This window comes from Bacillus sp. FSL W8-0848 (assembly GCF_038007805.1).
In the GTDB taxonomy this organism is placed as follows: Bacteria; Bacillota; Bacilli; order Bacillales; family Bacillaceae; genus Bacillus; species Bacillus glycinifermentans.
Genome location: NZ_JBBOYB010000001.1, coordinates 572,112 through 629,075, shown reverse-complemented (window position 1 = coordinate 629,075; position 56,964 = coordinate 572,112). Strand labels below are relative to the sequence as shown.

Annotated in this window: 59 protein-coding genes, 7 tRNA genes, 5 pseudogenes and 1 riboswitch (2 of these 72 running past the window's edge); of the genes and pseudogenes, 17 read left to right on the top strand and 54 right to left on the bottom strand. The window is 43.2% G+C overall.

Features of this window, described 5'->3' with window-relative positions; genetic code table 11:
• On the bottom strand, positions 1-619 hold the 5' portion of the coding sequence (locus NSQ39_RS03255) for a glycosyltransferase family 2 protein (RefSeq protein ID WP_175077240.1). 404 nt of this gene lie to the left of the window's left edge; only the first 619 of its 1,023 coding nucleotides appear in the window; its start codon is at positions 617-619; the stop codon falls past the left edge of the window.
• 214 nt (positions 620-833) lie between these two features.
• Here NSQ39_RS03255 and NSQ39_RS03250 point away from each other — a divergent pair, with 214 nt between their 5' ends.
• Entirely contained in the window at positions 834-2,204 is a 1,371-nt protein-coding gene (locus NSQ39_RS03250) for an amino acid permease (RefSeq protein WP_175077239.1), read from the top strand.
• A 107-nt stretch (positions 2,205-2,311) separates the two neighbouring features.
• On the opposite strand, the gene NSQ39_RS03245 is transcribed toward NSQ39_RS03250, so the two are convergent.
• A complete protein-coding gene (locus tag NSQ39_RS03245) occupies positions 2,312-2,905 on the bottom strand; it encodes an NAD(P)H-dependent oxidoreductase (protein WP_175077238.1) in 594 nt (197 codons plus the stop codon).
• A 110-nt stretch (positions 2,906-3,015) separates the two neighbouring features.
• Here NSQ39_RS03245 and NSQ39_RS03240 point away from each other — a divergent pair, with 110 nt between their 5' ends.
• Positions 3,016-3,399, top strand: coding sequence for a winged helix-turn-helix transcriptional regulator (locus NSQ39_RS03240; RefSeq protein WP_175077237.1), 384 nt, complete (start codon positions 3,016-3,018; stop codon positions 3,397-3,399).
• 71 nt (positions 3,400-3,470) lie between these two features.
• Here the strand turns inward: NSQ39_RS03240 and NSQ39_RS03235 are convergent, their stop codons facing one another.
• The 3 genes from NSQ39_RS03235 to NSQ39_RS03225 all read right to left on the bottom strand — a co-directional run bounded on the left by NSQ39_RS03235 (position 3,471) and on the right by NSQ39_RS03225 (position 7,330).
• Positions 3,471-4,427 (bottom strand): patatin-like phospholipase family protein, encoded by a 957-nt coding sequence (locus NSQ39_RS03235; RefSeq protein ID WP_175077260.1) that lies wholly within the window; start codon positions 4,425-4,427, stop codon positions 3,471-3,473.
• Between the two features lie 332 nt (positions 4,428-4,759).
• Positions 4,760-6,085 (bottom strand): branched-chain amino acid transport system II carrier protein, encoded by a 1,326-nt coding sequence (brnQ, locus tag NSQ39_RS03230; RefSeq protein WP_175077236.1) that lies wholly within the window; start codon positions 6,083-6,085, stop codon positions 4,760-4,762.
• Between the two features lie 417 nt (positions 6,086-6,502).
• On the bottom strand, positions 6,503-7,330 hold the full coding sequence (locus NSQ39_RS03225) for a MerR family transcriptional regulator (RefSeq protein ID WP_046132176.1): 828 nt from the start codon (positions 7,328-7,330) through the stop codon (positions 6,503-6,505).
• Between the two features lie 139 nt (positions 7,331-7,469).
• Between NSQ39_RS03225 and NSQ39_RS03220 the strand changes: the two genes are divergently transcribed.
• On the top strand, positions 7,470-8,672 hold the full coding sequence (locus NSQ39_RS03220; protein ID WP_175077235.1) for an MFS transporter: 1,203 nt from the start codon (positions 7,470-7,472) through the stop codon (positions 8,670-8,672).
• A gap of 174 nt (positions 8,673-8,846) precedes the next feature.
• Here the strand turns inward: NSQ39_RS03220 and NSQ39_RS03215 are convergent, their stop codons facing one another.
• Both NSQ39_RS03215 and NSQ39_RS03210 read right to left on the bottom strand, forming a co-directional pair.
• Complete coding sequence (locus NSQ39_RS03215) at positions 8,847-9,407, bottom strand: sugar O-acetyltransferase (RefSeq protein ID WP_175077234.1); 561 nt, start codon at positions 9,405-9,407, stop codon at positions 8,847-8,849.
• A gap of 187 nt (positions 9,408-9,594) precedes the next feature.
• Complete coding sequence (locus tag NSQ39_RS03210; protein WP_175077233.1) at positions 9,595-10,173, bottom strand: TetR/AcrR family transcriptional regulator; 579 nt, start codon at positions 10,171-10,173, stop codon at positions 9,595-9,597.
• 293 nt (positions 10,174-10,466) lie between these two features.
• Here NSQ39_RS03210 and NSQ39_RS03205 point away from each other — a divergent pair.
• Positions 10,467-11,656, top strand: a pseudogene (locus tag NSQ39_RS03205) (MFS transporter).
• A 116-nt stretch (positions 11,657-11,772) separates the two neighbouring features.
• Here the strand turns inward: NSQ39_RS03205 and NSQ39_RS03200 are convergent.
• Both NSQ39_RS03200 and NSQ39_RS03195 read right to left on the bottom strand, forming a co-directional pair.
• The gene (locus NSQ39_RS03200; RefSeq protein ID WP_046132180.1) at positions 11,773-12,648 is read right to left on the bottom strand and encodes a DMT family transporter; all 876 of its coding nucleotides are present in this window, start codon (positions 12,646-12,648) and stop codon (positions 11,773-11,775) included.
• A gap of 330 nt (positions 12,649-12,978) precedes the next feature.
• The gene (locus tag NSQ39_RS03195) at positions 12,979-13,860 is read right to left on the bottom strand and encodes an AraC family transcriptional regulator (protein WP_175077259.1); all 882 of its coding nucleotides are present in this window, start codon (positions 13,858-13,860) and stop codon (positions 12,979-12,981) included.
• A 116-nt stretch (positions 13,861-13,976) separates the two neighbouring features.
• Between NSQ39_RS03195 and NSQ39_RS03190 the strand changes: the two are divergent.
• Positions 13,977-14,917 (top strand): annotated as a pseudogene (locus tag NSQ39_RS03190) (DMT family transporter).
• Positions 14,918-14,975: 58 nt separating this feature from the next.
• On the opposite strand, the gene NSQ39_RS03185 reads toward NSQ39_RS03190, so the two are convergent.
• Complete coding sequence (locus NSQ39_RS03185; RefSeq protein WP_175077258.1) at positions 14,976-15,317, bottom strand: winged helix-turn-helix transcriptional regulator; 342 nt, start codon at positions 15,315-15,317, stop codon at positions 14,976-14,978.
• A 105-nt stretch (positions 15,318-15,422) separates the two neighbouring features.
• Between NSQ39_RS03185 and NSQ39_RS03180 the strand changes: the two genes are divergently transcribed.
• The 4 genes and pseudogenes from NSQ39_RS03180 to NSQ39_RS03165 all read left to right on the top strand — a co-directional run.
• Positions 15,423-16,337 (top strand): arginase family protein, encoded by a 915-nt coding sequence (locus tag NSQ39_RS03180; protein WP_175077231.1) that lies wholly within the window; start codon positions 15,423-15,425, stop codon positions 16,335-16,337.
• A 459-nt stretch (positions 16,338-16,796) separates the two neighbouring features.
• Entirely contained in the window at positions 16,797-17,363 is a 567-nt protein-coding gene (locus tag NSQ39_RS03175; RefSeq protein ID WP_175077230.1) for a LysE family translocator, read from the top strand.
• Between the two features lie 19 nt (positions 17,364-17,382).
• Positions 17,383-18,143: pseudogene (locus NSQ39_RS03170) on the top strand (helix-turn-helix domain-containing protein).
• A 49-nt stretch (positions 18,144-18,192) separates the two neighbouring features.
• Positions 18,193-18,336 (top strand): annotated as a pseudogene (locus NSQ39_RS03165) (enoyl-CoA hydratase); the annotation flags it as partial.
• A 97-nt stretch (positions 18,337-18,433) separates the two neighbouring features.
• Here the strand turns inward: NSQ39_RS03165 and NSQ39_RS03160 are convergent.
• The 8 genes and pseudogenes from NSQ39_RS03160 to NSQ39_RS03125 form a co-directional block, all read right to left on the bottom strand.
• A complete protein-coding gene (locus tag NSQ39_RS03160; protein ID WP_236809858.1) occupies positions 18,434-19,066 on the bottom strand; it encodes a TVP38/TMEM64 family protein in 633 nt (210 codons plus the stop codon).
• A 123-nt stretch (positions 19,067-19,189) separates the two neighbouring features.
• Positions 19,190-20,266 carry a sensor histidine kinase gene (locus NSQ39_RS03155; protein ID WP_175077229.1) on the bottom strand — a complete coding sequence of 359 codons (1,077 nt, stop codon included), beginning with the start codon at positions 20,264-20,266 and terminating at the stop codon, positions 19,190-19,192.
• A pseudogene (locus NSQ39_RS03150) lies at positions 20,263-20,948 on the bottom strand (response regulator transcription factor). The gene NSQ39_RS03155 and the pseudogene NSQ39_RS03150 overlap by 4 nt, the downstream one beginning before the upstream one ends.
• An 18-nt stretch (positions 20,949-20,966) precedes the next feature.
• Positions 20,967-21,524, bottom strand: a complete 558-nt coding sequence (locus NSQ39_RS03145) for a class I SAM-dependent methyltransferase (RefSeq protein ID WP_175077228.1) — start codon at positions 21,522-21,524, stop codon at positions 20,967-20,969.
• Between the two features lie 492 nt (positions 21,525-22,016).
• Positions 22,017-23,102, bottom strand: coding sequence for a glycoside hydrolase family 26 protein (locus NSQ39_RS03140; protein WP_175077227.1), 1,086 nt, complete (start codon positions 23,100-23,102; stop codon positions 22,017-22,019).
• Between the two features lie 501 nt (positions 23,103-23,603).
• Positions 23,604-24,197: a YdeI/OmpD-associated family protein gene (locus NSQ39_RS03135; protein WP_175077226.1), complete on the bottom strand. Its 594-nt coding sequence runs from the start codon at positions 24,195-24,197 to the stop codon at positions 23,604-23,606.
• A gap of 52 nt (positions 24,198-24,249) precedes the next feature.
• Positions 24,250-24,642 carry an SRPBCC family protein gene (locus tag NSQ39_RS03130; protein ID WP_175077225.1) on the bottom strand — a complete coding sequence of 131 codons (393 nt, stop codon included), beginning with the start codon at positions 24,640-24,642 and terminating at the stop codon, positions 24,250-24,252.
• Complete coding sequence (locus NSQ39_RS03125; protein WP_046132186.1) at positions 24,639-24,971, bottom strand: ArsR/SmtB family transcription factor; 333 nt, start codon at positions 24,969-24,971, stop codon at positions 24,639-24,641. Before NSQ39_RS03125 ends, NSQ39_RS03130 begins: the two co-directional genes overlap by 4 nt.
• Before the next feature lie 456 nt (positions 24,972-25,427).
• Here NSQ39_RS03125 and NSQ39_RS03120 point away from each other — a divergent pair, with 456 nt between their 5' ends.
• The 3 genes from NSQ39_RS03120 (at position 25,428) to NSQ39_RS03110 (ending at position 27,080) form a co-directional block, all read left to right on the top strand.
• Entirely contained in the window at positions 25,428-26,537 is a 1,110-nt protein-coding gene (locus NSQ39_RS03120) for a Rap family tetratricopeptide repeat protein (RefSeq protein ID WP_175077224.1), read from the top strand.
• Positions 26,538-26,542: 5 nt separating this feature from the next.
• Positions 26,543-26,833 carry a hypothetical protein gene (locus NSQ39_RS03115; protein WP_341014160.1) on the top strand — a complete coding sequence of 97 codons (291 nt, stop codon included), beginning with the start codon at positions 26,543-26,545 and terminating at the stop codon, positions 26,831-26,833.
• Between the two features lie 112 nt (positions 26,834-26,945).
• Positions 26,946-27,080 carry a hypothetical protein gene (locus tag NSQ39_RS03110; RefSeq protein WP_272901904.1) on the top strand — a complete coding sequence of 45 codons (135 nt, stop codon included), beginning with the start codon at positions 26,946-26,948 and terminating at the stop codon, positions 27,078-27,080.
• Positions 27,081-27,157: 77 nt separating this feature from the next.
• On the opposite strand, the gene NSQ39_RS03105 is transcribed toward NSQ39_RS03110, so the two are convergent.
• The 9 genes from NSQ39_RS03105 to NSQ39_RS03065 all read right to left on the bottom strand — a co-directional run bounded on the left by NSQ39_RS03105 (position 27,158) and on the right by NSQ39_RS03065 (position 29,019).
• Complete coding sequence (locus tag NSQ39_RS03105) at positions 27,158-27,535, bottom strand: hypothetical protein (protein WP_175077223.1); 378 nt, start codon at positions 27,533-27,535, stop codon at positions 27,158-27,160.
• Between the two features lie 276 nt (positions 27,536-27,811).
• Positions 27,812-27,895: transfer RNA gene (locus NSQ39_RS03100), tRNA-Leu, on the bottom strand.
• 17 nt (positions 27,896-27,912) lie between these two features.
• Positions 27,913-27,995: transfer RNA gene (locus tag NSQ39_RS03095), tRNA-Leu, on the bottom strand.
• 10 nt (positions 27,996-28,005) lie between these two features.
• A tRNA-Lys gene (locus tag NSQ39_RS03090) sits at positions 28,006-28,081 on the bottom strand.
• A gap of 5 nt (positions 28,082-28,086) precedes the next feature.
• Positions 28,087-28,161 (bottom strand) — tRNA-Gln (locus NSQ39_RS03085).
• 14 nt (positions 28,162-28,175) lie between these two features.
• Positions 28,176-28,247 (bottom strand) — tRNA-Glu (locus NSQ39_RS03080).
• 29 nt (positions 28,248-28,276) lie between these two features.
• Positions 28,277-28,367 (bottom strand) — tRNA-Ser (locus NSQ39_RS03075).
• A 3-nt stretch (positions 28,368-28,370) separates the two neighbouring features.
• Positions 28,371-28,445 (bottom strand) — tRNA-Asn (locus NSQ39_RS03070).
• 115 nt (positions 28,446-28,560) lie between these two features.
• Positions 28,561-29,019 carry a SprT family protein gene (locus tag NSQ39_RS03065; protein ID WP_046132190.1) on the bottom strand — a complete coding sequence of 153 codons (459 nt, stop codon included), beginning with the start codon at positions 29,017-29,019 and terminating at the stop codon, positions 28,561-28,563.
• Positions 29,020-29,112: 93 nt separating this feature from the next.
• Between NSQ39_RS03065 and cmpA the strand changes: the two genes are divergently transcribed.
• A complete protein-coding gene (gene cmpA / locus NSQ39_RS03060) occupies positions 29,113-29,223 on the top strand; it encodes a cortex morphogenetic protein CmpA (RefSeq protein WP_006638790.1) in 111 nt (36 codons plus the stop codon).
• Between the two features lie 10 nt (positions 29,224-29,233).
• On the opposite strand, the gene NSQ39_RS03055 is transcribed toward cmpA, so the two are convergent.
• From NSQ39_RS03055 to NSQ39_RS02995, 13 genes are all read right to left on the bottom strand, one after another.
• Positions 29,234-31,396 carry a Tex family protein gene (locus tag NSQ39_RS03055; protein ID WP_175077520.1) on the bottom strand — a complete coding sequence of 721 codons (2,163 nt, stop codon included), beginning with the start codon at positions 31,394-31,396 and terminating at the stop codon, positions 29,234-29,236.
• A gap of 81 nt (positions 31,397-31,477) precedes the next feature.
• Positions 31,478-32,077, bottom strand: coding sequence for a PP2C family serine/threonine-protein phosphatase (locus NSQ39_RS03050; RefSeq protein ID WP_046132192.1), 600 nt, complete (start codon positions 32,075-32,077; stop codon positions 31,478-31,480).
• Positions 32,074-32,865 (bottom strand): RNA polymerase sigma factor SigB, encoded by a 792-nt coding sequence (gene sigB, locus NSQ39_RS03045; protein WP_046132218.1) that lies wholly within the window; start codon positions 32,863-32,865, stop codon positions 32,074-32,076. The genes NSQ39_RS03050 and sigB overlap by 4 nt, the downstream gene beginning before the upstream one ends.
• Positions 32,831-33,313, bottom strand: coding sequence for an anti-sigma B factor RsbW (gene rsbW, locus NSQ39_RS03040; RefSeq protein ID WP_046132193.1), 483 nt, complete (start codon positions 33,311-33,313; stop codon positions 32,831-32,833). Before rsbW ends, sigB begins: the two co-directional genes overlap by 35 nt.
• The gene (locus tag NSQ39_RS03035) at positions 33,313-33,639 is read right to left on the bottom strand and encodes an anti-sigma factor antagonist (protein WP_046132194.1); all 327 of its coding nucleotides are present in this window, start codon (positions 33,637-33,639) and stop codon (positions 33,313-33,315) included. The genes rsbW and NSQ39_RS03035 overlap by 1 nt, the downstream gene beginning before the upstream one ends.
• Positions 33,640-33,697: 58 nt before the next feature.
• Complete coding sequence (locus NSQ39_RS03030) at positions 33,698-34,705, bottom strand: PP2C family protein-serine/threonine phosphatase (RefSeq protein ID WP_175077521.1); 1,008 nt, start codon at positions 34,703-34,705, stop codon at positions 33,698-33,700.
• A gap of 10 nt (positions 34,706-34,715) precedes the next feature.
• Positions 34,716-35,117 carry an anti-sigma regulatory factor gene (locus tag NSQ39_RS03025; protein WP_046132196.1) on the bottom strand — a complete coding sequence of 134 codons (402 nt, stop codon included), beginning with the start codon at positions 35,115-35,117 and terminating at the stop codon, positions 34,716-34,718.
• Between the two features lie 2 nt (positions 35,118-35,119).
• Positions 35,120-35,485, bottom strand: coding sequence for an STAS domain-containing protein (locus tag NSQ39_RS03020; RefSeq protein ID WP_046132197.1), 366 nt, complete (start codon positions 35,483-35,485; stop codon positions 35,120-35,122).
• Between the two features lie 2 nt (positions 35,486-35,487).
• The gene (locus NSQ39_RS03015; RefSeq protein WP_046132198.1) at positions 35,488-36,312 is read right to left on the bottom strand and encodes an RsbT co-antagonist protein RsbRA; all 825 of its coding nucleotides are present in this window, start codon (positions 36,310-36,312) and stop codon (positions 35,488-35,490) included.
• 118 nt (positions 36,313-36,430) lie between these two features.
• Positions 36,431-36,781, bottom strand: coding sequence for a type II toxin-antitoxin system endoribonuclease NdoA (ndoA, locus tag NSQ39_RS03010; RefSeq protein ID WP_003179128.1), 351 nt, complete (start codon positions 36,779-36,781; stop codon positions 36,431-36,433).
• A gap of 4 nt (positions 36,782-36,785) precedes the next feature.
• The gene (locus tag NSQ39_RS03005; RefSeq protein ID WP_026585993.1) at positions 36,786-37,067 is read right to left on the bottom strand and encodes a CopG family ribbon-helix-helix protein; all 282 of its coding nucleotides are present in this window, start codon (positions 37,065-37,067) and stop codon (positions 36,786-36,788) included.
• 108 nt (positions 37,068-37,175) lie between these two features.
• Positions 37,176-38,336 carry an alanine racemase gene (gene alr / locus NSQ39_RS03000; RefSeq protein ID WP_175077522.1) on the bottom strand — a complete coding sequence of 387 codons (1,161 nt, stop codon included), beginning with the start codon at positions 38,334-38,336 and terminating at the stop codon, positions 37,176-37,178.
• Positions 38,337-38,529: 193 nt separating this feature from the next.
• Positions 38,530-39,546 (bottom strand): LolA family protein, encoded by a 1,017-nt coding sequence (locus tag NSQ39_RS02995; RefSeq protein WP_096892205.1) that lies wholly within the window; start codon positions 39,544-39,546, stop codon positions 38,530-38,532.
• 282 nt (positions 39,547-39,828) lie between these two features.
• Between NSQ39_RS02995 and NSQ39_RS02990 the strand changes: the two genes are divergently transcribed.
• Complete coding sequence (locus NSQ39_RS02990; RefSeq protein ID WP_175077523.1) at positions 39,829-40,428, top strand: rhomboid family intramembrane serine protease; 600 nt, start codon at positions 39,829-39,831, stop codon at positions 40,426-40,428.
• On the opposite strand, the gene NSQ39_RS02985 is transcribed toward NSQ39_RS02990, so the two are convergent.
• The 6 genes from NSQ39_RS02985 to NSQ39_RS02960 all read right to left on the bottom strand — a co-directional run bounded on the left by NSQ39_RS02985 (position 40,425) and on the right by NSQ39_RS02960 (position 47,636).
• Complete coding sequence (locus NSQ39_RS02985; protein ID WP_175077524.1) at positions 40,425-41,906, bottom strand: PH domain-containing protein; 1,482 nt, start codon at positions 41,904-41,906, stop codon at positions 40,425-40,427. The two genes, NSQ39_RS02990 and NSQ39_RS02985, sit on opposite strands and share 4 nt — an antisense overlap.
• Positions 41,896-42,375 (bottom strand): PH domain-containing protein, encoded by a 480-nt coding sequence (locus NSQ39_RS02980; RefSeq protein ID WP_046132219.1) that lies wholly within the window; start codon positions 42,373-42,375, stop codon positions 41,896-41,898. The genes NSQ39_RS02985 and NSQ39_RS02980 overlap by 11 nt, the downstream gene beginning before the upstream one ends.
• 101 nt (positions 42,376-42,476) lie before the next feature.
• Positions 42,477-43,937, bottom strand: a complete 1,461-nt coding sequence (gene cshA, locus NSQ39_RS02975) for a degradosome RNA helicase CshA (RefSeq protein ID WP_046132203.1) — start codon at positions 43,935-43,937, stop codon at positions 42,477-42,479.
• Positions 43,938-44,301: 364 nt separating this feature from the next.
• Complete coding sequence (locus NSQ39_RS02970) at positions 44,302-45,015, bottom strand: alpha/beta hydrolase (RefSeq protein WP_175077525.1); 714 nt, start codon at positions 45,013-45,015, stop codon at positions 44,302-44,304.
• 51 nt (positions 45,016-45,066) lie between these two features.
• On the bottom strand, positions 45,067-46,443 hold the full coding sequence (locus NSQ39_RS02965) for a UDP-N-acetylmuramoyl-tripeptide--D-alanyl-D-alanine ligase (protein WP_046132204.1): 1,377 nt from the start codon (positions 46,441-46,443) through the stop codon (positions 45,067-45,069).
• 107 nt (positions 46,444-46,550) lie between these two features.
• The gene (locus tag NSQ39_RS02960) at positions 46,551-47,636 is read right to left on the bottom strand and encodes a D-alanine--D-alanine ligase (RefSeq protein ID WP_046132205.1); all 1,086 of its coding nucleotides are present in this window, start codon (positions 47,634-47,636) and stop codon (positions 46,551-46,553) included.
• A 149-nt stretch (positions 47,637-47,785) separates the two neighbouring features.
• On the opposite strand from NSQ39_RS02960, the gene NSQ39_RS02955 reads away from it, so the two are divergent.
• From NSQ39_RS02955 to fbpB, 3 genes are all read left to right on the top strand, one after another.
• Positions 47,786-48,106, top strand: a complete 321-nt coding sequence (locus NSQ39_RS02955; RefSeq protein WP_046132206.1) for a thioredoxin family protein — start codon at positions 47,786-47,788, stop codon at positions 48,104-48,106.
• 406 nt (positions 48,107-48,512) lie between these two features.
• Positions 48,513-48,674, top strand: coding sequence for a Fur-regulated basic protein FbpA (locus tag NSQ39_RS02950; RefSeq protein WP_175077526.1), 162 nt, complete (start codon positions 48,513-48,515; stop codon positions 48,672-48,674).
• Positions 48,655-48,810: a Fur-regulated basic protein FbpB gene (fbpB, locus tag NSQ39_RS02945; protein ID WP_046132208.1), complete on the top strand. Its 156-nt coding sequence runs from the start codon at positions 48,655-48,657 to the stop codon at positions 48,808-48,810. Before NSQ39_RS02950 ends, fbpB begins: the two co-directional genes overlap by 20 nt.
• A gap of 28 nt (positions 48,811-48,838) precedes the next feature.
• Here the strand turns inward: fbpB and NSQ39_RS02940 are convergent, their stop codons facing one another.
• From NSQ39_RS02940 to NSQ39_RS02905, 8 genes are all read right to left on the bottom strand, one after another.
• A complete protein-coding gene (locus NSQ39_RS02940) occupies positions 48,839-50,008 on the bottom strand; it encodes an acyl-CoA dehydrogenase family protein (RefSeq protein WP_202049498.1) in 1,170 nt (389 codons plus the stop codon).
• Between the two features lie 109 nt (positions 50,009-50,117).
• Entirely contained in the window at positions 50,118-50,456 is a 339-nt protein-coding gene (locus NSQ39_RS02935) for a hypothetical protein (protein WP_048356038.1), read from the bottom strand.
• A 111-nt stretch (positions 50,457-50,567) separates the two neighbouring features.
• Positions 50,568-51,335, bottom strand: coding sequence for an ABC transporter permease (locus tag NSQ39_RS02930; RefSeq protein ID WP_046132210.1), 768 nt, complete (start codon positions 51,333-51,335; stop codon positions 50,568-50,570).
• Positions 51,313-52,251: an ABC transporter ATP-binding protein gene (locus NSQ39_RS02925; RefSeq protein ID WP_216899436.1), complete on the bottom strand. Its 939-nt coding sequence runs from the start codon at positions 52,249-52,251 to the stop codon at positions 51,313-51,315. The genes NSQ39_RS02930 and NSQ39_RS02925 overlap by 23 nt, the downstream gene beginning before the upstream one ends.
• 73 nt (positions 52,252-52,324) lie before the next feature.
• The gene (locus NSQ39_RS02920; protein ID WP_216899434.1) at positions 52,325-53,569 is read right to left on the bottom strand and encodes a dicarboxylate/amino acid:cation symporter; all 1,245 of its coding nucleotides are present in this window, start codon (positions 53,567-53,569) and stop codon (positions 52,325-52,327) included.
• A gap of 77 nt (positions 53,570-53,646) precedes the next feature.
• A riboswitch (cyclic di-AMP (ydaO/yuaA leader) is annotated at positions 53,647-53,782 on the bottom strand.
• A 68-nt stretch (positions 53,783-53,850) separates the two neighbouring features.
• Entirely contained in the window at positions 53,851-54,894 is a 1,044-nt protein-coding gene (locus tag NSQ39_RS02915; RefSeq protein ID WP_046132213.1) for an AI-2E family transporter, read from the bottom strand.
• Between the two features lie 202 nt (positions 54,895-55,096).
• The gene (dctP, locus tag NSQ39_RS02910; RefSeq protein ID WP_341014139.1) at positions 55,097-56,371 is read right to left on the bottom strand and encodes a C4-dicarboxylate transporter DctP; all 1,275 of its coding nucleotides are present in this window, start codon (positions 56,369-56,371) and stop codon (positions 55,097-55,099) included.
• Positions 56,372-56,492: 121 nt separating this feature from the next.
• Positions 56,493-56,964: the 3' portion of a response regulator gene (locus tag NSQ39_RS02905; RefSeq protein WP_046132215.1), read on the bottom strand. 218 nt of this gene lie beyond the right edge of the window; 472 of the gene's 690 nt are visible here — the last part of the coding sequence; its start codon lies off the right edge, out of view; the stop codon is at positions 56,493-56,495.

The window sequence follows — 56,964 nt, the reverse complement described above, 5'->3', positions numbered from 1 at the left end:
CAATATAAAAAGCTGAATTGCAATACGTAAAAGCTTCCATATTAAACAGCCAATCTTCTCCGAGAGACTTTCCCTCCGGAAATGTGATGCCGTTCTCTTCCAGCAAAGACTTCCTGAATAATTTGCAGACTTGTCCGTATGCGCCGTTGTATAAAAAGTCGGTTAAAATGACGTCTTTAATCGTTTCTTTCGTCAGCGGCCGGTTTGGCGGAGCAGAATAATGCTGGATACGATTCTCACCTGTTCCATCGTATTCCCACATCAAGGAAGTGAATACGATATCGGCGTTATTGCCGATTGCCGCATCGTACATTTCCTTATAAGTATCAGGCTCAACCCAGTCATCCGAGTCAAGGAAAGCGACAAACTCGCCTTTTGCCAGTTTTAGCGCCCGGTTTCTGGCCATGCTTGGGCCTGCGTTGTCCTGGAAAACAGGAATGATTCTGTCATCTTTTGCTGCGTATTGTTTGATGATCTCTCTGCTCGAATCGCGGGAGCCGTCATCAACCACAATCGCTTCTAAATGTGTCAAAGTTTGCGCTAAAACACTGTCTAAACACGCGGATACATATTTTTCTGCATTGTAGACGGGAATGATAATACTGACGGATGGTTCCATTTACTTACCCCCTTTTGAATGATTTTTCAAGAAAATTATACCAATCACCGGTATAATTTCAATAAAAAGATCGGTTTCATATAAGGAGGAAGATGAGAACATTTTCGTACCCTATGCGCTCTCTTCGGACAAAAAAACGTCATTAATTCCTACAAATTTTAGTGTTATAATAGAAGATAAAACTTGCGGGAGTTTATATTGGAGGAACACATCATTGACAGACGATATAACAAATGACAATGAACAAAAATTGTCGAGAGGTTTAAAAAACAGACACATACAGCTCATGGCGATCGGCGGCGCCATCGGAACGGGATTGTTTCTCGGTTCGGGAAAGTCGATCCATTTTGCCGGGCCGTCGATTTTATTCGCCTACTTGATTACTGGAATCATTTGCTTTTTTATTATGCGCTCACTGGGTGAACTGCTCCTCAGCAATCTGGGGTATCACTCGTTTGTTGATTTTGTGAGAGACTATTTAGGCGATACGGCGGCCTTTATTACCGGTTGGACCTACTGGTTTTGCTGGATCTCGCTCGCTATGGCCGATTTGACGGCGGTCGGGCTTTATACCCAGTACTGGTTTCCCGAAGCGCCGCAGTGGCTGCCTGGTTTCATCGCCCTTATAATTTTGCTGATGATGAATTTGGCAACCGTTAAACTGTTTGGAGAATTGGAATTCTGGTTCGCATTAATCAAAGTCATCGCGATCCTTGCGCTGATCGCAATTGGCCTTTTTATGATCATCACAGGTTTTTCGACTCATTCAAGCACAGCCAGCTTCACGAATCTTTGGAGCCGTGGCGGCATGTTCCCTAATGGCTTGCACGGGTTTCTTCTCTCGTTCCAAATGGTTGTTTTTGCGTTTGTCGGCATTGAACTCGTCGGTCTTACGGCAGGCGAAACAAAAGATCCGGAAAACGTAATTCCGAAAGCGATCAACAATATTCCCGTCAGGATTCTGCTTTTCTATATCGGCTCTTTGCTTGTAATCATGTGCATCTACCCGTGGAATGTAATCGATCCTGACAAAAGCCCGTTCGTGCAGGTCTTCGCTGCGGTCGGAATCGCGGCAGCGGCTACGATTATCAATTTTGTCGTGCTCACATCGGCAGCGTCGGCAAGCAACAGCGCCATATTCAGCACGAGCCGGATGGTATACTCGCTGGCAAAAGAACATAATGCACCTGGATCAATGACAAAGCTTACCTCCCGTAAAGTACCCAGCAATGCATTGTTCTTTTCCGCCGTCGTGATCCTCATCGGCGTAACGATGAACTATATCATGCCGGAAGAGGTATTTACGCTCATTACAAGCATTTCGACGATATGCTTCATCTTTATTTGGGGAATTACCGTCATCTGCCATTTAAAATACCGAAAAACAAGACCAGATTTGGCGAAAGCGAACAAATTCAAGATGCCGCTTTATCCGTTTTCCAACTACATGGTCCTTATCTTTCTGGCGTTCATTCTCGTCGTGCTCGCACTTGCGGAAGATACCCGTGTTGCCCTGTTTGTCACGCCGGTTTGGTTTATTTTACTGGTTGTGATTCATAAGTTGAAGAAGCCGAAGGAACAATAGGAAGAACGCATTTTTTAAGCCTGCAGAAAACCGCTGCAGGCTTTTTTACGTGATGGGCTTCATACAAGAAAATACTGCCCGATCAAAGCAGGATTGTTGAGTATTTTTTATTTTAAATCCACACCCTCCAGCTGTTTCAAATAGTTGCGAAAACGAACCTTCGGGTTTAATTCTGCATTTGTAATATGTTCAACATACCGAATCGCGCTTTGGGCGATTTCTTCGTCACTGATTTTATTAGCGCGGTATTCGGCAAAGGAAGGCAGAAAAGTCATGCCTACTAAATTGGCAGATGCCTGGAACGGCCTTGTCAGTTCGCTTACTGAAAATAAATTATATCCGCCTGCTTGGTAAGAATGTTCAGGAGAACCGACGGACATGGCCATCACCCATTCCTTTCCTCTCAATTTCGTTCCGCCGGGGCCATGCGCCCAGCCAAAAGTAAACACTTCATCAAACCAGTGTTTTAAAAGTGGCGGACTGCTGTACCAGTACAAAGGGAACTGAAAAACAATACGATCATGGGCGAGGAGCAGTCGTTGTTCAAATTCCACATCAATGGGTTGATCGCGATATTTTTCATAAAGATCATGAACGGTGACGCCCGGTTCGCTTAAAACCGCTTCTTTCCACTTTTTATTTATTCGTGAGGATTCGATGTTCGGATGTACAACAAGTACCAGTGTTTTCATATCGTCCATTCCTTTCATTCTTTTGATATGAATTGATTATATGTTGTATAATCAACAATAAAAAGTACGCACATTAATTGTATATAGTATCAAAAATTATACTATTGGGAGTGAAAGGCTTGAGAAATCGAAAAATCGGTTTTGATTATTCTTCGGATCACTTTGAAGGATGTCCGGTTGAGACAACATTGGATGTGATCGGCGGTAAGTGGAAAGGCATTCTCCTTTATCATCTCATTGACGGCAAAAAGAGATTTAACGAATTTCAGAGACTATATCCTAAAATTACGCAACGCATGCTTACGTTGCAGTTAAGGGAACTGGAACGGGATGGAGTGGTTCACCGCGAAGTTTATCAACAGGTCCCTCCAAAAGTCGAATACTCTTTAACCGAGTTTGGGAAAACATTGGAGCCCATTATTTTACACATGAAGGACTGGGGAGAAAAATATAAAGATAGGGTTCATAGCGAAACTGCGCTCAACACTGAGGATGAAATATAAATCTGATCTTTTTTAAGCGGCTGAAATGAAAACAAAAATGCCAAGGGCCTCAAAACCCTTGGTATTTTTAGTTATCCCCAGTTTTTCTCTATAAATCGAAGTACAGGTTGTAAATTGGTTTTGTTAGCAATATCAATGAGGGCGGGGAACACGGTAGGGTCTGTTTTGGAGAAGTTAGGAATCCGCGGATCTAATCGAAAAAAGCGATTTCCCAGAAGATTAGAACTGACCATGGATTCATAGTAACCATTTCCGCCAGCGACAATCTGAAGAAACGGCAGTAACGGTTCATTAGGCGACCGGTCCAAAAGGACTCCCCAATTTGGCGGAAGGTTCTCCAAATTTTCAGGGCGTATGTTATCTGCACTTACCATTCCCCATCCCTTCGTATCCCTTCTCAGCTGCGTCGGGGCTTCACCTGTTCCAATGGATAATACCGCAATTTCATCCAACGGCACGTTGGCTTTGCCCACCGCAAACGCGATACTGGCTGTACTAGGGTTCGTCGCTACTACATAACCGTCCACGTAGTTTTGATAGGCACGTTGCGTCGCGGGAGCACCGCTGCTCCGCAGTATGACATCACTCACTTTCTCATGTAAATAGGGAGAGCCGGGAAAGTTATGGAATAATACAGGAGTCCAACGATCCAGCTCCGGTGAGTATAATTGAAATGAAGGAACGACAATTCGTTTTTTTAAATCTTTAAGACGAAGATCTGGCGGGAAAAAGTTTCGTACCGCTTCAATAAAACCAGAATACGGCAATTGCTGATTAAAAACAGGGCCGCCTGGCCGGTCAATGCTGAATGCCGGCAGGATTTTATCCTTAAAATAATGAAGTGTTTCCTTCGGGGATCTTCCGCTTGCTAATGCAAGAGCAGTGAAAGAACCGATTGAATTACCCGAAAAAACATGGGTCTCACTGATTAAGTTTGGGTTTTGCCGAGCCAGTCTGTTCATAAGCTGTAAACTTAAAGCGCCTAAGGTGCCGCCTCCATCAAAAGACACGATTCGATATTTTGTCACAGCTGCTTTCTCCTTTCTCATCTGATCACAAGTATCATTCAGTATATGTGTCTCTCGTGTCTGTTGTACGTGTGCTGAAATCTTTTTGACTTGTTTTCGGCTTGCTTGTGCAGCTGATTTTTTTGGCTGAAGAAAACCTTTTAACAATATTGGGATGCGCAAGTAAACGAACCTTCTCGATAATATTCCAATCTTACGCATCTCCGTAAAGAACAAAAGGAAAAGCGGCGGATAAAACAAAAAATACCAAGGATCTAAAAAACCCTTGGTATCTCTATAATGCAGCCGGGTACTTCAATCCCCCTCAGACTTTCCCCCATTGGACCCAAATATTACGCAATACGTCTTTTTCGCGTCAAACTCATCATATAACCGCCCAGACCGCCTATAATAGCAGGAAGAATCCAGCCTAAACCGATGCTATAGAACGGAAGGACATGTGTGAAGAAATTATGAACAACATCAATATTTATTCCTCCGGCATTTAAGCCGTCAAACAAACTCACAATAAATGTTAAGATCAAGCTGCCTTGGTATACCTCTGACCTGCCGTTAAAGGCAGAATGCAAAAAGGTTAGAAACATTAACACAATAGCAATTGGATACATGGTCATTAACACCGGGAGTGAAACATTAATCAGCTGTGTCAGACCTAAATTCGCGACCAGTGCACTAAATACAGACAACACGATGGCAAAGTTTCTGTAAGAAAACTTCGGAAACAATTGATGAAAAAATGAAGCGCAGGCAGTGATCAATCCCACACTTGTAGTCAAACACGCCACGGTAATCATCAACCCTAATAAGACGGCGCCATAAGAACCAAAATAATATTCTGAAACGTTAGCTAACACTTCAGCACCATTTTCGAAATGACCTAATTTTTCAACACTGGAGGCGCCCATATAAGCAAGGGCAGAATAAAGAAACGCCAAGAGTACCGCAGCGATAAGTGCTGCTTTTACGCAAACGGCCAAGACTTGTTTTTTGTCTGTCGTGCCTTTTTCTTTAATAGCATTCACAATAATAATGCCAAACACAAATGCCACAAGCGCATCTAATGTTAAATAGCCTTCTTGAAACCCTTTAAAAAATGCATGTGCAGCATACTCTTTTGAAGGCGATTGGAAAGATCCGATTGGGTTGAATATTGCCACAATTACAAGTATTCCTATAAAAGTTAATTTAATCGGCGTTAACACTTTTCCGACGACATCAACAATTTTTGCCGGATTAAGCGAAAGCAAACATGCAATTGTGAAAAAGACAACCGTAAATATAATTAAAGGGACATGCCCCGGATGATCAGATAAAAAAGGTTTAACTCCAATCTCAAAGGATACGCTCCCTGATCTGGGTATCGCAAAAAAAGGACCGATTGCCAGATACAGAACGACAGTAAACACCATCCCGAATAATGGATGTACACGCCCCGCCAAAGATTGAAGGTCGTTTTTTCCCGAAAACACAAACGCTGTAATGCCGAGAAGCGGCAACCCAACTCCAGTCACTAAAAAACCTGCATTAGCTGCCCATAAATTTGTTCCGGCTAATTGACCAAGCATAGGTGGGAAAATTAAATTTCCTGCTCCGAAAAATAGCGCAAATAACATTAATCCTATAATGATTATAAAAGATAAAGGAATCTTTCGTCCCACTTGTAATCCTCCGATTTTGTGAATATTGTTCTTTTATGTTTGCTTTGATGTAATAGAATGTGCAGTTATTACATTTTAAAATTCCACTCCTGCTTCTTCTTTATTACCTTCGACTCAAGAAAATCAAAGGTTCATGAATGAACTAACTAATTATAACACTCTTAATCAAAATTTAAACCTTTCAAATAATTGAATTTCGGTATATATTCCGAATTATTTATGTATCATAAGGATGATACGGTTTTTGAGCAGTCAAAAATATTATCATTGCAGATGTTCTCATATATTTCTCTTCTTTATTTTTCCTTTTTTAGCAATGAATCAAATTAAAATCCGAAAAAATACCAAGGTCTTCCAAACCCTTGGTATTCTTGGAATGTTAAGAGAAGATTTGAACCTCATAAGCGCCATGTTCGTTTACATCAACAACTCTTTAACCTGAATGAGGATTTTGGTGATTTGATTTTCAAATCCGTCGACCATCACTTCATCAAGCATGAATTCCTCATATGCATATTCACCTACCTGCATCCCGTTCTTCTCGATGAATTGAATCATTCTGCTGTAGGCCTCTTCAACCTCTTCACCTTTTTGATATCCGACTGCATACAGACCTTTTGGCCTCACATGAACGTTTATATTATCTATTCCTTCTTTTACTTTTATATAAAAGTGTGTGTAATTATAGAAGTCTTTTGTAAGAATTTGTTCGCGTGCGAAGATCCCGCCGACAGGATACCCCTCATCTAATCCATGAGACTCGACATCATGAATGAGTTCTGAAATAGCAGCAATGTATTTTCGTTCCGGCAAATGCAATGTATTTCTGCTTATCATGAATGTTTCTTCGTTTAAATACTGAAAGGAAACCGAGGAGAAATCTGTTTCCAGCGCTTGTTCAGTCAACGCCACCTTCGTCTGGATGATCTTTTGCAAATGCATCAGTTTTTTAATCTTTTCCTCAATTTCAGCTGACTTTTCTTTAAGAAGCGGGACGATCCTGCCTGGTGTTTTGCCTTTTAAAAGGGACTTGATTTCTTTTAACGGTACGCCAACCTCTTTAAACAAATTAATAACTTGAAAAAGCTCAAACTGATTATAGGAATAATATCTATACCCATTCTCTTTTTTTATTTCGGGAGAAAGCAGACCAATCTCGTCATAGTGAAACAGGGTTTGTTTTTTTACGTGGCAGAGCTTGGCAAACTCACCTGTTGTAAAGTACTTTCTTAAATCTTCGCTCATAAAAACCCCCTTGACTATACGGTAACCATATACTTTATGATTTTATTGTACCTGAATTCAACAAAGAACAGGATAGATCCTGCGGATCCGTTTTTTTCTAAGTGATGTTGATCCGGATAAAGGGTAGAGGAGTTTTTAAATGAAAAAAACGATTAGAGAACAAAAAACAGTATTCATTATACTATTAATCAACATTTTCATAGCATTTCTTGGCATCGGTTTAATTATTCCGGTTATGCCTTCTTTTATGGATATCATGCATTTATCCGGCAGCACCATGGGTTATCTTGTTGCCGTTTTTGCTATTTCCCAGTTATTCACGTCACCTTTTGCAGGAAGATGGGCTGACCGTTTTGGGAGAAAAAAAATGATTGTCCTCGGTTTACTGATTTTCGGTATATCAGAGTTGATTTTCGGCTTAGGAACCCATGTTTCAATTTTTTATGTATCGAGGATATTAGGCGGAATAAGCGCTGCCTTTATCATGCCGGCCGTAACAGCGTATGTAGCTGATATTACAACCCTGGAGGAAAGGTCAAAAGCTATGGGGTATGTTTCTGCAGCGATTAGCACCGGCTTTATTATTGGACCCGGGGCTGGAGGATTTATTGCCGACTATGGCATCCGAATGCCGTTCTTCTTCGCTGCCGCCTTAGCATTCCTGTCCGCTGTCTCTTCCGTATTTATATTAAAAGAGTCATTGCCGAAAAAAGAGCGCGAACGACTCTCGTCTCATACAAGCGAATCCGATTTCTTCAAAGACTTAAAAAAATCAATTCATCCAGTCTATTTCATTGCATTTATTATCGTCTTTGTACTGGCTTTCGGCTTATCGGCCTATGAAACGGTATTCAGCTTGTTTTCTGATCATAAATTCGGCTTTACACCAAAGGATATCGCAACCATTATTACGATTAGTTCGATTGTTGCCGTCATTATTCAAGTGTTATTATTCGGGAAATTGGTCAATAAACTTGGAGAGAAAAGGATGATTCAGCTTTGCTTAATCATCGGTGCGGTCTTAGCTTTTGTGTCTACTGTTATGTCAGGGCTTTTAGCCGTTTTGCTTGTCACTTGCTTTATTTTTCTGGCGTTTGATTTGCTGCGCCCGGCCTTAACAACGTTTTTATCCAAAGTTGCCGGTAACCAGCAGGGGTTCGTAGCAGGCATGAACTCCACTTACACCAGCTTAGGGAATATTTTCGGTCCGGCTCTGGGCGGAATTCTATTTGATCTCAACATTCATTATCCTTTCCTTTTTGCCGGAATCGTTATGATAATCGGTCTAAGCCTTACAATGCTGTGGAAAGAAAAATCAAATGAAGTTTCAACCCTGAATTAACCGTTTTTTGAAAGTGATCCTTAAAAATCAGGCGCAGGAATCTGGCTGCGATTGAGTTAGCGGCCTATATTAAAAAGAAAACATACCACATCATGTCGGTATGTTTTTTATTTCGGTTTTTTAAACTTATCTTTCACGGTGAGTAATTGAAGGAACGATTCATGAAGCTGTAGTCTATTCTTCAATTCGTTTAAGTATTTTTGCAGGATTTCCGCCCACTACCGCATGATCAGGCACATCCTTTGTTACAACCGCACCCGAAGCTATAACAGCATTATTGCCTATTTTAACCCCAGGGTTAATAACGGCTCTTCCGCCAATCCAAACATTATCACCAATATGTACTGGGATTCCGTATTCTGCCCCTGATATTCTTTCATTTGCATTTAGCGGATGAGTCGCAGTATAAATGTGAACTCCCGGTGCAAAAAAACAGTTATCGCCTATTCGAATCTCATTAACATCAAGAAATACACAATCAAAATTGGCAAAGAAATTTTCGCCAATGTGTATGTTGTAGCCATAATCACACCGAAACGACGGCTCTATGTGAATATTTTCTCCAGTCGAACCGAACAGTTTTTTTAATAATCCGGTTCTTTTATTGCCATCGGTTTCGAGTGACTCATTAAACATCCTAGTCAACCTTCTGGCATTCATTCTTTCGCTTCGCAATTCCGGGTCTGCCGCGTTATAAAGTTCACCATTCAACATTTTTTCTTTTTCGGTTTTCATGATTTAATCTCCTTATTTTCAATCAACCCTTTTGTCCATGTGCAATTACTTTCTACTTGTTTATACAAGTTCCTTTAAGTTTTTAAAGATACAATTTAACATTTACTTGTTCAACAACATGCTCGTCAGTTGAATAAATGATCAATAAAAACCAGGAACGGTCCGGTTGGAAATACCCCAATATCATTCAGGTAGCTTGAATTCCCCTAAATGCATTCATCACCAAATCATGCACATAGGAGTCGTCTACCTCGTCGCCGGTTACAAGCAGACGATAGAAAATCGGCCCGTAAATTAGATCGATGCTTACTTCAATATCGAGATTCTCTTTTAATTCCCCTCTCTCAATTCCTTTTTCTAAAAGGTGCTTGGCTTGGAGCCGGCGAGGTTTGAAAAATCGGGTGCGATATTCTTCCGCCAACTTAGAATCCAGCTGTCCAGCACCTATTAATTCTGTAATGACGTTTCCTTCCCGACTTGTCAAAAACATTGCTAAATTTGTGGCGTGGGTTACAATATCATTTACTGTCGATCCTGTATCGAGGACAGGTAATCTGGCTGTAGCAGTAGAAAGAAAGCTGTCCATTACAACAGCGGCCTTGTTAGACCACCATTTATAAATAGTTGCCTTGCTCACTTTAGCACGCTCGGCGATTTTATCGACTGTAACCGCATCAAAGCCGTTTTCCAACAATAGTTCATAGGCTGCAGAAAGAATCGCCTTATGCGTTCCTTCATCACGCGGCCGTCCGCGTTTACTCTGCACATTCATCATTCCTTTCCAAAATATAAACTATACGTTTAGTATACTTAACGAAAATGAAAAAGAAAATAGAAAACCCATTTACAAAACTGAACGTTCAGTATATTATTTATATAACAAAACTAAACGTTTAGTTTCTAAAATATCATGAGAGTCGTCATCCGGTTGAATTCCAAGCCCACCCCAGAAATCTTACGACTAAAATATACGGAAAGGAGAATGATTAGCGAACAGTACATTCACATAGTGGCGAACATTTTAAAAAGCTAAAGATTATTTCAAAAAAGGAGTTCATCATGTCTAATTTAAATAAACAAACGATTAATAAAGAGATTTCACCAAGTTTAACCATACTTTTAGCAGCTGCATGCGGTATCATTGTCGCTAACCTTTACTATGCACAACCCTTGGCAGGATACATTAGTACTGCAATTGGACTTTCTGCTGGCAGTGCCGGGTTGATTGTTACACTGACTCAGCTTGGATACGCTGCCGGCTTGCTATTTCTTGTACCTCTTGGAGATATTGTAGAGAACAAAAAACTTGTCATTGTATCGCTGCTTCTAAGCGCAGGTGCTCTGACTGCAACGGCATTTGTGAAACATGGAATACTGTTTTTGGCAGCTGCATTTTTCATCGGGCTGGGATCGATCGCAGCACAAGTACTCGTACCCTTCGCATCATACCTTGCATCAGAAGCTGCACGCGGCCGCGTTGTTGGCAATGTCATGAGCGGTCTATTACTAGGTATCATGCTTTCTCGCCCGATATCAAGTTTAGTTGCGGATATGTTGGGGTGGAATGCAATATTTGCTTTGTCTGCCGCAGTAAGTGTTGTCCTGGCAATCGTATTGTCAAAAGTACTCCCTGCCAGAAAACCAACAGCAAACACAGGCTATGCTGCCTTACTAGGTTCAATGTGGAAGCTGCTGCGAACTACACCAGTCTGCGTCGCCGGGCTATCTATCATGCATTTGTATTTGGAGCTTTCAGCTTGTTCTGGACTACTGTTCCATTATTATTGTCCAGTCCTGCTTTTCATTTTTCCCAGAAGGGTATAGCACTGTACGCACTTGTGGGAATTGCGGGTGCAGTCGCTGCACCCATCGGCGGCCGTCTGGCTGACCGCGGCTTGACTCGCCTTGCCACTGGAATAGCTCTTTCTGTTGTCATCGTTTCTTTATTGCTGCCGCTGATTATTCAGAGCAGCTCCGCCGTCGGAATAGCAGTTCTAGTCATCGCAGCTATTTTGTTGGATATGGGCGTATCTGCAAATCTTGTGCTCAGTCAACGTGCCATTTTCTCTTTGGGACCGGAAATTCGCAGTCGATTAAACGGATTATTCATGGCTATCTTCTTTCTGGGCGGTGCTATTGGGTCATCAATTGGAGGATGGGCATACGCCTCTGGAGGATGGAGTGCGGCATTATCGATTGGAATCGCTTTTCCGGTCATTGCCTTGCTTTATTTTGCAACAGAGAAATAGGTCTTTCGCCAAAAATAAGCAGCCAGGAACACCCTGACTGCTTATTCCGCTGATTTATAACTGCAGCAATAAAAAAGAAACCTTTGGAATTTATGATTCCGCAGGTTTCTATTATTCTATTTTTTCTCCCGAATCACTAACAAAACACCGATAAAAATCAAAATGGAACCGATCCAAAACGTTCCGCCCAGGCTTTCTCCCAACAAAAGCCATCCAAACAATGTTCCAACCAGAGGCTGGAAAAAGAAAAATAAACCTCCGCTTGAAGCATTCAGCATTTGTAATCCGCGGTTCCAAAGGATAAATGCACAAGCCGTTGAAATGATCCCCAAATATAACAGCCCTCCCCAAATTGTCGGATGGGCCAGCTGCGAAAATTGAATTTCGTCTATATTCACCCAGACAAAAGGAGTCAATATGATGATGGCAACCAAGATTGAATAAGTTGTCACCACAATCGGAGAATAACCACCTGGAACACGCTTTAAAAGGACAGACATCAGGGCCCATGTTAAAGCAGCAATAAGGAGCGACAGTCCGCCAAGTTGATTAGACATGTCAATTTGGCCGTTTCCTACAATCAGTAAAACCCCGATGGTCGCTAAAGCCACAGATATTCCCTTTTTGACGTCCAGCCGCTCTTTAAGCAATAACCTAGCGAATATCACCATAAATGCAGGCGTGGAAGACGTAATAATCGCTCCCATTTGTGCCGAAGATAGATTGGTGCCAATTTCCTGCGTAACAATCGAAATTGTATTGCCAATGATCCCGATGGTTATGATTAATAAAATGTCACGTCTGCGAATTCGCCAGGATAGCTTTTTAACAAAACCAATGGTGAGCAAGGCGATAATCGCTACTGCATATCGCATCCATACAAGCTCTAATGGGGGTATAACCGCTACTACAACCTTTACAACAACATACATGCCGCCCCAAATACTGGCAGCCAATGCTAAATATAGAGAACCTAACAAAGTGTTTTTCATTTTTGCACCCTCCGTTTTCGTTTTGGTCAAATCATTGCCCTTAACGGAGAGCAGTAGTCACCTTACTCCCCTAAGGGCGGAGAAGTGCTACTGGTACATCATTTTCAAATAATGGCGTCCACAGCATGTTTATTCACCTCTGTCACAAGTTTAAGGTATTGTTAGTATAGAAGAATTATTGATGGAAGTAAATGAGCATTGATTCAGCTGCGCAAAAACCTCCTCTGTCCCGCTTCGATAATAGTTCCTTGGTGAGCTGGTCTAACATCCGGCGCTTGTTGAATACACCAGAATCAAATGATCAAAGAATAAACTTTATCACTGGTGATGTTATTTTTTCATGCGAATTTTTTTGTATGACAAAGGCGTCATATTCATAGCTTGTTTAAATTTATTAATGAAATAACTTGTACTGTTAAACCCGACTTGATAGGCCGCTTCTGTCACATTGGTTTCCGGCTGTTGCAATAACAATAAGCTTTGTTGAATTCGATAATCCATTACATAACGCAGCGGCGTCTTATTCAGCATTCGCCTAAAATACCGGCAGCACTCGGAACGACTCAGGTTGCCGGCTTTTGCAATGTCCTCTAACGTCATTTTTTCGGCATAATGGAGATGTATCCAATTTAACATTTGTTTCATTCGATGATTTTTTATCATTTCAGATTGATCATACTCCAATTGAAAACCATTAACGACTAAGTTTTTCCACATGAAAGTTAATTGCATGGTGATGTCAATTTCAAAGAGGGATGTTTTTTGTTTCACCAATTGATTGATTTCTTTAAGGGCTATTAAAATGTTTTTCGCCCATTGTTCATTTGCATCCAAAATTAAATAAGGCAGATTTGTTGAATGAATATAGGGCTGCACATAGCTTGTATAAAGCTCCTGGGCTAAAACAAAACGCGGAGAAACATTTAAGCAAATATAAGTACACCCCGGGCGGTTCTTTTCTTCTGCCATATGCAGGCAGCCGCTATTGATAAACAGTCCGTCTCCTTCTTGAACCGCGATTTTTTCTTCATTTATTTGAAATACGGCTTCTCCTTTCAGGATCAAAACAAATTGAATTTCGTCATGCCAATGAAGCGGTATATAACCATTTATATTTTGATTGATCGTTGTTTCGTAACATGCAACCGGTAATTCTAATGTACGGTGTTCGGTTAGTTCTTTTAAGTTTTGATCAATCATAAAATCTTTGATTTGCATTGTATCGCCTCAATATATTTATATTTTTTCATTCGATTTGAGTATTTTTTATGAGGTTTCGCATTTATCATAACACTATTATTACAATTATTGAGTGAGGGATCATACATATGAATACTTCCAAAAGAAATAGCGGACTGTTTTTTGTGATAACAGGGGCGACTTTTTGGGGAATTGGGGGTACAGTAGCAAAAAAATTGTTTCAAGATTATCAAATTGATGTCAATTGGCTTGTCACGATCCGCCTGCTGATTGCCGGCTTTTTACTCTTAATGCTTCAACTATTCAGAAAGGAGCGCTCCCAGATCATAGGGGTATGGAAAAATAGGAAAACAGCTTGCCAGCTTATCATTTTTGGATTGTTCGGTATGCTTGCTGTTCAATACACATATATGGCAGCAATTGAACACGGAAATGCAGCTGTTGCTACGTTATTACAATATTTATCTCCTGCCATGGTTATCGTTTATTCGCTTTTACGAAAAAAAACGGTTCTTACAAAACAAGATGTGCTGACAGTTTCTCTTGCTCTGGCCGGATGCTTTTTTTTATTAACAAATGGGTCAATTTCTCAACTGTCAGTACCGACAATTGCAATCGTTTGGGGAGTTTTATCAGGAGTGGCGGCAGCTTTTTATACGTTGTATGCAGTTGGTTTGTTACATAAATTTGACTCTCTGGTGATTGTAGGCTGGGCTATGATCATCGGCGGTTTTGCATTAAGCTTAATCCACCCGCCATGGCAGATGGATTTTAGAAGTTTAACAACTGATGCCTATGTTTACATTTTATTTGTTACCATATTTGGAACAATGATTGCATTTTGGTTCGTCATAAAAAGTTTGCAAAGTCTTCCCCCTAAAGAAACAAGCCTTTTAGGCAGTTTGGAACCATTGTCGGCCGTTTTAACGACTGTCGTCTGGTTAAAACAACCGTTTGGTTTTTTTCAATGGATCGGCGCTGCCTGTATTATAGGTATAACTTTAATATCAATAAGGAGCCTTCTTTAAAGACTAAAAAATCCGCGATCATATCAGACGGGAAAACCTAATGGAAAAGGCAGATTAACCATAAGCCAAGCAGAGAGGCCTCACTCTCATTGGCTTTTTCTATTTATTTTGATTTTTTACGCCCCATTCACATAACTCTTCCAAAACCGGCAATAGAGTTTCCGCTTTTTCGGTGAGACTGTACTCGACTTTAGGTGGAACTTGAGGATACTCTTTCCGGTTCACCAGGCCATCCGCTTCCAATTCTTTAAGTTGTGCGCTCAACGTTTTATAAGTAATAGTCCCTATCTGTCTTTTCAGCTCATTAAAGCGAACCGGTTGATTTTCTGCGAGGAGGTAAATAATAACCATTTTCCATTTGCCGCCGATCACGGACAATGTGTAGCCAAAAGGTGTATCTTGAATATTTTTAACTTTGCCTTTATACTCAGCCATACTCATTTTTACACTCTCCTTTTGGATAGTACCTATCATTAAAGTGCGTACTATTTTTTTATTTTCGTTCATTTTATACTAACCTTACTTTGAAGTAAAGGAGACTAAAACATGGCTAAAAAAACGATACGGCTGTTAATGCCGCAATGGCAAGGCGGAAACAACCCCAACTACTCCTTTGGAGCCGAACTGCTTGCTTGGCTGGCTCCTGACAATGATCAACCCCTTATTCATGTTCCGGTTCAAGCTTATGATGGAACACCGCTTGAAAACGAGAACGGTATGAACGGAAGAAAACAGCTGCTTGAACAATTAAAATCTGCACAGCATATCATTCATGCTCACAAGCCGGACCGCATTGTCATGTTTGGCGGTGACTGTTTAGTCGAACAAGCTCCATTTGCTTATTTAAACGAACGATACGGCGGAGAATTAGGGTTAATTTGGATCGATGCCCACAGTGATTTAGTTAGATATAACGGGTATGATAACGGACATACATTGCCTCTCGGGAACCTTTTGGGTGAAGGAGATGAAGAGTTCGCAAAACGTGTGAAAATTCCTCTAAAACCTGAAAATATCTTTATCGCGGGACTGGCAGCTCCTACAGAACAAGAAGCAAAAGTGATGTCAGAAGAATTTCAAAGGCTGGGGATAGCTCCTGCAGAACAAGACACAGAAATGATTCAAAGACTGGGTATTAGAACTGCTGGAACCGAAGAGTTAACGAACAGTACGGAATCAATAAAAGAGTGGATTAAAGAAAGCGGCATTAAACACCTGGCGATTCACCTTGATTTAGACGTGCTCGACCCTAAGGCATTTCGTTCTATTTTATTTGCAAACCCTGAAGCACCTGTAAATTATTCTCCTGAGGGAACAATGCAAATGCCTCAACTGCTTAATCTGCTGAAAGAACTCTCTGAAGAAACGGATGTAGTCGGATTAGGCCTTACCGAGCATTTGCCGTGGGATTCTATTCATTTAAAGAATCTGCTTGGAGAGATGCCTATTTTAAATCAATAACCTCATCATCGGAATGATAAACAGAGTTCAGATCCGTGTATTAAAATCACTACAGATGTTCCACATTAAATATGCCTAAAACCCATTATTCTTAGACTGCAGGGTTTTTTCGACAGCCAGAGCAGGCGCGAAATGCAGGACAAAGAAATACGCGAAAACCAAAAATACCAAGGGCGCCAAAACCCTTGGTATTCCTATCATGCAGCCGAGAGGACTTGAATTTCAGGTTATTCATCCACTAGGCCCTGAGGTAAAGTGAAGGCTTATTTTCAGCTGCAAAACCCCGTCAATATCCCCTGCTTTAACTCTTCCCCATGAGCCGCAGCAAGCAATTATTAATGTCTTTCATTGATGGATCTTCACTCACTAGAGCTCCTTTTATAAAGCCCTGCAATAACATACTATATGCCATTTAATTTCATGAAATATAATCATGTGAGAATACCTTGGAGTAATCTCATGAATATTTCATCTTTTTTAATATACTGTTTTATTATTACTTTTACACCGGGGCCTACTAACATTGTCATATTATCCACGGTGAATCATTTGGGGACAAAAAAAGCAATGGAATATACGTATGGAGCAACTATCGCTTTTGGTTTATTACTTGTTATTTCTGCTATGCTGGTAACGATACTCCCCAAAATTTTAATCGTTATGCAGATCACCGGAAGCCTTTATATGCTGTATCTCGCTTATCAAATTTACAAAATGGATGCATCAAAACCAACTGTAAACCAGACTGGCACCTTTTGGTCAGGCTTCCTTATGCAATTTTTGAATCCAAAGGTGGTGCTGTTTACAATGACTGTAATCCCCAGCTTTGTTATGGAAAATGAGACGTCAGTGCCTGCAGTGATCATAAGTGTCTTCGCTATCACTCTCATTGGATTTTTAGCATTTGCTGCATGGGTTCTGTTCGGCACCATTTTCAAGAGGTTATTACAGAGGCATAAAAAATTTGTTAATGTAATGATGGCATTATTTTTAGTTTATGCCGGCATCATGATATGGATAAGGTAAGTTATCAAGAGGTGATGAAATGGACAAATTCATCTATAAAAAATCGGCAGGTATTACTGCACTGTCAGCAAGCTTTACTGATTTTACATATAAAAAACACTCTCACAAGGAGTATGCAATAGCATTCAAAAGTATACCTTAGATGGCAGCTTACAATTATCATATCAAAATGGTGTTATGCTTTTTAACCCGGAACAGGCACATGATGGAATGGCATATGATGAATCAGGGCTTGATTATGTGATGCTATATATTGAGCCGCAATTGCTATTAGATGTTATTGAGAAAAAGGATATGGTACGTTTTTCAAACCCTATTGTATATGATTATAAACTTAAACAAAGGATATTATGTCTTTCTTCTGCAATATTAAACGGAAAAGATGAAGCGTTGTGCAGTGAATTACTCTTATCTCTTACAGATAGCCTTATTCAAACTAATCTTTCCACAGACTGTAAGAAAGATAGCGCCATCATTCGAAAAGCAAAGGATATGCTTCATTCCAACTTAGAAAATGTACTTAAACTTGATGAGATATGTAAAGAGCTTCATTTATCCAAGTTTCAGTTTATCAGATTATTCAAATCCCATACCGGAATTTCGCCATATCAATACTTTCTTAACTGCAAGATAGAACGTGCGAAGCAGTTAATAGAAAAGCAAAGGGATGTTTATGCAGCAGTAGCTGAATGCGGTTTTGTCGATTTAACCCATTTAAATAAACATTTTAAAAGCGTATATGGAACAACAGCATTTGAATATATGTCTCATTTAAATTAAAAGCTACTTGCTAGATCAGAAAAAGAATCTAAATTAAGGAGGAATAAAATTGTCTTTAAAAATAGGCGCAGAAGATATTGAATTGTTTACTAAAGTTTCAGGTGATGAAGCAACTCTTCACCTAACTCCTGATGACCGCCGAAGACTTGTAATTCAGGGATTGCTAACCGCTACTTTACCAGCGAAGATCGGCATGTTTCTTTTTAAGAAAGGACCTAAGTCGACATTGTAATTGAAAATCATAGGTGTTATGCCGGCTCGATTCATTTAAGCTTTTATGAATATGAGCGCTATGTTCTTTGCTCCTGCTTAAGACTGTTCCAAATTTTTATGGATACAACAGCAATCAAAACAAACGATACGATAACTAAGACGATACCCGCTAAAGACTTGCTAAAGCTTATTCCTAAAAAGCTATATAATATCATGAATGGGATATTCGAGATCATGATGGTGATAATGTAAGCAGAATACTTTAACCCAACCGCTGCCGATAAAAAACAAATTGCATCTGTTGGGGCTATCGGACAAATTATTCCCAGTGCCAAAAATTTATAATTGTAAGTCTCCAATGAAGTTTTTAAATCTGAATGTTTACTCTCTAAAAATCGATCGATTTTTTCACGGAAAAACATTTTTGAGAAAATATAAACCAGCGTTTCGCTCACAACCATGCCCGTCATTGATAATAAAAAACCAAGCATCGGTTCGAAGCATATTCCCCCTAACAACATGAGAGTTGAACCTGGAATAAGAAAGAGAAGCCTAACGATCCACAGAGCACTAAACAGCAACATTGCATCTTTTGTATTTCCAGATATAAATTCCTTTAACCCGCCCATATCGACTGGCAGCAAATGAAAATGCTTTAATAGATAAATGGCCAAAACCCATAAAGCTGCAATAACTACTTTCTTTTTCAATTCCTTCACTCTCTTCGCTTTCGTTACATACATGATAAGCAATGGGAATGAAGGAACACCCCTTAAAATTCTTAAGGATTCTTAAGTTTAAAAAGCTTATGGAACGTTTCATCCCATAAGCCCTTATATACGGATCGGATGTTCAACAATAAAGCTCAACCAACCATCTTTATATTCGGCATAGATATGACCATGATGAAGTTCAACAATTCTTTTTGAAATGGCAAGTCCAAGTCCGGTTCCTTGATTATCTGTTCTCGCCATATCACCCTTGAAAAATCGTTCAAATAATTTGTTTATATCGTTAGCCGGAAATTTATCAACTTTGTTTGATACTTTCAAGATCGCTTTGTCGCCGATTACTTCAAGGCTTATTAATAATTCAGACGGTTTCATACTGTATTTTACCGCATTCATAAAGAGATTATCATATACACGAACCATCTTTTCTATATCCATTAAAACAGGAACATTTTCTTCCGTAATTGATTTTAGAACGCTTAATCGTTCCTTTTCAAAAATCGGAATATATTCTCCGACAATTTGTTCCAATAAACCTGACAAGTCTGCTTCATTAAGGCTTAACTTAACGTCCGGGCTTGATAAATGAGTATATTCAAACAGTTCATCAATCAGGTATTTGAGCCTTTGCGATTTTGAATAAATCGCTTCAACGTATTCCTGAAATTGTGCTTTACTGCCGTATTGTTCGTTTTTTAGTAAATCCAAATATCCGATAATCGATGTTAATGGTGTCCTTAAATCATGAGATACATTTGTGATAAGTTCATTTTTCGCCTTTTCTAATTGTCTTTCATGTTCAAACTTATTCTCTAATTCTTTGGACATATGATTGATATTTTGTGCAAGCCGGGTCAATTCATCCCAGCTCTCAAGCCTGATTGTCAAGCCGAGTTTTCCATTTGCAATATGGTGAACACTCTCAGTAATGAGTTTCAAATATAATATTTTTTTCCGTACCATTAACAAAAAGACTGCAATAAAGGAAAAAATAGCTGCTAAATACTGAAGCAATATCATAAAATAGCTGCTGCGAAGGCTAAAATCTGTAAGGTAATGTATTTTATATAGATACACAATAGATAAAATAATCAGGATCATCATACCGAATGAAACAACAAAACTGATTGCTATCACTCCAAGAAGCTTTACAATCAGCTTATTCCCAAACGTTCTCATATTTTATACCCTGTTCCCCAAACCGTTTTAATGTAAATAGGATGCTTGGGATCTTCTTCGATTTTTTCTCTAATTTTTGTAATATGCACCATCACAGTATTATCCGATTTAAAAAAGTCTTCCTTCCATACAGCTTCATATATTTTTTCGACACTAAGAACAATCCCCTTGTTTACACAAAGGAATTCAAGTATATCAAACTCTTTCGGAGTAAGCCTTACTTCCTTCCCCCGCACCCACACTTGCCGTGTATCTGTATTTATGGTCAAATCGCCAATTTCAATGACGTTCTTAGTGTTGTTGGCATCATTATTGTATTTTTATACCTTCTTAATTGAGATTTGACCCTGGCGATTAATTCCAACGGATTGAACGGCTTTGATAAGTAATCATCGGCACCGGAAGCAAGCCCTTGAATTTTATCCATATCTTCCGATTTTGCAGAAAGCATGATAATAGGCAGAGTTCGTTCTTGCCTTATCTTCATACACGCTTCAATTCCATCCATGTCAGGCATCATAATATCCAAAATCATGAGGTCAAACTCTCTTTGTTCCAATAGTTTTAAAGCTTCAATCGCATTTTCAGCTTTTTGGGTGCACAGACCTTCATTTTCCAAATAAACAGAAATAAGGTTTCTGATATCTTTGTCATCATCAACAATCAGAACGTTAGACTCCATATGATTCCTCCGTATTAGTTACTTCGAGCAGCTAAAGACATAAGCCGGCGGCAAATTTCTAAACTCTCTTTTTATATCTATTTTGGCAAAAAACTGTTCAATAAACGTCTTTTTAAACTTAGTGTATTGGAACGTAATGAATTGTCCATCCTTTTTTAAGATTTTGGCGGTATTTAATAAAATGTTGACTGAAACGCTTTTTGGCAAACTTGCAAAAGGGAGGCCGGAAACAACGTAGTCTGCATAAGGAATACAATGCTCCTTTAAATACCCGCCAATATTTTCGGCAGATCCATATACATTGAATACATTCTTTTCCCCTTTAAATTTTTCTTTCAACAATAAATGAAATTCTTTATTGTTTTCCACTAATAAAACGATCGTCTTCGGGTTTCGCTTTTCAAGCAGTTTTTCTGTAAATACGCCTGTACCAGGTCCATATTCGACAATGTATTCAGCTTTCTGAAAATTGATTGTTTCCATCATTTTATCTCCAAGAAACCTTGAACTGGGAAGGACGGCACCGACAGCTCTTGGATGAACGATATATTGAAATAAGAAAGACAGACGCTTCATATTTAATCTCTCCATTTGTTTTGAATTTATAATCATACTTTACATTTAAAACATGAAGAAAGAGGCATAAAAAATCTTAAGAATTCTTAAGATTTGGTGAAGCTGAAAAACAATCAATATCCCTGCTGGATCCTCATATCGATTTCATCAAAGTGAAACCAGACAAACGCGGACATGCCACAATAGATGTTTATGGTCGTCTCTTTCCTAATAAACAAACAAAAACTGCTGAGTAAGTCGGATTATTTTATAACAGGTGGAGTAAACTTCAGGGATAAAAAAACACCATGAATTACACCCCTGGTATTCCTTTGATGCGGTTAGCTTAAAGGCCGGTAATTAAAATCAGACTTACCAAACCGGCTCTTCATTTTGTCAAGTCTCGAGACCCGTCTTCAATGATTAGTCAATGATATATTTCCCTGTATGTCTTCTACCAAAAGAAAAACCATGAAGAAACGCTCTTTCTTCATGGTTATATTAGGGCAGCGTTTATTCGGCTGCCGGTGTAAGTGAGCTGCCTTCCCATAGCTCTCCCTTATTCAGCGTCCAACTGTCATTATAGAGATTAAAGGCACCCTGATTAGCCGCAGGGCTCCACCCCTCATCCCAAGCTAAGAAATAAATGGTTTTCGGATATTTTTGTTTAACTGCATTGATAAATTGAGAATAATCCAGGCTGCCGTTTGTTGTTTGCGGACCGACTTCTGTAAAGGCAAATGGCTTATTAAGCGCCGTTAACTCGTCATATCCTTTGATCGAATAAGCATCTGAGAAATACGCGTCTAATCCGACAATATCAACATATGAATCCCCAGGATAAAAGTCTGTCTTAAAGTCGCGGTTGGCGTCTGGTGCATAAACCCAAATCAAGTTGTCCAATCCTCTTGTATCGGTCATATAATGATAGATTTTTTGGTAAAGCTGTTTGTATAGTGATATTCGCTCGCTATCCTTTTGGTTATAGCCGGTAAGCCCCCACCAGAACCATTCTCCGTTCATTTCGTGAAGAGGTCTGAAAAGAACTGGAACGCCTTCATTTTTTAACTGCTGAAGGCCATCTGCAACCTTGCTCAGTACAGCATCCAATCGTTTGCCTTCTGTGGTTGATGAGTCTAAGATTTTTTCATACTGACTGCTTGAGATCTTTGTTTTGTAATTGCCGGATTGAAACGCAGGATTAGGAAGATGCATGCTGATCTGAGGTATGCCTCCGCTCTTCCAATGAGAGATTAGATCGCTGTTACAGCCATAGTCGATCGCATCGGCAATATGAGCTGTCTCCAGCCATCCTCTCGAATAATCACAAGCATACACGGCAGATGACTGCCCTGTAGCATCTTTGATTCGATTGGCTTCTTTCATAGAAAACGTCGCATTAGAATATCCGCCGAATGCACCTGACAGTACGCGATTTTCCGATCGGTTCGGCAGATGAGCAAGCCAATTCATCAGCTCCTTCGTTGTCGACTGGGCATTTTGGTTCACCGGATTCACTGTATGAGCAGATGCCGTCTGCGAGAAAGCTGAAACAATTAATAAAGCAAGCAATAAAGAGATTCCAAATTTTTTGTACATAGCATAATCTCCATTTTCTTAAATTTCATCAATTTCTTTTAAAAAATTATTAAAATATTAAAATGATATGATGCACAAATGCCGGTTTTCTCGTTCGTGTACCACCCTCCTCTTCTTGATCTGCTGCTTGACTGCTCAACCCCCTTCAGCTTGAGAAAAGGGAATATGCTCCTTATCCAATTTTTAGGGAGCGAAACTTATCATAAATTGAAATTTACTTTTTATCACCATACTGTTGGCCTGTTTTATTTCAGTCTTTAAGGTGCACTTTTTTATTCCAATTGCCTCTTTTTGCCTATTTATATTTGTTGCAATACGTACGATAAAAAGAGGTGGATGATTTTTTCACCCCCTGCTTTTTATGCCCCTGCTCTTTTTTAACCACTGCAAATAAAACGCTGCTGCGGGTATGGCAACTTTTCATAACATCAAAAAAATAGAGGAGTAAACACATTGTCTACGCCTCTAACTTTATCTATTTCAATTTTCTCATCGGATATACTAATCATTTAATCCTTTGCCTTCGAGAATTTTCTGCACATATTTTTCAATCCTTGAGACCCGGGTTTTGGATTGTTTGGCTTGAGAAAAATAAAGAATGTAAGCTCTTTGCCGTCCCGGGGTCAATGCTTCAAAAGCGGTTTTCAAAGCAGGGATTTCATCGAATTTATGTTGAAGTTCTTCAGGAATAGTGAATTCTGCATCCTTTTTAAAATCTACTTCCAAACCGGCTTTTTCAACTTCAATGGCTTCATTAATATAGGCTTTCAAGATGGTTTCCATTTCAGCTATTTCCTGAACGTTGGTGAACCGAATCTGGCGCGCCGCTTGTACATTCTCCGTTTGTTGGATGAGAATCCCATTGGGGTCCTTTAACAAGGCGCCTTTGTGAAACAGAAGCGCACAATATTCTTTAAATCCATGTATTAAAACGATGTTTTTATTATTAAACGTGTAACAAGGGTGCATCCACTTAAATTCCTCAGTCAGCCCACAGTCAAGAACGATATTTCTTAGCTTCTCATATTCTTCCTTCCACTTTGCAGCTTTACTTAAAAATTCATCAACCTTAGGATTCATTCCGCTATTTGTCATCAAGGAACACCCTCTTTCCAAGCAGTTTGCTTTTTCCTATGCGTTAGCTATATTACATTTCCGCTAACAATTTCTTAAGTTCTTCGCCCATTCTCGCCCAGCCATATGTCGCACCTTTAAACGCTTGATCTTCTTTTTCGAATCCTGTTTGTTCAAGATGTAGGCAGGTTGTTCCATCCTCGTGCTTTAATGTCCATGTGACTGTCGTGTTTATCCCGCCGCCTGCCCAAGTATAAGATAACTTGTAAGGCTCGTCTACTTCAAGAACTTCAGAGTCAATAACTAAATTCCACTGTTCATTCCGGAACTGAAATTTATGTCCGACGACAGGCTTAAAATCATTAGGCATGATCCATTTTGCAAGCGTATTTGCATCCGTTAAGGCATGCCATACTTTCTCGATCGGGCTCTTATAATGAAAATCTTGTGATACCGTTAAACTCATTTTTTTTGTTCCTCCTGTAGTATTTGGTCTAAAAGCAACATTCTTTCGCTCCAGAATTTCCTGTAAAACGATACCCACTCCTCAATTTCTTTCAATGGGGCAGCATTCAGCCGATAGCGCGTTTCTCTGCCGGCCTTTCTGCTGATGACGAGACCTGCATCTTTAAGGATTGCCAAATGCTTCGAAACAGCAGTACGGCCCATGTCAAAATGAACGGTCAGCTCTTTGAGTGGCAATTCTTCCGCGTCAGCCAACAAACGCAGCAATTTGCGTCTTGTTGGGTCAGCGACAGCTCCATAAATATCGCGCTCTTGATTGTTCTCGTTCAAAATCCTCCTCCCCTTAATTGGACACCAATTGGTGTCTTGATTATAGGACACTAATCGGTGTCATGTCAAATTTATTTTTGACATGACGGTATTGTTTTTATTCTCCTATCATCAATTTGATCAATAGATTAAGGGGTGAAGGTTATGCAACAATAAAAGAAAGGCTTGGATATGCTTCTGTAAAGACGACAATAGATGTTTAAAGAGAACGTTTAAATGAGTAAAAAAATATGAAAGCAAAATAAAAAATACCAAGGGATTGTAAATCCCTGGTATTGCAATGATATCGCCGAGAGACTTGAATTATTGGCACGTGAATCCCAACCAGCCATTCTATCAAAACCTTCTATTGCGGCACACAAACTTTTCTTTTTTATTCTCGAAACTGAGGAAATGTGTTAACATATGCAATAAATGGATACAGAGAACGTCTTGATTATGAAAGGGGTTTGCATCATGAAGCAAAAAATTCCATCAGAGAATGTTGCTATAAAAATCAATGATTGGTATTCGATGATACGCCGAAACCAAGTCACAGATGCAGAATTTATTAAAGCCGAAATTCAACAAGAGCTTGAAGAAATGGAAGAAAATCAAACAGTATTGTTGTATTACTCTTTAATTGATTTCCGTCACAATCTCATGTTAAAAGACATGAAGCCAAACGACGCAATAGACATCTCTGATTCATTATCGAGTATTGAAACCAAGAAAGAGGACATGCAAAACACACAAGTTGATGAAATGATCCACTACTACTATTGGTTTTTTAAAGGGATGTACGAATTTAAGCAGCACAATTTCAATACGGCCATAACCTGTTACAAAATCGCCGAAAAAAAATTGGCATCAGTTGACAGCGAAGAAGAAAAAGCCGAGTTTTATTATAAGCTATCGGAAATTTATTATCACCTTAGACAAAACTACATATCCATGAATTATGCCACAATGGCGCTCGATACATTCAAAGCTCATGAGACCTTGATAGAAAAAGAAATATATTGTTACTTCGTGATAGCCGGAAATCAAGTTGATACCATGAAATATAAAGACGCCTTAACAACCTTGCAATCCGCTTTACTTGAAGCAAAGAAAACGGATAGTAACCTCTTGTTAGCGTCGGCTTATTTTAATTTGGGGAACTGTTATTTTTATTTGAAGCAATTTTCTGAATCATATGAACATATATTAAAGTCTTTATCAATATTTAAAAAAGAAAATTCCCGATATATCCCTAAAGCTTTATTTCAGCTCATGTATGTCTGTTTAAAACAAGAAAATTATACAGAGGCCCTAAACCTTTATGAACAAGGTATTGAACAAGCCAGGTCTGTCAATGACAAATCCCATGAAGCCCAGCTTAACATATTGAGAAAAATCTATCTTGATCATGATTCTGCAGAGGAGGAATTCAAATATCTTGAAGATAAAGGCCTGTATGCAGATGTTGAGGAATTGGCTTTCGACGCGGCAGAATATTATAATAAAATTGGTAAACTTGACGAATCAGTCCAATTTTACCGAAAAACGATTCAGGCAATGCATATGAATAAAAAGGGGAGTTGATTTTTATGAAAAACAAAATTCTACTCGGTATTGCTTTATTCTCTTTGGCCGCATCAACAGCGATTTCGGCTAAATTTGCTACCCCCTCCGACTCTTACCAAATCGCCGGAAGAATGATTACATCATCGATCAATGAATTTCAAACCTCCGGAAGAATGATTACATCGTCAATAAACGATTTTCAAACATCCGGAAGAATGATTACATCGTCAATAAACGATTTTCAAACATCCGGAAGAATGATTACATCGTCAATAAACGATTTTCAAACATCCGGAAGAATGATTACATCGTAATAAACGACTTTCAAACATCTGAAAAGCAATCACTTAAAAAAGCAGGCATATGCCTGCTTTTAAATGTTGTATAAAAAACTGAAGCTGAATATCGAGCAAAAGATGATAAAGAATGAAAAATAAAATGGTGGAGCCAAGAAAAGCATTTAAGGCTGTTGCTTTTCTGATAAACGAGCAAACAATATCAAAAGCATTTTATCACCATCATGTTGGTGTCGCTGATCAATGGAAGGCCTTTTTCCTCTAAATTTGATAAACCTTCTCACCTTGTTTTATGATTACTGTCAACTTGACAGGGACAGTTCAAAAAAATCAACTATATTATTATGGTTTAACTTCTTTATTTCCGCCAATTAATAAGGTTACTGCAACACTTGTTATACTGACTAAAGTTCCTGCAATAGAAACAAGAATCGTCAAAAAGCCATTGGGAATTAGAAATCCAATTGGAATTAGCACCATAAAAGTTAAAACTATAAAACATTGATATACTCCGGATATGATTCTTACAACCAAGTTGCCAAAAAAGGACATGGCTAATGGAGGGATGAATAGAAATACAACTATTCCAATCGATATCATTAAGATAATAGGCTCATCAAATGAAACGGCATGATCTCCAAAGGAATTTTTCGCAGCCGCCAGTACAACAAATATAGACATAATCAGTGTAAGAAAAACAAGAGAAAACCTTTTTAACATCGTTATGCTCCTTTTTCATAAATGTACCTAAAAACGGGTACCCTGCCTATTTTCAATTTTCATCACCGTTTTTTATTGTTTAATGAAAGAATATGCAGTCAAATGGCAGCTATGGGTAATATTTTCACCACTTACCATTAAAGCATAACATATACAGATTAGTAAATAACCGCATTAAATTCCGAATAGCCAGCATAGAGCAAGCTTTCTCCCATAGCCGCATTTTCTGCATAAAAAAATAATACCAAAGGTGGTTAACCCTTGGTATTATTAGGATGCGGCCGAGAGGACTTGAACCTCCACGGGTTATTCACCCACTAGGCCCTCAACCTAGCGCGTCTGCCATTCCGCCACGACCGCATGATGAAGTTGTAAAGTGCGGGTGAAGGGACTCGAACCCCCACGCCGTAAAGACACTAGATCCTAAGTCTAGCGCGTCTGCCAATTCCGCCACACCCGCTTATGTGACATGGTGAGCCATGAAGGACTCGAACCTTCGACCCTCTGATTAAAAGTCAGATGCTCTACCAACTGAGCTAATGGCTCATATATGGCTGGGCTAGCTGGATTCGAACCAACGAATGACGGAGTCAAAGTCCGTTGCCTTACCGCTTGGCTATAGCCCAACAGATATGAGAAATGACCCGTACGGGATTCGAACCCGTGTTACCGCCGTGAAAGGGCGGTGTCTTAACCACTTGACCAACGGGCCATATGTGTATTCAGCGTCATATTCTTCAATGGCGGAGAAGGAGGGATTTGAACCCTCGCGCCGCTTACGCGACCTACACCCTTAGCAGGGGCGCCTCTTCAGCCACTTGAGTACTTCTCCATATGGCTCCACAGGCAGGATTCGAACCTGCGACCGATCGGTTAACAGCCGATAGCTCTACCACTGAGCTACTGTGGAATGACCAGACTCATTTTATTATAAATATGACGACAAATTGTGTCAAGAAAAACATTTTGTTTCACTGCCTGTCTTGCGACGGCTTTTATAATTTATCATATACAAGCCTGATCAGTCAACCCTTTTTTATCATTTCTTTTATTTTCCCTCCGCATTTGCCGCAAACATATCGGTTTGTGTCCATGGAACGCTTTCTTAAAAAGGTTTGGCCGCACGATGTGCACATGTATGTGCGCACGTTTCTCGTTTGTTTTTTCGCGCTCAGCGGCGTGCAAAATCTCGGAGCGCCGACTTCCTTTAAGAGCGCTCTGAAATCTTTGTCGCGGTGCCTGTAGCCTTTTCCTTCAAGGTGAAGGTGGTAATGGCACAGCTCGTGCTTGATGATGCCTTCAAGCTCTTTTTGGCCGTGCTCTGCCAAATATTTTTTGTTCAGCTCGATATCGTGGGAGTTGAGCAAATATCTGCCTCCTGTCGTTTTCAGGCGGCTGTTGAAGTAGGCCCGGTGCCGGAATGGCTTTTTAAAATACGTCATGGAAATCTGTTCGGTCAGCTGCTGTACTTGATGATCGTCCACTCTTTGTCTTCACCTCATTTTTAAAAATATCGAACGGGACAAAATCCCGCCCGCATAAGCTAATATCATCAGAGCCTTTAGGAGGGATTGTCAATGCCGAATTGGCTCAAAAACCAGATGCAAAAAGCCTTTTATGAAAAAGATCATTATCAGATTAAATTGCTGAATCAATGCTGGTATTTTTACAGAAAAAAACACTGCTAAAGGAGCAGTGCTATTTTTCTTTTACCATCGATAATGACACCCTTCCTTTTGCCGCATCTGCATGCTCCACCCAAACCGTGACAATGTCGCCGACCGATACGACGTCAAGGGGATGCTTGACGAAAGAGCTGCTGAGCTTTGAAATGTGCACGAGCCCGTCTTGTTTGACGCCGATGTCGACGAAGGCGCCGAAGTCCACGACATTGCGGACCGTTCCCTGGAGTTCCATGCCTTCTTTTAAATCCTCCAGCTTGAGCACGTCGGTTTTCAGGAGAGGCTTTGGCACTTCATCCCTCGGATCGCGCTCAGGCCTTGTCAGCTGGTCGCAGATGTCTTTCAGCGTGATGTCGCCGATCGCTAACTCTTTGGCGGTTTGCGATATATTCAGTTCTTTTAGTTTGGCCCGGAGCTCGGCAGACCCGATCTGGTCTGTTGACAGGTTCAGCTTTTTCAAAAGCTCTCTCGTTTCTTTGTAGCTTTCCGGATGGATGCCGGTGCGGTCGAGCGCTTCTTCGCCGTCAGGCACCCTTAAAAAGCCGATGCACTGCTCATACGTTTTCGCGCCGAGCCGCGGGATGTCTTTTAATTCTTTCCGGCTTGTGAATTTTCCGATTTCCTCCCGTTTTTTGACGATATTGCCCGCGACCGATTTGGTCAGTCCAGCTACATATTGCAAAAGCGCCGCAGACGCCGTGTTGACGTTGACGCCGACCTTGTTGACGACGGTTTCGACGACAAAGCTGAGGGAGTCGTTTAATTTTTTCTGGCTGACATCGTGCTGATACTGGCCGACGCCGACCGATTTCGGATCGATTTTGACAAGCTCGGCCAGCGGGTCTTGAAGCCTGCGCGCGATTGAAACAGCGCTGCGTTCTTCAACCTGCAGATCCGGAAATTCCTCTCTCGCCAGTTCTGAGGCGGAATAAACGCTTGCCCCGGCTTCGTTGACGATTAGATAGTATACCTGTCTGTCGATATCTTTCAAAAGATCGGCGATAAACTGCTCCGTTTCCCGTGAAGCTGTGCCGTTTCCGATGGCGATGACTTCAATGCCGAATGCTTCGATGATGCTTTTCACTTTTTCGGCGGCTGCCGCCTTCTTGTTGACCGGGGGGTGCGGATAAATGACGTCGATTTTCAGGACCTTCCCCGTCTCATCGACGACCGCCAGCTTGCATCCTGTACGGAATGCCGGATCGACGCCGAGGACGAGCTTGCCTTTCATCGGCGGCTGAAGCAGCAGCTTGCGCAGATTCTCGGCAAAAATGTGAATCGCCTGATCTTCCGCTTTCTCTGTCAGCTCTTTTCTGATGTCCCTTTCGATCGACGGCTGGATCAGACGCTTGTATCCGTCTTCGATCGCATCCTTTATCACGTCTTTCGCCGTCGTTTGCTTCTGTTTGAGGATTTGTTTTTCCAAATAAGCTTGAATGCGGTCGGCCGGCGGTTCGATCGCTACCTTTAATATCCCCTCTTTTTCGCCTCTGTTGACGGCGAGCACGCGATGGGGAACGATTTTCTGGATCGGCTCTTCATATTCGTAGTACATTTCGTAAATTTTCTTTTCGTCTGCTTCCGCATCTTTGACTTCTGATTTCAAGGTTCCTTTTTTAAAGGTCTCCTGGCGGATCCATCTTCTGAATTCCGGTTCGTCGGAGATGCGTTCGGCGAGAATGTTTTTCGATCCTTCAAGCGCTTCTTCCGCGCTGAACACCTCTTTTTCCTCGTTTATGTATCGCTCTGCTTCTGCCGAAATGTCTTTGTTCTCTGGAAGAGAGATGATGAAATCAGCGAGCGGTTCAAGCCCTTTGCTTTTGGCGACAGTTGCCTTCGTTTTTCTTTTTTGTTTATAAGGGCGGTATAAGTCTTCGACCTCTTGCAGCTTTGCCGCCTTCTCGATTTTGAGCTTTAATTCATCCGTCAGCTTGTCCTGCTCGTCAATCAGGCGGATCACTTCTTCCTTCCGCTGATTCAGATGCTGAATATATCCCCAGCGCCCGGAAATCGTTTGAATTTGCACTTCATCCATGGAACCCGTTTGTTCCTTGCGGTATCTCGCGATAAAAGGAACGGTGTTACCGTCCTCCAATAATTGAATGACATTGCCGATATGTTTGGACGTCAGCCCGGTTTCTTTTGCGATTTGTTTGACGATTAACGCTAAAGTATCCATTGTAGCCTCCATAAGAGTATTGTCTTCTTAGTGTACCAAAAGATTTTAAAAAACACCTATACCAAACGGACAGCTTTTCAGCTAGAAAAGCTGTCCGATGATATAGGTTAAATCGTCATTTCCGAGTTTTGTATACGCCTCAATCTGATTTGAGATGTCTTCAGGCGTGAAGTGGTTTTTCAGATAGGTGCGCAGAGACGGAACGGAAAGTCCGTCTGAATGAATGATAAACCGTGAGCCTTTTTCATACGGATATGTGTATGTTTTATATGTTTGCGGTTTTCCTGATAAGTACCCCGTAACGGGAAGAGGGTAAATATATTTGTCTGAAGGAGCGTACAAAATAAAGCGGATATTGCCGACAGAGCTGTAGACGATGGTTCTCGTTTTAAAATCTGCTTTTAAAATCGAGACGGTCGCCCCCCGCTTTTGCTTGAGCGCCTGATTGCAGCGTTCCATCAAGCTTGCAACGTCTTCATCGCTGTACGCTTTGACAATATCGCTGATCGCTGAAGAGGATTCGCGGGCCATTTGGCCGCTGCCGAGTCCGTCGGCCAGTGCGCATATCATGCCGCCGTCCGTCGCATTGAAATAAAAGCTGTCTCCGCAAACCGTTTTTCCTTCTTTGGGAAGCTGATAAACGAGCGCTTGAATATGTTCATTCGATTCGGTCCAGATCATTGCCTGATCTCCATATACGGATCTTCCGCCAAGGCCTCCCTCAGCCGTTTAACGGCTTTCCGCTGCAGTCTTGATACGTGCATCTGCGATATTCCCAAAATGTCACCGGTTTCTTTTTGGCTTTTGTTTTGGATGTATGTCAGCTCAATGATCTGTTTTTCGCGGTCTGACAGGACGTGCAGGACGCTTTCGAGCGTCAACTTCTGGTTCACCTTCTCATAGCCTTCTTCCTTGGAGCCGACAATATCGAGGATTGTCACCGTGCTGCCGTCTGCATCAGCTTCAATGCTGTGGTCTACGGACAGCGCCTGATAGCTTTTGCCCATTTCCATCGTTTCAAGCACTTCCTCTTCTGACACGTCAAGAAAGGAAGCGATCTCGTCGACCCTCGGAGAACGCTGGTTTTCCGCTGTTAATTGATCGACGGCCATTTTAATCCTAGGCCCCAATTCCTTGATCCTTCTCGGCACATGGACGCTCCACGTTTTATCGCGGAGAAACCGCTTGATTTCCCCGATAATGGTCGGAATGGCGAAGGCTTCAAACGATTTTCCCACATCGGGATCATAGCGCTTGATGGCTCCGAGCAGCCCGAGCATTCCGACCTGGCAGAGATCTTCATGAAAGCTTTTGCCTTTCGAATATTTTTTGGCCAGCGTTTCGACCAGGCTGCTGTATGACTCGACAAGGGCAAGCTGGGCTTTTTCATCCCCGTTGTCCTGATAATCTTTAATCAGACGGTCCACTTCATCTTTAGTTAGTTTCGTAGTTTTGGACGGTTGTGCCATCATCAACTCGCTCCCTGTTTAAGAACTTTGTCATTGATACAGTCACGCCTGAGTCAATCTGCACATTCACTTCATCCATCAGCGTCTCCATTAAATATAAGCCGAGCCCTCCTTCTGACAATTGATCTACCGTGTGCTCCGGGGAATACGGTCCAAGCCCCTTCTGTTTATCCTGTATGTCAAAACTGTCGCCCTGATCTGCGACTACGATTTCGAGGCGGTCACTAAACACGCCGAACCTGACGGATACCTCTCCGGTTTTATCCGCTTTATAGGCATGCTGGACGGCGTTCGTGCAGGCTTCGCTGACGGCGATTTTCAAATCTTCAATATCATCATATGAATACCCCATCTTGCTTGCGATTCCCGACAGGGTTAAACGGATGATTCCCACATATTCCGGTTTGGCAGGTGACTTCATTTCAATGTAATCAGCTGCTCTCTGCATTATAATCCACCCTCTGACTTTCCAGAAATATCGATAATGTCCTTTAAACCTGTAATGTCGAACAGACGGATCAAACGGTCGGACAGATTTTCAAGCAATAAAGAGCCTCCCGTTTTGTTTACCGTTTTATATACCGCTACAAATACACCCAGTCCCGTGCTGTCCATATACGAAACATCCTGCAGGCACACTTTGAGATCCCTTCCCTCTTCAGCGAGCGGCATCAGCTGTTCGCGCAGTGCAGGGGCAGAGTGTACATCTATTTCTCCAGCTACTTTTACCTCTATCACACGGTCATTTTTTTTCGTATCGACTGCCAAATTCACAATATCACCTCTGGTTCTCATTAATCGCTATTGCTTTATTACCCGGCTAAGAAAGGGGCTAAACCTTTCTTTTTAAAACAATGAAGGTGAAATCGTCATGGAGCTGAAAGTCCTGCAGCTTTAGCAGGCTTTCGTAAATATTCTCAGCCATTTGCTGTGCGGGCTCTTCCATATGTACGGAGATGAGGTTTTGGAGGTCTGACCGTTCCAAAAATCCGGCATCTGTTCTGCATTCTGTCACTCCATCAGAAAACAGAATAATCATATCCCCGATGTCCAGCCTTTGCTCGTATTGTTCATATTCATAATCCGATGAAATGCCGAGAACGAGCCCTTTTCCTTTTAGATCGTGGAATTTGTCTTCTTTGCCGTTATAATAAAAGCCCGGCTCATGACCGGCCGATGCGAATGTAAACAGATGTTTTTTCAAGTGGTAGTTTCCGTAGAACATCGTAATAAACATGCTCGGGTCCACGTTTTGTTCGACAACCCGGTTCAGGCTTTTCAGAACTTGTGAAGGGTTTGTTCCAGAATCCGGCAAAGAGTCCATCGCATACTTGATCATCGACATGCATAAGGCGGCCGGTATCCCTTTTCCGATCACATCCGCAATCGCGATATTGATGGATTCCTTATCACGGACGAAGTGATAATAATCGCCGCTCATTTGCTTCGCCGGAACGCTGATCGCCCCGATGTCAAGCGCTTCGTCTTTCGGTATCGTAGTTTCAAGGAGCGTCTGCTGCACATTGGCGGCAATTTCGATTTCCGATTTGATTTCCTGCTGAATGCCCCGCAGTGTCTGATGTTCTTGATAGGCCAAGCCGTAACCAATCATTACTTCAATTAAGAAGTCGAGCGAATGGAATACATCATCCGGAAGGTCCGGATATAGTTCAGACAGAACTTTTCGGTGTATGCTGATAATCTCCTCCGGCGGCACTTGATGCTCGATCGTTTTTCTGCTGAATTTCTGCCCTTGATAAAGGGACGTCTCGGTTAATTCAGATATATAACGGCTAAGCAGCTGACGATAGCGCTGCTCGATCACTTCCCTGAAATCCATTCCTTCCCTCCTATCGAAGCCACTTAACGGCTTGTATATCCGTTCCCTTGTCAGCGTCTGAGCTCAATTCGAATTGATCCATCAGACGCCTTACACCAGGCAGGCCGGCTCCGAGACCGCCTGAGGTTGAAAAACCGTCTTCCATCACTTTGCGGATGTCGGCTATTCCCGGACCTTCATCCTTGGCAGTGATTTTCAACCCTTTTTTACCCCTTTCATCGACCTCTTCGATACAGATTTGGCCTTTCCCGGCATATAAATAGATATTCCGGGCCAGCTCTGAAATGGCCGTCGTGATTCTGGCCTGATCGACTGTGCCGAATCCCAGTTGTTTCGCGACATTTCGCCCGAGCTGTCTGGCAGCCACAATATCCCATTCTGTCAAAATCTTTACACAGGACTGGTCTTTCATACCTATTCCCCCAATTCCCGCTGCAATCTCTCGAGCCCTTTTTCGAGATCGAGGGCTGTCTCGATCTCGTCCAATGAAATGCCGAGTTCAATCAATGTCACGGCAACGGCCGGCTGTATGCCAGTCAGGACGACTTTTGCCCCCATTAATTTTGACATTGTAATGACATCGCCGAGTACTTTGGCGATAAATGAATCGATGATATCCACAGAGGTCAGATCGATCACCACTCCGTTCGATCCGGTTTCATAAATTTTATTGAGCAAATCCTCTTGAAAATTGAGAGCGGTCTGGTCATCGAGCTCTACCTGAATGGATACCAGTAAACAATTGTAAAGTTTCAAAATCGGAATTTTAGGCACTCTCAACGTTATTCCTCCAATGAAACGATTTTTCGGTCTGTCATTTCCAACGCGGTTTGAATTCCTTTTTGCAGGGTATTTTTCGTAATAACCTGAGTTAAATCAATGCCTAAATTCACAATCGTCTGCGCGATTTCCGGGCGGATCCCTACAAGCAGGCATTTTGCGCCCACCAGTCTGACGGCTTCTGATGCCTGTATGATGTGGTGTGCAACCATCGTATCGACGACAGGGACTCCCGTAATATCGATTAACACCACTTCAGAACGATGTTTGACGACGCCGTTTAACAGGTTTTCCATAATCTTTTTGGCGCGCTCGGTATCGATCGTTCCGACGAGAGGCATCACCGTAATGTTTTCAAAAACCGGGATCAGCGGCGCGGAAAGCTCCTGAAGCGCAACCTTTTGCATGGCGACGGTTTTTTCCCAAGAAATCGCATACTGATTTAAAATCTCGCTGTTGATCGGATCAATAAATTTGTCAATTTCCCATATGAGATCATAACACTGCTGATCTTCGGGACGATCCTTGTTCATGGCGTAGTAGAGCTGCTTCCAAAACGCTGATAAACCTGAAGAAAGAAGCTTTAAAGGAACGCCGATTTGTACCGCTTTGGAAGAAAACTGATAAATATTGTCGACATTCTCATCTTCAGCTTTCAAACCATTCATTAAAATTTGAATATATTCGTTGCTAATTTCATGATACATCTGTCCGGTGAGCTTCGCGTTCGATAATTTGCCGTTCAGGTCTCTCAAAATGACCGCAAAGCTTTCGGCAAGCTCATTTTGATGCTCTGAAATATACGATAATACTAATTCATTCGACACGTTTATCCCCCCAAGTACATACAGTAACAATTTTTGGACTAACATTTTCATTATATCGTTTGTCAATTTTGAACACAAAAAAAGTTGCTCTATCCTCATGAGCAACTTTGTTCCATATTTAAAAATCGATTAGTGCCAAACTGATTTGTAAGGCTTCGTTAACCTTTTCCATCATTTCATCATCGAGATGGGTGATTTTGTCCGTTAATCTTTGCTTATCAATCGTCCGGATTTGTTCGAGCAATATAACGGAATCTCTTTCAAAACCATAGCGTTTCGCATCAATTTCGACGTGGGTAGGTAATTTTGCTTTCTGTATTTGGGCTGTTATGGCTGCAACAATAGCAGTTGGGCTGAAGCGATTGCCGATGTTGTTTTGAATCACTAAAACCGGGCGCACCCCGCCTTGTTCTGAGCCAACAACAGGAGATAGATCAGCAAAATAAACATCGCCGCGTTTAACAATCAAATGATTATCCTCCGCTTACTAAGCGCTCTACTGTGTTTTCAGCCTCATACTCTGCAAATTGTGCCTCTGAGGAGATGTTTAAATTGATTTTTGCCATCTCCATATAACCGCGTCTCATCGATTCCCGAATTTGTCGATTTTTGCGTTCACGTAAATACATTTTTGTGGCTTGGTAGATCAGTTCATTTCGGCTCCCGTTATCTTGCATGACGACACCATCCAGTTCTGATACTAAAGCTTCTGGCAAGCGAATCATAATTTCAGTTGTAGCGCTGGATTCAGACAAAAACATACACCTCCACGAAACTTACGGATACAACATTTTATCCATTCCAAACATAATCATATCATTAATCTTTCCGCAAGCAAAGCTGTTTTTCAGCTTATCGTTTATTTACGGTAAAATCGGATTCCTTATTTCCATTATACTCCCATTTTCCAAAAACATACGGGGGACCCTTGAACTTATCATACAGGTAATTTCATAATTAATCGTCTGCAGTTTTCGGGCGATTTCGTCGACTGAAATCGATTCGTCATTCTGCTTTCCGATTAAGGTTACTTTTGTGCCGACCGGATATTCCTCGCGAAGGGAGATCATAAACTGGTCCATGCAGATTCTTCCGGCGATTTTTTGCCTTTTTCCGTCGATCAGCACTTCGCTTCCGGCAAGGCGGCGGAGCCAGCCGTCCGCATAGCCGACAGGGACGGTGCCGATCCACTCATCATGCTCGGCCGTATACGTCGCACCGTAGCTGACGCTTTCCCCTTTGGCGATTTTTTTCACATGGACGAGCTCTGTATGGAGCGAAAGCACTTCCTTCAGCGGAAACGGAAGCTCGTCCTTAATCTCGGGTGACGGCGACATGCCGTACATGCTGACGCCGAAACGAACCGCGTTAAAGAGCTGCTTCTCAAAGCGCATGCCAGCGGCGCTGTTTGACGAATGCACCATCAGCCGGTCGAGCGGAAGCGGTTTGATCAGTTTCTTAAAGCGGTCAAGCTGCATGTTGAAATAATCCGTATCCTTTTCGTCCGCTGTCGCAAAATGGGTGAAGACGCCGCAGCAGTTCACCTTGCCGGACGATTCGGCCATTTCCATCATTTCTTTTATTTCATCTTCATTTCTGCAGCCGAGCCGTCCCATGCCCGTGTCGATTTTCAAGTGAAAATCGAGCGGTTCACCGATATCGCCGATCAAACGAAGCACTTCTTTCAGCCAGTCAACCGAATAGCCGGTGACGGTAATACGCCGTTTTGCGGCAATGCCGGCATACTCCGGAGGCACCGCTCCGAGCACGAGGATCGGTGCGTCTATCCCTTGCTCTCTTAATGAAATCGCTTCATCCAAAAAGGCCACGGCCAGAATCGACGCACCTTCTGCAAGAGCCGCCTTCGCCACTTGGGCGTCCCCATGGCCGTAGGCATTCGCTTTGACGACCGCCATCAGGTGAACATCCTCGCCGATATGGCGCTTCATATTCCGCACATTTTCCTTTAAGGCCGTTAAGTCGATTTCAGCCCATGTCTTTCGATAGAATGGTTTTAAGCTCATACTGACACTTCCTGTTCCTTGTTTCGACTAAGTCTTTCCCCATCATACTAAAAATGCGGCAGAAAGGGAAATGCTGCCTTGTTTTAGACGAGGCAGGCAGGGCAAAAGTTTCTGGTATTATATCCAATTTGAGGAGAATATAAAACAGCCCGTTCCCCGCATATCGGAAAACAGGCTGCTTGAAATGACAAGGCTATTTTGATGATTGGCCCTGCATGCTCTTTGCGACCATCAGGAGTTCATCTTGGGAAAGATCGTCTGATGAGATGTAATAATCGACTCCATCATATGTCCAGGACAACGATTTTTCCGAGAGCGCGCCGACCGTAAATCCGAGGTCGACCGGCTCGCCGTTCATGGAGACCGATGTTGCCGTTTTGGCGACGCGGGCTTTTTCCTGAATCAGCGTAAACGATTTTTCGCCGCCGTATGTGATGACGATTCTTTTGCCGTCGTCGGTGGCCATTTCTTTTTCTTCAAGCTTTTTCACGCCTTGAGGGACATCGAGCGGCGTCTTGACTGCAAACGTGTCAGACGGTTCGGTGCTAGTCGCTACATCGATTTGCGACAGCGTCATGTTTTTCTTTTCGTCGAACGAGCTTTTGTCTAAAGGCTTATCAAATTCAAAGCTTTCAAACTCAACCTTGACCATGGCTTTCCTGTCCGTATCCATCACTTTTACAGATTGAGGGGCCATATTTTTTTTATGAAATACGATTTCCTGCATCGGCAGCATCTGGTTATGCTGATAGTTTGTTTTCGTTTCGAAAATATACTTTGAATCCTTCGCTTTAAAGGATGCTTCTCCATCGCTTTTAATGTCTTTCACAAGCGATTCAAACAAATACACCTGGCTGCTGTTGTTGGGCCAATCGCTGTGAAAACGGAAGCTTTTATTCAGGGACGGTGTCAGAACAAATACGCCGTTTTCATTGCGCAAAATCACCTGGCTCTGGTCTTTTTTAGGGTTTTCTAAATAAACCCTGTAAAAGGAAGGTTTTTTGTGCCAGATTTCCACGTTGTACTCTTGCGGCTCATTTCCCGTTTGAATCGTCATTTTTGCTTTTGCTTTATAGGACGTGTATTCTTTTGCCTTCTTGTCGAGCCCCCTGACAACATCTTCTTGCGATTTTTGGCCGCAGGCAGAAAGCATTAAGACGACAAGCAGCCCCGTTAAAAGCAAAACAAAGCTTTTTCTCACCTTTTTCAACCCCTTTTTAATCATTGATGTAAAAAGGAAGAAACCGCTTGTTCGACTTTAACGGTACGCCTAGAACAGGGGCCGGCTGAATCGGCATGCGTACCATAAAAGCCTGCAACGACTTGTCTCCCTTATTGCACTACCCAATATATGAGGGAGGCGGGAACAATATGCAGACTAGCATGACAACCTTTCAATTCATTTTTTGCCGCGTACTATTTAACAAGATGCTGTCATAAACGTGTTACTATATATGTACGAGATCATTGTAAAGGGGCTTTTGACGAAAGCATGTTTATCAGAACGGAAGATTTCCAGACGTTTATCAGGCTCTATCCGGTTACAACCGCGATATTGGCCCTTCAGCTTGTCATATGGTGTCTTTTTTTAATCCCGCTTCCGACCGTGCAGATGTGGTCCGATTTGACGATAGGTTTTAACTGGGGAATCGCCGAAGGAGAGTGGTGGCGGCTTGTCACTCCGATCTTTATTCATGCGGGATTTTCCCACCTTCTCTTTAATTCGATGTCGCTCTTTTTATTCGCACCCGCGCTTGAGCGGATGATGGGGACGCTTCGGTTTCTCGCCGTCTATATCGGCTCTGGCGTGATCGGGAATATCGGCACGTACTTCATCGAACCGCCGGAATATACGCATGTCGGGGCTTCAGGGGCGATCTTCGGCCTGTTCGGCGTATATTTGTACATCGTCCTCTTTCGAAAGGGGCTCATGGACAGGGCGAATTCGCAGATTATCGTGACCATTCTCGCGATTTCGGTTTTGATGACATTCATCAACTACAATATCAACATCATGGCGCATATTTTCGGTCTTTTGGGCGGCTTGGCGCTTTCTCCGCCGCTTCTCAAAAAAAAGAGTGACGGTTTTTAGCCGTTCACTCTTTTTTCATAAGAATACCATTCAAAAATATCTTCCGAATCTTTCTCATCTGCATCCTTTACGGAAAACTTCTCAAGCAGCACGTTGGATTTTGTGACCGTATGGATGCTCACAAGCTTTTTCCTGCGCTGAAAATACGAGCGGCTCACCTCGTAAACCTGCATGCGCCTCCGCTGTATGACCGCTGTCGTCTTGCCGATGAACCTGGAGGACATGATCAGCTTTTCGCCGCTTATTTTCCAGCCGGCATCCCGATATGACAAGTACCCGATGATCCAGAAAAACGGGATGAGCAAAATGGACAAATACCCCCACGGCGGCAAAAAAACCGAGAGCGGGATCACGGCCAACAGCGGCCAGGAAGCGCGGAACATATAGCGTCTTAAAGCGCGTTTCGGCAGACGGTTCAGCCCTTCTTCGGGAACATATTCGGGTACGAATTGTTCGAGCCGTTTCCTCAATGTTTTCTTGCTTGCGATCGGAAATAAAACGGTGGACTTGTCCTCTTCGGAAACGGTTCCGCCCGCGCTTACGATCGTGACGGAGACGAAGCCGAGCGGCTGCCTGATCAGGCTTTCTTTTATTTTCACAGCCTGGATTCGATGGAGCGGGATCGTCATTTGGTGCTTTTCAATCAGACCCCTGGAAATGATGATTTCGTTGTTTTTCCGTACAACCTTAAAATCGGTATACTTCAGCATCATCCCGATGACGCTGAGCAGCCATGCGATGAAAAGGGCGGCAAAGATGACGAAGGCGATGACAGTCGCTCCGGCTTTATTTAGAAAGGAAAATTTGTCATACAGCCAGTTCAGGTTGACAATCTCATCAAGCTGGGTATAGATGGCAAATATCCCCGAAATAATAACGCCTATTCCGCTTGAAGTGGAAGCAGCGGCCAAGAGCTCCTTTCCGCTCATTTCGTATGTCATGTCCACAGGCTCTTTTTCATCAGCCTTCCCGGCGCTTTCTTCCTCAAGATCAGCCGGCTCGCCTTCAACAGCATTGATTTCCTGCTTTCTCTCAAAGAGTGCCTGCTTGATGTTTTCCGCTTCAGTCTGGGAAATGGCCGAAAGGATGACCTCAGCTTCTTTTCCGCCTCCGGCCGTTTCGACCTGGAGTTTGACAAGCCTGAAAATTTGCTGGATGATGCCGGCGCTTGTGTTGACCGTTTGAATGCGCTCGATCGGAATGTACCTTTTTTTCTTCGTTATTAGGCCTTCCTCTACCCGCAGTTCATCCTCTTCAATCCGATAGGTGAATTTTCTCCATTTGATAATGCTGCTTGCGACAAGGAAAATGAAAATCAGGCCGACTGCGGCGGACGCTATGATCGTCACCGTATGATTTTTATTCAAAAAGAAGGCGACGCCGAACGGAATGATATAGTTTTTAACTGTTTCGACCAGCCCTGCAAAGAAGTTCAGTATCATTGCCGCGGGATGCAGACGTTTCGGCTCAGACATCATCTTCAGTCACCCTGGCGAGCCTCGAGATGAAATCTCTGAGCTGATCCGCTTCTTCCACATCAAGGGCCGGGATTGAATGGGTCGTGGCGGCGGTTGAAATCTGCACAGATGCCAGATTGTATTTCCTTAATAGCGGCCCCTGTGATGTATCGACATGCTGCACCCTGACCATCGGAACGATCACACGGGTGACGACAAAGATGCCGTGCTGGATATCGATTTCATTTTCGTGAACTTCATAGCGCCAGATCCGGTGGCGGATGTTCGGTATGATAAAAATGATAAAGACGGAAATCCCCAGCCAAACGGCTGCCCCCGCTATCCCGATCCAAATCGGCCATTTAAAGATCACGGTTACCGCAAACAGTCCGGCAGCAATCAGAAACAGGACAAACGATGTGATGCCGGCGCTGATTTTCCATACCTTCACGCCGTTACGGCTGATTTGATTTTTTGGCTCTCTTCTCAACATTAGATTCCCCCAATCCTATGTTCTATTTACGACTTCGCCGCCGAAAATGTTTCATTTTTTAAAAAAGGCGAATCCGTAAAAAAGGATTCGCCTTTTGATTATGAATTATAGGATTTTTTTTGGCGTCTGTCATTTGAAGAACGCTTTTTATCATAGGAAGAACGGTTGTTCTTTCCTCTGTATCCGCCGCCGTCTCTCCGCTTTGATGAACGGTGGTGGCTTTTATGCCGCTTCGTTCTGAGGGGCGCTTCTTCTGTCAAACGGACAGGCGTATCATCCGGCTCTTTTGTCATCATTTTGATGGCAGCCGCTACGACCGTTACTGCATCACGGTCTTCCAGCAGTTCAGCCGCTGCAGACATATAGAAGTTCAGGTTGTTTTCTTCCATGATCGTCCGGATGCGGTCAACGGTTACCTGCTGCTGTCCTTCGATAGCCTCGTCAAGAGTCGGCGGTTTCATCCGGTCCATTTTGCGTTTTGTCGTTTGTTCGATGGCACGCAGCATATCCTTCTCACGCGGTGTAATGAATGTCATCGCCATTCCCGTTTTGCCCGCGCGGCCCGTTCTTCCGATACGGTGAACGTAGCTTTCAGGATCTTGGGGAACATCAAAGTTATAAACGTGCGTAACTCCGGAAATATCCAGACCGCGGGCAGCAACGTCTGTTGCGACAAGCACTTCGATTGCGCCTTGCTTGAATTTGCGGAGGGCTACCATCCGCTTCGCCTGTGTCAAATCTCCGTGAATTCCTTCAGCCGTATAGCCGCGCAGGTTCAGCGCTTCCGTCAGCTCATCAACGCGGCGCTTCGTACGGCCGAAGACGATCGCAAGCTCAGGAGACTGGATGTCGAGAAGACGTGTCAGCGTATCAAATTTTTTGCGTTCATGCACTTCCAGATAGAATTGCTGAATGTTTGAAACCGTCATTTCCTTCGCTTTTACTTTAATATGCTCCGGATTGTTCATAAAGCGTTCGGCGATCCGCTTAATCGGCGCCGGCATCGTTGCAGAAAACAGCAATGTCTGGTGATCTTCCGGTACATTGGAAAGAATCGATTCGATATCTTCGATGAATCCCATGTTCAGCATTTCGTCCGCTTCATCAAGCACAACGGTATTGACCGTTTGCAGACGCATCGTGCGGCGGTTGATATGGTCGATCAGACGGCCTGGAGTTCCGACGATAATGTGGGGATTTTTCTTGAGCGCGCGAATTTGGCGGCCGATATCCTGGCCTCCGTAAATCGGAAGAACTCGAGCGCGTTTATCCTGTCCGATTTTATATAGCTCTTCAGAAACTTGAATGGCTAATTCACGAGTAGGTGCGATAACAATGGCTTGAATGTTAGGAGACTCGGGGTTGATTTTCTCAACAAGAGGAATGCCAAATGCAGCCGTTTTTCCTGTTCCCGTTTGTGCTTGTCCGATGACATCTTTATTTGCAAGTCCAAGCGGTATCGTTTGCGCCTGAATCGGTGTTGCTTCTTCAAATCCCATGCGTTTAATCGCTTTTGTGAGATCTGAACTTAATTGAAAATCTTGAAACGTTATAGTCAATGTATTCAAACTCCTTCTGCTTACTGTTTCAGTAATGTCGTGTTTCATCAATAAAAACTGCCCTTTATATAAAGGACAGGTTCATACTTATACAAAGCCCGAATTACTTTACATGTTATATTACCATTACGATATGTGTTTTTCAATAAGGCGGACATAAGGGATGCGCTCCCCTCGACCCGTTTTTATCAAGCCGGTGATGCAGCATCATATGTAGCATCCGGCAAATTTACTGTTTCCCGCCGCGGACCGTCTTTCCATCCGCCTTTTACACATTGTAACACAGGCTTTAAAGGGTTTCGACAGTGCGCGTTTATTTTTTTCTTGATCATCCAAGCCCTGCATGTTTATTTTTCCCAATATGTCATGATTTATTTACAGAATCTCCGGATTCTCTTTTCAGAAACGCCTCGACCGTCCGAAAAAGAAATTCGGGGTTTTCCTCAAGACAGATATGGTGGCTGACATCAGGCAGCAGGCAAAGCTCTTTTTCTTTGGAGGGAATCGTTTCGTATAAATAATAGGCGCTTGATAACGGCACGATGGAATCGCGTTCTCCTTGAACGATGAGGACGGGAATATGAAGTTTTTTCAAACCGGGTTTCGTGGCTTTGACGAGCTTGCGGAATTGGAGAGTGGAGGAAACCGGCGTGCTTGTCAGCTTCCGCTTGTATCTTTTGTAAAGCAGATTATCCTCCAGCCTGCCATGAAATGAATCTTTTATCACGCTTTTCAAATCCTGAATCAGCTGTCCGGGACTGATATATTGGGCAGCCGCACTTAAAAGGACAAGGCGGCTGACCGGGTATTTTCCCGCCAAATAAGCAGCGATCATGCCGCCCATCGAAAAACCGATGACATATACGACTTCGCATTCTTTTAGAAGGCGGACGAGTTCGACTTCCGCGCAGGCAATCCATTCCTGAAAACAGACGCCCTTTAAAACCGGCGTTTCCCCGTGCCCCGGAAGCGTGATCATCTCGATCTTCCAATCGCACGTTTTCTTCAAATACGCGGCAAGCGGTTCGATTTCGTACGGAGCTCCCGTAAAACCATGAATGCATAAACACCCGATCATGACCTTTCACCCGTTTTCTTTTTTGGTATACCGTAAAAAACGATCAAGCTTTTAGTCCTGCAAATCTTTGATAACGTCCTCGAGCTTCATTCCTCTTGATGCTTTCACAAGGATGACATCTCCGGCATTCGCTTTTTCTTTCAGTTCCCGTGTCAGGCTGTCTTTATCACCGGGGCTGAAGTGAAAGACTCTGTTTTCCGGAAAATGTTGAAGCGCCCCTTTTGCAATATATTCACCGAGTTCTCCGTATGCAAATACATACTCGATCACATCCGGATCGATCGATTGCCCGATGTCTTCGTGAAAGGCTTTTTCATGTTCTCCAAGCTCAAGCATGTCGCCGAGAACGAGCAGTTTTTTGCCGTATCCGTCAAGCTGTTCGACGAGCTCGATCGCCGCCTTCATGGACGTCGGGCTCGCGTTGTAGGCATCGTTGATCACGGCAAGGCCGTCCTGCGTTTTCACAAGCTCAAGCCTCATTCCCGTTACTTTCAGCGTTTTCAGGCCCTCGGCGATGTTTGCGCGGCTGACGTTTAATAGATCGCCCGCTGCAATGGCGGCCAAGGCATTCTTGACATTATGCTTTCCGAGGACAGGGATAAAAAATCCGGTGCTGATCCCTTTGACGCGGAAAGATGCGCCTTCTTCCGTCTGCCTTGCGTCCTCAAGCTGATAATCGGCGCCAGGACCTTCTCCGAACGTTTTGGTATGGTATGGCGGATGAACGATTTTTTCAGACAGAAGAGGTTCATCCCCGATATAAATGAGCGTGCCGTCTTTTGAAAGGCCGTTGACAATTTCGAGCTTCGCTTCGGCAATCCCTTCTCTTGAGCCGAGTTCAAGCAGATGCGATTCGCCGATATTCGTAATAACGGCAATATCCGGACGGGCAAGGCGGGTGAGAAAATCGATTTCCCCTTTTGCGCTCATTCCCATTTCAAGCACGGCGATATCGGTATCTTCCGGCATCGCAAGAATCGTAAGCGGCATGCCGATATGGTTGTTATAGTTTCCTTCTGTTTTGTGCACATTGTATTCGGTATTTAAAACGGCGTGGATCATGTCCTTTGTCGTCGTTTTCCCGTTTGATCCGGTCACGCCGATCACTTGAACATCGAGCTGATCGCGGTAAGTTTTAGCGAGTCTTTGCAGGGCTTCCAGCGTGTCATCGACAATGATGACCGCTCGTCCTTCCGGCGGATTCGGCTCATTCCGATTCCACAGAACGGCAGACACGCCGGCCTGAAAAGCCTGTTCTGCAAAAGCGTGCCCGTTGAACCGCTCGCCTGCAAGCGGAATAAATAATTGTTCTTTTTTTAGTGCTCTGGAATCTGTTGACACGCCTTTGACCAGCCGTTCGCCGAACGCTTCTTCCAGAAGTGTGCCTCCCGCCATCTCGGCGATTTCTTTTACCGTTCTCTTTATCATATGTTTTCCCTCTCTTTCTCCAGCAAGGAAAAGAGACACTATCCGCAAAAAAGATAGTGTCTTGTGCCCCTCGCCGGGATAATCTCGCGGCTTTTCAGCCTGCGTTGTTAAAATGTATATTTAATCTGCTGTTTTTCTTTATGCCGCTCAATCGCTAAATCGACGAGCTTTTCGATCAGGTCGGGATATTCGACTCCAGACTCCTTCCACAGAAGAGGAAACATGCTAAACGGCGTAAATCCGGGCATTGTGTTGACCTCATTGATCAGAATCTTTCCTTCATTCGTCAAGAAAAAGTCCGCCCTGACAAGGCCTGAACCGTCAATCGCCTGAAAAGCCCTGACCGCCATGCTGCTCATCGTGTCGTATTCGTCTTCTGATAAAGAAGCAGGAATAATCAAATCGGTATCTCCGTCTTCATATTTTGCTTTGTAGTCATAAAAGTCCTTTTTCGGAGCGATTTCGCCCGCCACCGAACATGCCGGTTCATCATTGCCAAGAACGCCGATTTCGATTTCGCGGCCGATGACGCCTTCTTCGACGACGATCTTGCGGTCATATTGGAAAGCCAGTTCAAAAGCATGATCGAGCTCTTCGCGGTTCCGGCACTTGCTGATTCCGACGCTTGAACCGAGGTTTGCCGGCTTGACAAAGCACGGATACCCAAGCTCCGCCTCCACTTTTTCATAGCTTTCTTCTTTCGCTTCATTCCATGTTTTTTTCACAAAAGACACATATTTCGCCTGATCCAGACCCGCTTGGGCAAACAGGTGCTTCATGACGACTTTATCCATTCCCGCGGAAGAAGCTAAAACCCCGTTTCCGACATAAGGAACGTTTAACAATTCCAGCATGCCCTGAATCGTGCCGTCTTCTCCGTTCGGCCCGTGCAGAAGCGGAAATACGACGTCAATCGCTTCTTCATCTGTGCCTGACTGTCCAGGGAACATGTCGCGGTTCAGCGCTGCCGGAGAAAATGTCCGCCCCGCCTGTTCAAATTGAAGCATTTTCACATTTGAAACGGGCTCTGTCAGCTGAGGGCCTCTCACCCACTCGCCTTTTTCTGTAATGTAAATCGGATGTATATCAAACTTTTCTGTATCTAACGCTTTCGTAACGGCTAATGCAGTTTGCAGGGACACGTTATGCTCCGCAGATTTTCCGCCGTATACCAATCCTAATCTTGTCTTCAATTCGTACTCCCCCCACTGGATTCATCTTTACTATCTTATCACTTTCCCGGGAAAATGATCTAATGATTTTAGAGCAGCCTGAAAAAAGCATTTATATGTAATTCCATCTCATTTTATATTAAAATGGCATTGAAAAGGAGAGATGGCAATTGAAAAAAATCACTACTGAAGCACAATTTAATGAACTCATCCAATCCGATAAAGAAATCATCGTCAAATTTTACGCAGACTGGTGCCCCGACTGCACCCGCATGAATATGTTTATCGGGGACATTCTTGACGCCTACAAGGACAACGAATGGTATGAACTGAACAGAGACGACCTTCCGGAGCTTGCAGATCAATATCAGGTTATGGGCATTCCAAGCCTTTTGATTTTCAAAAACGGAGAAAAAACCGGCCATCTTCACAGTGCCAATGCCAAAACACCTGAAGAAGTGACTGAATTTCTATCAGAACATATAAGTTAATTCGTTTCATGGCTGCTTTTTATGTCTTTTGGCATGGACAAATTCTGAGTCCATGCCTTACTGCTATCATATAAAAGACGGATCCGGACCTGTATTTGTTTCGACAAATAGTATTTCCCGGGAAACATTAGATGTCAAAAAAGTGCTTGATTCGATCATTAAATTCGGGTAGAATGTGTTTTGTTCCTATTTTGCAATTATTTTTTCTAGTTGTATGAAGCCCTTGTCGGCTTCTTTTTTTGTGTGTTTAATTGGATAATAATTCATATTATGGTTTTTTGTTCAATATTCTTTAGAGGGTGACGCTTTACACGGCGCAAACTGGTTTTGTATAATATAATTAATTGATAATGATTATCAATATCAAATAGAATTCTGTGTGAGGTGAAGATATGTGCCCCCACAAATGGAAGAAAGAAAAATGCAGCTGATACAGCGGTTCATTCAGCTTGGCATATACAAAAAAGAAGAACGCCATCTTTACGAGTTGTCTTTGAACGAGCTTGAAAGCGAATACGAATCCATTAAGCTTAGAAAGGCGGACTACCATGTCAAAACGGAAGATTAAAACCTATCATCAGCTTGTCGAAGAATATAAAAAAGAAATCACCCGAAGCGAGAAGGAAATGGATATGATTTACGACCGCATCGACCGCAAGCATGAGAACAGGCTGCTTTCCGTTGCTAAAGAAAAGCGGTCATAACATTAAGCCGGACGTTTGTCCGGCTTTTCTAGTTTTCGCCAAACGCAATTCCTGCAAGCTTGGCGATTGTTGCGTCATCCATCGGCGGGTTGTGAAGCCCGGCTCTGACGTCGCGGTAATACCGCTGAAGCGGATTGTTTCCTGAAAGACTTTTCGCTCCGACGACCCGCATCGCTTTGTCGACAACAGCGATCGCTGTATTTGTGACTGCGTGTTTGACGGCCCCGAGCTCTCCGCCTAAAAGGCCGCGGCGTTTTGGATCATCATAAATGCCGGCGACATTGTACAAGAAATGGCGGGCTTTCATCAGCTCCAAATCGATTTCCCCGATATGCCGCTGAACAGCCGGCACGTCTTTGATCGGCCCTTTCAAACTGTTTGGCGAGTAGGCATTTGCAAAATCAACGGCATAATCCCGCGCCGCTTGAGCGATTCCGAGATAGACAGCCGGTATATGCAAAAGCCAGCCGTTGATTTTATCCGTCCGTTTCCCTGTTTGAAGCTCCACAAGCATTGAGTCGTCAAGGCGGACATCTTTCAGCACAAGATCGTGGCTTCCCGTTCCCCTCATCGCGATCATATCCCACGTTTCCTCAATTGACACGCCGTCTGCGTCCTTATGAATCAAAAAGACGCCTATCGCCTGCTTTTCTTCGATCCAAGCGGTGACAAGAAAATAATCAAGAACAGGGGACATCGTCGTAAAGGTTTTTCGTCCGTTTACGATCCAGCCGCCCTCATGTCTAGCGGCATTCGTACCCGGGCGTCCGCCTCTCGTCGGACTGCCGGTCTGCGCTTCACTGGCCGCCCTGTTGATCAGCGCTCCCTTCAGCGCTTCTTGTGACACTTTCTTAAACACTTCTGGATCCCAGCTGTTTCCTTCAGCCAATTCACCCATGACGCTCAAATGCCAGCCGATGCTGAGAGCGGTCGGTCCGTCTCCCTTTGCCAGCCTTTCCTGAAACAAAAGCATGTCATACAGCGAAATGCCTTCACCGCCAAGTTTTTTCGCAACGGTCAGCGCTGTATACCCGGATTCTCGCAATTGCCGGATATTGTCTTCCGGAAAAAGAGCATGTTCATCATAATAAGCGGCCGTTTTCGCAAATTCATCAGCCAGTTTTCCAATCTTACTGAGCCATTCCTGCTGTTTTTCGTTTTTTACAAATAGTGTGCACACACGGCAACCTCCTGACATTATTCCGATCAATTTAATATGATTATAGTTTGAGAAAAGCCGACCTTGCAACCGATAACCGCCAGACAGCAAAAAAGCACGCTCTCAAGGGCGAGGCGCACTTTTCTGTTTATGCGGTTTGACCGCCGCGTCCGTCCGTCTTCATTCCGAGATATATCAGCATGTATGTCAAGTACCCCATCGTGATGACGAGACCGCCGAAGAAAAAGTCGGAGAATAGCGGTTCTTCATAAGCGGCGATGCCGGCAAGCGCGATCCAGCTTGCATACAGATAGCCGATAAAAAAGCGGACGCCGTTTTTTAATTTATACAACATCAACAAACCTGCAAGCGAAAACAATCCGAGTGCAAGCCTAAAATAGACAAGGTGGTCAAAATGAAAAGCAAACGTGACAAATGAAAATGACAGCAGCAGAATTATCGGTAATGCTGTAATGAATTTTCGCATCGTCTGTTCAACTCCTATTTCCTTATTATAAGGAAAATAGGAAAATTAAACTGTAGACATGACATTTTTCACAAAAATGTCATGTCCGCCGTCACATATTTGACAAAAATCTTATATTTTCACATCCCGCTTGCAGAAGCTCCACCAGGCCACAACGATAAAAAACACAAAATGAATGATGATGATAAAGACCGAAAACAGCGGTGTCATTCCTGCAAAAACAGTTTTTGCGTGTTCGCCGTATTGCGTGAAATCGGTGTTGGCAAACAGCAAAAATTTACCCCACGGATTTTGCAAATACGCCATGATCGTGACAAGCGCTTTGGCCCCGTACAGCACGACGATCGAAACCATGATGCTGAGCGCGCTGCTTCTGAACAAGGCAGAGCATAAAAACGCAAAGGAGACCATCATAAAAACCTCAAGCCACTGTGAACCGATGATTTGCAGCGTATTGAGAAATAACGGCTTTGCCGCAGGATCAAGCTTTATGCCGAAAAAGACGAGTCCGTAAAGCAGCGAAAAGCCGTAATAGACGACAAAGAGCCAAATGCTTGCAAGGACGCTTGTCAAAAATTTAGAAATGAGGATTTTTTCCCTGCTGACCGGTCGGATCAGCAGAAATTTGATCGTCTTTTTGTCGTATTCAAATGAAATAATCGAAGCTGCCACCGCAACCGATAGCCCCTGCAGGAGTATGTTGAGGTTCGGCGCAAAGGAAAAATAGCCGATGAAATGGTCTTCAGCGCCTGCGCCCGCCAATATCCGTTTCGTTACCAGCGCAAACAGAAATTGAAACGCAGCGATCAGCACCAGCGACACAAACGTCACCCTTCGCTTCAGCAGCTTGACATGCTCATTTTTGATGAGTCTGTACATCAAAATCCCCCTCCTCTTCCATGGCGGCCGTTAACGTCATGTATTCATCCTCCAGCAACTGCTTAAACGGAGCAATCGAATATACATCGATATCGTTCATGACAAGCTGTTTATTTAAAGCCGGAATTTTCCTTTTCTCAACTTTAACGGCTATGAGTCCTTTTTCCTTCCAGGCTTCATAGCCGTTCCCTTTCAGCCATTGAAGTGCTTTCTCCTCAGGCTCCACTTCCAAAAGCGCTTTTTCAAGCTTTTCTTCTGCGCCATGTAAGGTGACTGTCGATTTGACTCTTCCATTTTGAAGGATGACGACCCGATCGCACAAATCTTCGACTTCCTTCAACAAGTGCGTTGCAAACAAGATGACGGTTCCTTCCTCTTTGGCCAGCTCGCGAAGGTGTCCGCGGAAATCTTTCATTCCCGCAGGATCGAGACCGTTTGTCGGTTCGTCCAATATCAGCAGCTTCGGACGGTGTAGGATCGCCTGGGCAATCCCGAGGCGCTGCCTCATGCCGAGCGAGTATGTTTTGACTTTATCATCGATTGCATCTCCAAGGCCGACGCGTTCGACCACCTCATCGAGCCGCTCCTGAGCGATATCTTTGTGCATATTTGCATAATGTATGAGATTTTCATAGCCTGTGAGGTACGGATAAAATTCCGGGTTTTCCACGATTGCACCCACGGCCTGAATCGCTTTTTCGAATTGGCGGTCAATCGGAAAACCGTTAATGATGATCGACCCGCTGCTCTGTTTGATCAAACCGGTCATCAATTTGATAAGGGTCGTTTTTCCGGAACCGTTCGGACCAAGCAGGCCGATGATTTCCCCCTTGTCCGCCTCGAGATTGATGTTTTTCAGGATCGTCTTGCCGTCAATGATCTTATCGACGCCTTCTATATGTAAAACAGGTGTCATGGAGGTCCCTCCTTTTGTACAAAAAATAAACAGTGCCAAAAGGCACTGTTTGATTATAGCATTTTTCACCGTGTTACACAGACACTTCCGGATGCGGCGCTTCGATATTGCCGTGCTTTTTCTCGGTCTCGGTGACAATGACTGCGCATGCAGCATCTCCCGTCGTGTTGACGGCCGTTCTGACCATATCCAAAAGTCGGTCAATTCCCAAAATTAAGGCAATTCCGGCGACAGGAAGGTTTACAGATTGAAGCACCATCGCCAACATGATCAGGCCGACACCCAGGACTCCCGCCGTTCCGATGCTGGCCAGCACGGCTGTTAAAACGACCATTAACAGCTGCGGAATCGTCAGTTCGACTCCGTAGACCTGGGCGATAAAGATCGTCGCTACCCCTTGCATGATCGCCGTCCCATCCATATTGATCGTCGCTCCGAGCGGCTGAACGAAACTGCTGATCGGCTCCGGCACTTTCAGTTTTCTTTGAGCCACATCCATGGAAACTGGAAGCGTCGCATTGCTGCTTGACGTACTGAACGCTACGATCATCACTTCTGAGAAGTCCTTAAAAAATGTAATTGGATTCCGCTTTGCAAATAATGCAATCGTCGAACCGTAAGTGACGATCGTGTGTATAACAAGCGCCAATATGACAACGATCATGTACAGTCCCATCGCTTTGATCGCGTTCCATCCCTGGCTGCCGATTGCCGTCGCGATCAAACCGAACGTCCCGTACGGCGCGAATTTCATCACAAGGTTGACGAGATACATCATCAATTCGTTGCCTTGCTCAACCACTTTTAGGAGAGCGTCGGCTTTTTTCCCGAGCATCGTAATGCCGAGTCCAACCAGGATCGAGAAAGCGATGATCTGCAGCATATTTCCCTCAGCCATCGCCTGAACCGGATTCGTCGGAATGATGTTCAACAGCGTATCCGCAATGCTCGGTGCTTCCTCGGCCTTATATTGCGCGGAGCTCGTATCGTAGCTTCCGATTTCACCGGGCTTAATGATCAAAGCCAAAATAAGTCCGATGATGATGGCGACCGCTGTTGTCGATAAAAAGTACGCGATCGTTTTCGCACCGATTCTGCCGAGTTTTTTCGGATCTCCGAGACCGGCTACCCCTAAAGTCAGAGAAAAGAATACAATCGGGACGACCAGCATCTTAATGAGGTTTAAGAAAATGGTCCCAAGTGGCGCGAATACAAACGTGTTAAGCTTCGAGAACAGGTCCGGCGACGTAACGTTCAGCACAATGCCGACGACAGCACCAAGGATCAAACCAATGATAATTTTCGTTGCCAACTTCAATAAAATCCTCCCCTTTCTGAACAAAAAAGCCCATGAGAGAGGTCTCCCATGGACTTTTACAATTCCGTTTGGTTCCACATGGCTCTCTTCACGTCGATGGGGTTAGCTGACGGGTTCGGACGAAGAGATGTCCGTTTTTCCGCTAAAACGGAAAAATTCACCCCAAAAGATCGGGTCCCCCACTCCTACTAAAGGATTAAACGCGTGGCGTTATTTCGTTATATTACATTTATACCTGATAATTCGAAATATGTAAATAACCTATTTCGTTTTACAATTTATTACTTATCCTTAGGCTTCACGGCCTGCTTTTCGTCCTGGTTTGTCACATCGAGAACATCAAGCAGGAACACAAAAATCGGAATCCCGATAATCAGGCCCCAAATGCCCATGAAATGCTCGGAAAAAATCAGCACGATAAACGTGAAGAATATCGGCAGTTCCGTCTTGGCTGACATCAATTTCGGATTGAGGAAGTATGTTTCAATCGCATGAACGATCAAGATGACGAGCACTAAGGAGACGATGTATGCCATTCCTCCGATGCTGTAGGCTATGAAACTTAAAGGAATAAGAGAAATCACAACGCCGGCGACAGGAACCAATCCGAGGAAAAATACCATGACCGCAAGGCCGAAAAGCTGAGGAAAACCCATGATTCCGAGGGCGATGGTCGTTAACGCGCAGTTCACGGAAGCGATGATGAACTGAGCTTCAAGCACCTTGCCGAACGTTCGCGTAAACTTCTTTCCGAAAAACGCAATCTCCTCATAAAAAACAGCGACTTTGCTCGTTTTGAATTTATCCATCAATTTCATGACTTTATCTTTTTCTATCAAGAAAAACATACTGAGAATTAAGGACATAATCACCTGGATGCTGAATGTGCCGATGTCCGTGATATATGTATAGATAAAGTTAAGCCCTTTTTCCAAATATGATGTCAGGTTGATATCCCCGAACATGCCGGTGACCATATCGAGAAAAGGAATGCTGTCTGGATGAGAAGCGATATATTTGCCCTGTTTAATCAGCTGCTGAATCTGCTTGACGATAACGGGATAGTACACCGCCCCGCCGATCGAAAGACCAAGGACAAGCGCAGCGTATAAACAGGATATAATCAGCCTTTGGCTGACTTTGATAAAACGGTTTAAAAAACTTCTGATCACATTTTCCAAACGATTCATTAAAAACGTAAAAATAAATGTGAGCAGTATCAAATTCATCATGCTGCGGAAAAAGTATAAGATCCCCGCTAAAACAACAAAAACAAAAAAGCGCCTGACCCCAGGATGCTGAAAAAATTTAATCAACGCTGCCATTCGTGCACACTCCCACCAGTACTTTAGTCCTTAACTTTTAGCATATTCACGCTGTATATTTATAAGATGATGTATCATCTGTAAATTATATAACAAAAAAGCGCAGAAATCTCTTTCTGCGGCTTAAATAAATCTTAAAAAATTTTATTTTTCAAAACGTTTTTTGAATGCGAAAGGCGCCGGTTCTCCGGCGCCCCTTTTCTTAAACGGCAGTCTTCATCTTTTTCATCCGAGATACGGCTTCCATGCTTTTTTCTTCATCGAATTCTTTCTCGCTTTTTGCTACCACGATATTCGCGATTCCATTTCCGATCAGATTGACGATCGCCCTTCCTTCGCTCATAAAGCGATCGACCCCGAGCAGGAGTGCCAGGCCTTCAAGCGGAATGACCTGAAGGGCGGAAAGGGTTGACGCCAGTACGATAAATCCGCTTCCGGTCACGCCCGCAGCTCCTTTTGACGTCAGCATCAAGACGAGAATGATCGTAATCTGCTGGCCGATCGATAAATCGATGCCAAATACTTGCGCAAGGAAGACAACGGCCATCGATAAATAGATGGAAGTGCCGTCAAGGTTAAAGGAGTAGCCCGTCGGAATGACGAGGCCGACCACCGACTTCGAGCAGCCGTAGCGCTCCATCTTATCCATCATTCGCGGAAGCACGGATTCAGAGGAGCTTGTGCCGAGAACGATCAGCAGCTCGTCTTTAATAAAGCGCAAATAATTCCATAAACTAAAACCGTACATTCGGCAAATAATGTTCAATACGACAAACACGAATATAAACATCGTCAAGTAAACGGACAGCATCAGCTTTGCCAGCGGCTGCATGGATGCGAGCCCGAAATGTCCGATTGTATAGGTAATGGCGCCGAATGCACCGATCGGGGCAGCCCTCATAATATAGCCGATAATTTTGAAGAAAACCTGTGATAATTTATCAAAAAAATCGATGATGCTCTGCCCTTTTTTCCCCAATGCAGCAAGGCCGGTTCCAAAAAGAATGGAGAAAAATAGCACTTGCAGAATATCCCCTTTTGCAAAAGCGTCGACCATATTTGACGGCACGATATGCGTGACGAATTCCACCCAGTCTATGCCCTGGCCGCCGTTTTGGGTATATTGCGAGACATCCCCTTTTTCAAGCTTGCTGTAATCAAGGCCGGCCCCCGGTTTAATGAGGTTGACGACAAAGAGCCCGACAATGAGCGCAAGCGTTGTCACCACTTCAAAATAAATGAATGCCTTCCCTCCGACTTTGCCGACCTTTTTCATATCCCCCATTTTGGCAATGCCGAGGACAATCGTGAAGAAAATGATCGGTGCAATCACCATCTTCACGGCATTGATAAATGTATCACCAAGCGGTTTCATTTGTTTCCCGGCGTCAGGCCACAGGACGCCGACCAATACCCCTAGCAAAACCGCGGTGATGACTTGAAACGTCAAGTTTTTCAATAGTTTTGACAGCTTCATGTTCTCATCCCCCGTTTCGTTGAAAGCTGCTTAAGACTTTCTTACCATAATGGTAGCGCTTTCAAATGAATGAGAGAAGATTATGGTCATATCGGACATTTTGGTCTTTTTGGTCACGGATTTAATATGTTGCGATATAGCGGTTGACAGGACGGCCTATGCCGCCATATTGGATATCCAGCTTAACCCTCCCTTCTTTTTCCAAAAAGTCCAAGTACCGTCTCGCCGTCACCCTTGCGATGCCGAGTGCGTTTGCGACCTCTTCGGCGGAGTTCGGCTCTGTCTGCCGATTCATATATGCCATTATTTCCTTCAGTGTGAACATATTCAGCCCTTTTGGCAGCTCTTTGACCGGCTCCCTTTCGCCGCTGATATTCAGCATCGCATCAAGCTTTTCCTGCGAAAATGTCTCCGTCTCATGAAGCTTTTGCTTAAATAGTTTGTATTTTTCCAAAGACTTCCTGATTCTTTCCATTTTAAATGGCTTTAAAATGTAGTCGACCGCTCCGTTTTGCAGCATAAGGGCGATCGTTTCTTTATCCTTTGCCGCCGTGACGACGATGCAATCCGTCTCCAGTTTTTGCTTCCTGATC

What these genes read in the sequence shown, in the direction of transcription:
- NSQ39_RS03155 (WP_175077229.1), bottom strand. Translation starts at nt 20,266, where the DNA reads ATGAGAACGTTTGGGAATAAGCTGATTGTAAAGCTTCTTGGAGTGATA.
- NSQ39_RS02935 (WP_048356038.1), bottom strand. Translation starts at nt 50,456, where the DNA reads ATGCGAAAATTCATTACAGCATTACCGATAATTCTGCTGCTGTCATTT.
- cmpA (WP_006638790.1), top strand. Translation starts at nt 29,113, where the DNA reads ATGCCGAATTGGCTCAAAAACCAGATGCAAAAAGCCTTTTATGAAAAA.
- rsbW (WP_046132193.1), bottom strand. Translation starts at nt 33,313, where the DNA reads ATGCAGAGAGCAGCTGATTACATTGAAATGAAGTCACCTGCCAAACCG.
- NSQ39_RS03180 (WP_175077231.1), top strand. Translation starts at nt 15,423, where the DNA reads ATGGCTAAAAAAACGATACGGCTGTTAATGCCGCAATGGCAAGGCGGA.
- sigB (WP_046132218.1), bottom strand. Translation starts at nt 32,865, where the DNA reads ATGGCACAACCGTCCAAAACTACGAAACTAACTAAAGATGAAGTGGAC.
- NSQ39_RS03215 (WP_175077234.1), bottom strand. Translation starts at nt 9,407, where the DNA reads ATGAAAACCGAAAAAGAAAAAATGTTGAATGGTGAACTTTATAACGCG.
- alr (WP_175077522.1), bottom strand. Translation starts at nt 38,336, where the DNA reads ATGAGCTTAAAACCATTCTATCGAAAGACATGGGCTGAAATCGACTTA.
- NSQ39_RS03140 (WP_175077227.1), bottom strand. Translation starts at nt 23,102, where the DNA reads ATGTACAAAAAATTTGGAATCTCTTTATTGCTTGCTTTATTAATTGTT.
- NSQ39_RS03145 (WP_175077228.1), bottom strand. Translation starts at nt 21,524, where the DNA reads ATGAAGCGTCTGTCTTTCTTATTTCAATATATCGTTCATCCAAGAGCT.
- NSQ39_RS03115 (WP_341014160.1), top strand. Translation starts at nt 26,543, where the DNA reads ATGAAAAACAAAATTCTACTCGGTATTGCTTTATTCTCTTTGGCCGCA.
- NSQ39_RS02950 (WP_175077526.1), top strand. Translation starts at nt 48,513, where the DNA reads ATGGAAGAAAGAAAAATGCAGCTGATACAGCGGTTCATTCAGCTTGGC.
- NSQ39_RS03225 (WP_046132176.1), bottom strand. Translation starts at nt 7,330, where the DNA reads ATGAGCGAAGATTTAAGAAAGTACTTTACAACAGGTGAGTTTGCCAAG.
- NSQ39_RS02940 (WP_202049498.1), bottom strand. Translation starts at nt 50,008, where the DNA reads ATGTCAGGAGGTTGCCGTGTGTGCACACTATTTGTAAAAAACGAAAAA.
- NSQ39_RS03025 (WP_046132196.1), bottom strand. Translation starts at nt 35,117, where the DNA reads ATGAAAGACCAGTCCTGTGTAAAGATTTTGACAGAATGGGATATTGTG.
- NSQ39_RS03200 (WP_046132180.1), bottom strand. Translation starts at nt 12,648, where the DNA reads ATGAAAAACACTTTGTTAGGTTCTCTATATTTAGCATTGGCTGCCAGT.
- NSQ39_RS03220 (WP_175077235.1), top strand. Translation starts at nt 7,470, where the DNA reads ATGAAAAAAACGATTAGAGAACAAAAAACAGTATTCATTATACTATTA.
- NSQ39_RS03120 (WP_175077224.1), top strand. Translation starts at nt 25,428, where the DNA reads ATGAAGCAAAAAATTCCATCAGAGAATGTTGCTATAAAAATCAATGAT.
- NSQ39_RS03175 (WP_175077230.1), top strand. Translation starts at nt 16,797, where the DNA reads ATGAATATTTCATCTTTTTTAATATACTGTTTTATTATTACTTTTACA.
- NSQ39_RS03185 (WP_175077258.1), bottom strand. Translation starts at nt 15,317, where the DNA reads ATGAGTATGGCTGAGTATAAAGGCAAAGTTAAAAATATTCAAGATACA.
- NSQ39_RS03245 (WP_175077238.1), bottom strand. Translation starts at nt 2,905, where the DNA reads ATGGACGATATGAAAACACTGGTACTTGTTGTACATCCGAACATCGAA.
- NSQ39_RS02990 (WP_175077523.1), top strand. Translation starts at nt 39,829, where the DNA reads ATGTTTATCAGAACGGAAGATTTCCAGACGTTTATCAGGCTCTATCCG.
- NSQ39_RS03030 (WP_175077521.1), bottom strand. Translation starts at nt 34,705, where the DNA reads ATGGATTTCAGGGAAGTGATCGAGCAGCGCTATCGTCAGCTGCTTAGC.
- NSQ39_RS02915 (WP_046132213.1), bottom strand. Translation starts at nt 54,894, where the DNA reads ATGGCAGCGTTGATTAAATTTTTTCAGCATCCTGGGGTCAGGCGCTTT.
- NSQ39_RS02930 (WP_046132210.1), bottom strand. Translation starts at nt 51,335, where the DNA reads ATGTACAGACTCATCAAAAATGAGCATGTCAAGCTGCTGAAGCGAAGG.
- NSQ39_RS03050 (WP_046132192.1), bottom strand. Translation starts at nt 32,077, where the DNA reads ATGATCTGGACCGAATCGAATGAACATATTCAAGCGCTCGTTTATCAG.
- NSQ39_RS02965 (WP_046132204.1), bottom strand. Translation starts at nt 46,443, where the DNA reads ATGATAAAGAGAACGGTAAAAGAAATCGCCGAGATGGCGGGAGGCACA.
- NSQ39_RS03130 (WP_175077225.1), bottom strand. Translation starts at nt 24,642, where the DNA reads ATGAGTTTAACGGTATCACAAGATTTTCATTATAAGAGCCCGATCGAG.
- NSQ39_RS03110 (WP_272901904.1), top strand. Translation starts at nt 26,946, where the DNA reads ATGAAAAATAAAATGGTGGAGCCAAGAAAAGCATTTAAGGCTGTTGCT.
- NSQ39_RS02925 (WP_216899436.1), bottom strand. Translation starts at nt 52,251, where the DNA reads ATGACACCTGTTTTACATATAGAAGGCGTCGATAAGATCATTGACGGC.
- NSQ39_RS02985 (WP_175077524.1), bottom strand. Translation starts at nt 41,906, where the DNA reads ATGATGTCTGAGCCGAAACGTCTGCATCCCGCGGCAATGATACTGAAC.
- NSQ39_RS02970 (WP_175077525.1), bottom strand. Translation starts at nt 45,015, where the DNA reads ATGATCGGGTGTTTATGCATTCATGGTTTTACGGGAGCTCCGTACGAA.
- fbpB (WP_046132208.1), top strand. Translation starts at nt 48,655, where the DNA reads ATGTCAAAACGGAAGATTAAAACCTATCATCAGCTTGTCGAAGAATAT.
- NSQ39_RS03055 (WP_175077520.1), bottom strand. Translation starts at nt 31,396, where the DNA reads ATGGATACTTTAGCGTTAATCGTCAAACAAATCGCAAAAGAAACCGGG.
- dctP (WP_341014139.1), bottom strand. Translation starts at nt 56,371, where the DNA reads ATGAAGCTGTCAAAACTATTGAAAAACTTGACGTTTCAAGTCATCACC.
- NSQ39_RS03135 (WP_175077226.1), bottom strand. Translation starts at nt 24,197, where the DNA reads ATGACAAATAGCGGAATGAATCCTAAGGTTGATGAATTTTTAAGTAAA.
- NSQ39_RS03105 (WP_175077223.1), bottom strand. Translation starts at nt 27,535, where the DNA reads ATGTTAAAAAGGTTTTCTCTTGTTTTTCTTACACTGATTATGTCTATA.